General features: G+C 60.8%; 40 protein-coding genes (1 of these 40 running past the window's edge). 3 read left to right on the top strand and 37 right to left on the bottom strand.

Annotated features, from left to right (window positions below):
* From KVT38_RS14945 to KVT38_RS14820, 26 genes are all read right to left on the bottom strand, one after another.
* On the bottom strand, positions 1-1,028 hold the 5' portion of the coding sequence (locus tag KVT38_RS14945) for a sensor histidine kinase (RefSeq protein WP_217594527.1). 454 nt of this gene lie to the left of the window's left edge; the window shows 1,028 of its 1,482 coding nt (coding positions 1-1,028); the start codon lies at positions 1,026-1,028; its stop codon lies off the left edge, out of view.
* Positions 1,029-1,038: 10 nt separating this feature from the next.
* On the bottom strand, positions 1,039-1,791 hold the full coding sequence (locus tag KVT38_RS14940) for an ABC transporter permease (protein ID WP_217594526.1): 753 nt from the start codon (positions 1,789-1,791) through the stop codon (positions 1,039-1,041).
* A complete protein-coding gene (locus KVT38_RS14935; protein ID WP_368859100.1) occupies positions 1,760-2,530 on the bottom strand; it encodes an ABC transporter ATP-binding protein in 771 nt (256 codons plus the stop codon). Before KVT38_RS14935 ends, KVT38_RS14940 begins: the two co-directional genes overlap by 32 nt.
* A 73-nt stretch (positions 2,531-2,603) precedes the next feature.
* Positions 2,604-3,518, bottom strand: a complete 915-nt coding sequence (locus KVT38_RS14930; RefSeq protein WP_217594524.1) for a hypothetical protein — start codon at positions 3,516-3,518, stop codon at positions 2,604-2,606.
* 756 nt (positions 3,519-4,274) lie between these two features.
* Positions 4,275-4,649, bottom strand: a complete 375-nt coding sequence (locus KVT38_RS14925; protein WP_217594523.1) for a hypothetical protein — start codon at positions 4,647-4,649, stop codon at positions 4,275-4,277.
* Between the two features lie 105 nt (positions 4,650-4,754).
* Complete coding sequence (locus KVT38_RS14920) at positions 4,755-6,320, bottom strand: response regulator (protein WP_217594522.1); 1,566 nt, start codon at positions 6,318-6,320, stop codon at positions 4,755-4,757.
* Positions 6,320-8,215, bottom strand: a complete 1,896-nt coding sequence (locus KVT38_RS14915) for a cache domain-containing sensor histidine kinase (RefSeq protein WP_217594521.1) — start codon at positions 8,213-8,215, stop codon at positions 6,320-6,322. The genes KVT38_RS14920 and KVT38_RS14915 overlap by 1 nt, the downstream gene beginning before the upstream one ends.
* 97 nt (positions 8,216-8,312) lie before the next feature.
* On the bottom strand, positions 8,313-10,049 hold the full coding sequence (locus KVT38_RS14910; protein WP_217594520.1) for a type 2 periplasmic-binding domain-containing protein: 1,737 nt from the start codon (positions 10,047-10,049) through the stop codon (positions 8,313-8,315).
* Between the two features lie 88 nt (positions 10,050-10,137).
* Complete coding sequence (locus KVT38_RS14905) at positions 10,138-11,028, bottom strand: carbohydrate ABC transporter permease (protein WP_217594519.1); 891 nt, start codon at positions 11,026-11,028, stop codon at positions 10,138-10,140.
* Positions 11,029-11,046: 18 nt separating this feature from the next.
* Positions 11,047-12,018 carry an ABC transporter permease gene (locus KVT38_RS14900; protein WP_217594518.1) on the bottom strand — a complete coding sequence of 324 codons (972 nt, stop codon included), beginning with the start codon at positions 12,016-12,018 and terminating at the stop codon, positions 11,047-11,049.
* Between the two features lie 210 nt (positions 12,019-12,228).
* Positions 12,229-13,587 carry a glycoside hydrolase family 64 protein gene (locus tag KVT38_RS14895; RefSeq protein ID WP_217594517.1) on the bottom strand — a complete coding sequence of 453 codons (1,359 nt, stop codon included), beginning with the start codon at positions 13,585-13,587 and terminating at the stop codon, positions 12,229-12,231.
* Positions 13,588-13,665: 78 nt separating this feature from the next.
* Complete coding sequence (locus tag KVT38_RS14890; protein ID WP_217594516.1) at positions 13,666-18,594, bottom strand: carbohydrate binding domain-containing protein; 4,929 nt, start codon at positions 18,592-18,594, stop codon at positions 13,666-13,668.
* A gap of 123 nt (positions 18,595-18,717) precedes the next feature.
* A complete protein-coding gene (locus tag KVT38_RS14885; RefSeq protein ID WP_217594515.1) occupies positions 18,718-18,930 on the bottom strand; it encodes a hypothetical protein in 213 nt (70 codons plus the stop codon).
* Positions 18,927-19,979 (bottom strand): LacI family DNA-binding transcriptional regulator, encoded by a 1,053-nt coding sequence (locus KVT38_RS14880; RefSeq protein WP_217594514.1) that lies wholly within the window; start codon positions 19,977-19,979, stop codon positions 18,927-18,929. The genes KVT38_RS14885 and KVT38_RS14880 overlap by 4 nt, the downstream gene beginning before the upstream one ends.
* Before the next feature lie 195 nt (positions 19,980-20,174).
* Positions 20,175-22,562 (bottom strand): glucosidase family protein, encoded by a 2,388-nt coding sequence (locus KVT38_RS14875; protein WP_217594513.1) that lies wholly within the window; start codon positions 22,560-22,562, stop codon positions 20,175-20,177.
* Between the two features lie 31 nt (positions 22,563-22,593).
* Entirely contained in the window at positions 22,594-24,492 is a 1,899-nt protein-coding gene (locus tag KVT38_RS14870; protein ID WP_217594512.1) for an FAD-dependent oxidoreductase, read from the bottom strand.
* The gene (locus tag KVT38_RS14865) at positions 24,489-25,757 is read right to left on the bottom strand and encodes an alpha-L-fucosidase (RefSeq protein ID WP_217594511.1); all 1,269 of its coding nucleotides are present in this window, start codon (positions 25,755-25,757) and stop codon (positions 24,489-24,491) included. The genes KVT38_RS14870 and KVT38_RS14865 overlap by 4 nt, the downstream gene beginning before the upstream one ends.
* A complete protein-coding gene (locus tag KVT38_RS14860; RefSeq protein WP_217594510.1) occupies positions 25,754-28,720 on the bottom strand; it encodes a glycoside hydrolase family 2 protein in 2,967 nt (988 codons plus the stop codon). Before KVT38_RS14860 ends, KVT38_RS14865 begins: the two co-directional genes overlap by 4 nt.
* An 89-nt stretch (positions 28,721-28,809) precedes the next feature.
* Positions 28,810-31,830 (bottom strand): OmpL47-type beta-barrel domain-containing protein, encoded by a 3,021-nt coding sequence (locus KVT38_RS14855; RefSeq protein WP_217594509.1) that lies wholly within the window; start codon positions 31,828-31,830, stop codon positions 28,810-28,812.
* Between the two features lie 41 nt (positions 31,831-31,871).
* The gene (locus KVT38_RS14850; RefSeq protein ID WP_217594508.1) at positions 31,872-33,236 is read right to left on the bottom strand and encodes a DUF1080 domain-containing protein; all 1,365 of its coding nucleotides are present in this window, start codon (positions 33,234-33,236) and stop codon (positions 31,872-31,874) included.
* A gap of 87 nt (positions 33,237-33,323) precedes the next feature.
* The gene (locus tag KVT38_RS14845; RefSeq protein ID WP_217594507.1) at positions 33,324-35,270 is read right to left on the bottom strand and encodes a type 2 periplasmic-binding domain-containing protein; all 1,947 of its coding nucleotides are present in this window, start codon (positions 35,268-35,270) and stop codon (positions 33,324-33,326) included.
* Between the two features lie 26 nt (positions 35,271-35,296).
* Entirely contained in the window at positions 35,297-36,196 is a 900-nt protein-coding gene (locus tag KVT38_RS14840; RefSeq protein ID WP_217594506.1) for a carbohydrate ABC transporter permease, read from the bottom strand.
* Positions 36,197-36,217: 21 nt separating this feature from the next.
* Positions 36,218-37,177 (bottom strand): ABC transporter permease, encoded by a 960-nt coding sequence (locus tag KVT38_RS14835; protein ID WP_217594505.1) that lies wholly within the window; start codon positions 37,175-37,177, stop codon positions 36,218-36,220.
* A gap of 139 nt (positions 37,178-37,316) precedes the next feature.
* Positions 37,317-39,194, bottom strand: a complete 1,878-nt coding sequence (locus KVT38_RS14830; RefSeq protein WP_217594504.1) for a sensor histidine kinase — start codon at positions 39,192-39,194, stop codon at positions 37,317-37,319.
* 15 nt (positions 39,195-39,209) lie between these two features.
* On the bottom strand, positions 39,210-39,995 hold the full coding sequence (locus KVT38_RS14825; protein WP_217594503.1) for a response regulator transcription factor: 786 nt from the start codon (positions 39,993-39,995) through the stop codon (positions 39,210-39,212).
* A 62-nt stretch (positions 39,996-40,057) separates the two neighbouring features.
* The gene (locus KVT38_RS14820; RefSeq protein WP_217594502.1) at positions 40,058-41,092 is read right to left on the bottom strand and encodes a zinc-dependent alcohol dehydrogenase; all 1,035 of its coding nucleotides are present in this window, start codon (positions 41,090-41,092) and stop codon (positions 40,058-40,060) included.
* A gap of 147 nt (positions 41,093-41,239) precedes the next feature.
* On the opposite strand from KVT38_RS14820, the gene KVT38_RS14815 reads away from it, so the two are divergent.
* Positions 41,240-42,175, top strand: coding sequence for an AraC family transcriptional regulator (locus KVT38_RS14815; RefSeq protein WP_217594501.1), 936 nt, complete (start codon positions 41,240-41,242; stop codon positions 42,173-42,175).
* Between the two features lie 21 nt (positions 42,176-42,196).
* Here the strand turns inward: KVT38_RS14815 and KVT38_RS14810 are convergent, their stop codons facing one another.
* The 11 genes from KVT38_RS14810 to KVT38_RS14760 all read right to left on the bottom strand — a co-directional run bounded on the left by KVT38_RS14810 (position 42,197) and on the right by KVT38_RS14760 (position 55,858).
* Positions 42,197-43,093, bottom strand: a complete 897-nt coding sequence (locus tag KVT38_RS14810; protein ID WP_217594500.1) for an alpha/beta hydrolase — start codon at positions 43,091-43,093, stop codon at positions 42,197-42,199.
* Positions 43,094-43,256: 163 nt separating this feature from the next.
* Positions 43,257-45,554, bottom strand: a complete 2,298-nt coding sequence (locus KVT38_RS14805) for a hypothetical protein (protein WP_217594499.1) — start codon at positions 45,552-45,554, stop codon at positions 43,257-43,259.
* 42 nt (positions 45,555-45,596) lie between these two features.
* Positions 45,597-45,929: a hypothetical protein gene (locus tag KVT38_RS14800; RefSeq protein ID WP_217594498.1), complete on the bottom strand. Its 333-nt coding sequence runs from the start codon at positions 45,927-45,929 to the stop codon at positions 45,597-45,599.
* Positions 45,930-46,027: 98 nt separating this feature from the next.
* The gene (locus KVT38_RS14795; RefSeq protein ID WP_254639244.1) at positions 46,028-47,485 is read right to left on the bottom strand and encodes an ABC transporter substrate-binding protein; all 1,458 of its coding nucleotides are present in this window, start codon (positions 47,483-47,485) and stop codon (positions 46,028-46,030) included.
* Between the two features lie 118 nt (positions 47,486-47,603).
* On the bottom strand, positions 47,604-48,482 hold the full coding sequence (locus KVT38_RS14790; protein WP_254639243.1) for a carbohydrate ABC transporter permease: 879 nt from the start codon (positions 48,480-48,482) through the stop codon (positions 47,604-47,606).
* The gene (locus tag KVT38_RS14785; protein WP_254639242.1) at positions 48,479-49,396 is read right to left on the bottom strand and encodes a carbohydrate ABC transporter permease; all 918 of its coding nucleotides are present in this window, start codon (positions 49,394-49,396) and stop codon (positions 48,479-48,481) included. Before KVT38_RS14785 ends, KVT38_RS14790 begins: the two co-directional genes overlap by 4 nt.
* A 933-nt stretch (positions 49,397-50,329) precedes the next feature.
* A complete protein-coding gene (locus KVT38_RS14780) occupies positions 50,330-52,102 on the bottom strand; it encodes a cache domain-containing sensor histidine kinase (RefSeq protein WP_217594496.1) in 1,773 nt (590 codons plus the stop codon).
* 12 nt (positions 52,103-52,114) lie between these two features.
* Complete coding sequence (locus tag KVT38_RS14775; RefSeq protein ID WP_254639241.1) at positions 52,115-53,320, bottom strand: helix-turn-helix domain-containing protein; 1,206 nt, start codon at positions 53,318-53,320, stop codon at positions 52,115-52,117.
* A 96-nt stretch (positions 53,321-53,416) separates the two neighbouring features.
* A complete protein-coding gene (locus KVT38_RS14770) occupies positions 53,417-53,749 on the bottom strand; it encodes a response regulator (RefSeq protein ID WP_217594495.1) in 333 nt (110 codons plus the stop codon).
* Positions 53,750-53,899: 150 nt separating this feature from the next.
* Positions 53,900-54,694 carry an SDR family NAD(P)-dependent oxidoreductase gene (locus KVT38_RS14765; RefSeq protein WP_217594566.1) on the bottom strand — a complete coding sequence of 265 codons (795 nt, stop codon included), beginning with the start codon at positions 54,692-54,694 and terminating at the stop codon, positions 53,900-53,902.
* A 138-nt stretch (positions 54,695-54,832) separates the two neighbouring features.
* Entirely contained in the window at positions 54,833-55,858 is a 1,026-nt protein-coding gene (locus KVT38_RS14760; RefSeq protein ID WP_217594494.1) for a helix-turn-helix domain-containing protein, read from the bottom strand.
* Positions 55,859-56,071: 213 nt separating this feature from the next.
* Here KVT38_RS14760 and KVT38_RS14755 point away from each other — a divergent pair, with 213 nt between their 5' ends.
* Together KVT38_RS14755 and KVT38_RS14750 are read left to right on the top strand one after the other, a co-directional pair.
* Positions 56,072-56,707 (top strand): TetR/AcrR family transcriptional regulator, encoded by a 636-nt coding sequence (locus KVT38_RS14755; protein ID WP_254639240.1) that lies wholly within the window; start codon positions 56,072-56,074, stop codon positions 56,705-56,707.
* Between the two features lie 50 nt (positions 56,708-56,757).
* Positions 56,758-57,671, top strand: a 914-nt coding sequence (locus KVT38_RS14750) for an MMPL family transporter (RefSeq protein ID WP_217594493.1), incomplete at its 3' end; no start/stop codon positions are given.

Below are 57,671 nucleotides of genomic sequence, written 5' to 3'. Positions count from 1 at the left end.
TCCGACAGAAAGTCGTCCAGCGCCACCTCTTCAAAGTGAAACGGCAGCCGCTTCAGGTCCAGCTTCGAGTACAGAAACAGCTCGTCGATCAGCCGGTCCATCTGGACCGTCTTGCGGTGGATCGTCTTGATGTAGCTGTCCAGCATCTCGGGCGTATGCGTGACGCCGTCCATGATGCCCTCGACGTAGCCCCGGATTGCGGCGACCGGAGATTTCAAATCGTGTGAAATGTTCGAGATCAGGCTGCTGCGATTGTCCTCGTACTGCAGTTGCAGGTCGATCGAATCCTTCAGCTTGAGCCGCATCTCCTCGAACGCGGCGGCAAGCTCGCCGATCTCGTCCCGCGATTCGGGGCGGACCGGGTGGGACAGATTGCCTTCCTTGATCGCCTCGGCTGCGCGCCGGAGGGATCGAAGCGGGCGGATAATGCTGCGCGATACGAAAAACGTCAATATGCCGTTGACCACGACCAGAATGATCAGAAGCGCGAGCAAAAAAGGCTTGGAAATGCGCTCCGCGAGCCAGCCCAGAAAATCCATGTTGAGCAGCATGTAAAAGCTGCCCTTGGAGCCGTCCTCGAAGACGACGTTGTACTGACGGTCCAGCATCCAGCTGCCGCTGCCCATATCGTGGCCTTCCATCCAGCGGACTTCGGTGCCGAAGGGCGGCAGATTCGAAGCGACCTTCGTCTCCTTCAGCTCCGGCGATATATATTCGACCCGGTCGCCCAGGCGGACGATCAGCCCCATGTTGATCTTCTGCAGCCGATCGTCGTAAGCCTTCATCAGAGCGGGATCGCGCAAGGAATCGGGATCGCCCGCGATCCGCGTCCGGATGTCCGATGCGATGCTCGCCTCTTCGCCCATGATCGCCGCGAGCGGATTGCCGTCCCCGGTATCCAGCGTGAATACGGTCTTCAGATCGCCGATCGCCGATACGACGATGACCAGGAAGGAGATGCCGATCAGAATGAGCGGGATGACCAGCATCGCCAGATAAGACAGCAAGAGCCTGATGCGGATCGACATGTGCATTCTCCTACGCTTCTTTTTTATCGAAAAAGTAATAACCCGTTGTATAGAATACCATACCGCAGCCGAGCAGAAGGCTGAAGATCGCGAATATTCTTCCTGCGGGAATCGCGCCGCCCAGCCAGAGCTGATGCCAATTCATGTACGTGATCGGCGAAAAGACCATGTAGGACGGGAAGACGAGCGCCAGTCCCTTGGCGGCCGCGTACAGCAGGATGCATACCGTCAGCGCGCCGCTCGCGTTTTTGAAACCGAGCGACACCCATGCCGCGGCCGTGCACAGTACGAACAATGGCAGGGCGGCAGCTGCATAAGCGAGGATGGCTTCGCCTATTCCCCCCGACGCGTCCCGGGCGTCCGGTAGCAGGAAGGCCGCGGCCTCGGATGCGACGAAAACAAGCAGCAGCAAGACGGCGGTATGCGCGAACAGCGCGATCAGCTTCGCTGCATAAATCTTGGTCCGGCTTACCGGCCGGGACAGCACGGATCGGATCGTCTTGTCGCCGATCTCGCCGGACACCATGTCGGACGCGGTCATGAAGATGAGCAGCGGCAGCACGAACAGCGTCATCGCGTTCAGGATCGTGACGGCATACTGATCGCTTGCGATACCCGCGATGCCCAGTCCATTCTGCAGCTGCCGGACGACAGGCAGGCCTGCGAAGGGCAGGAGCAGGGCTACCAACAGCAGCCAGATCGTTTTTTTTCTCGCATACAGCTTCGCCAGCTCATTGACGGTCGATCGCTTGAGCAGCTCCATTCGTCTCTCCTCCTTTTTCCGACCGAATCTGACTCATATAGTAGCTCTCGAGCGACTGGCCCGAAGCTTGCTTGAGCGACTGCCAGCTGCCCTCCCGAATGATGCGGCCGTCCTGAATGATGCCGATCCGGTTGCAGATCGACTCCATCTCCGAGATCAGGTGGCTGGACAGGAAAAAGGTGATCCGCTCCTCGCTCGCGAGCCGGAAGATCAGCGTTCTTAAATCGACCGTCGCTTCGATATCGAGCCCATTCGTCGGTTCGTCCAGAATGAGCAGCTCGGGCCTGCCGACGAGCGCGGACGCGATCCCCAGCCGCTGCTTCATGCCGAGCGAAAAATGGCCGACCTTCTCCCGCTTGCTTGCGGACAGTCCCGTCAGCTCAAGCACCTCGTCGATCCGCGTTCTCGGCAGCTCCGGGTACAGCCTGGCGGCCAGCTCCAGATTTTTGTAGGCGCTCATGTATTCGAACGCTTCGGCTTTCTCGATCAGCACGCCGACGTGCTTCATGGCCCGCTCGTAGTCCTCGGCGACATCGGTTCCGAACAGCCGGACGCGCCCCCGGTCCGCACGAACCAGGCCGGCTGCGATCTTCATGACCGTGGACTTGCCCGCGCCGTACGGCCCGAAGAAGCCGTAGACGTCTCCCCGGGCGATGCGAAGCGAGACCTCGTTCACCCCTCTGCCGTTCCGATAGCGTTTCGTCAATCCTTCGATGTCCAGCACCGTCTCTTCCGACACGATATTCCCTCCTTGTGCGGGATCGGCAGAGCGGCCCGGGCGGCCGCTCCCTTTCCCGAATTTCATCTGTCCGTTAGTCTTGAAGCTTGTCGGCCTCGATCTTATTGATCTTCTTGCCCGTCAGATCCACCGTATCCGGCGTCGTCCCGTTGACGTCCGAGGTGTCGATATCCGCGCTGACGGCCAGCCGATGCGATACGCCCGCTTCGTCCTTGCCCGTGACGGCGAGTTCGACGACTTGGTGGACGATGTAATGATTCGCGTCGATCTCCGCGCGCAGAGACACCTGGTCGACATTCACATCCTGCGTCAACCGTGGCAGCTTCGCGTCCAGGCGGGACAGATCGATGCCGACGACGCCGGTATCCTTCAAGGCCGAGTCTTGGTGTACATTTTCCGCGTTCAGCGCTTCCTTCACGACAAGCGAGCCGATCACGTTCAACGCTGCCGGGATTTGCGAGCCCTTCAGCGTCATGTCGATCGCTTGCGTCCCGTCCGCCTCTTTGCTCAGATTCACGTTATTTTTCAGATTGCCGACGAGCGCGTCGACCAGCTTCTCCAGCCCTTGCCCAACGGCAGGATCTTCGCGATCCCAGTCATGGCTGTCGGCGCGATCCGCTTCGTGCTTCTCCGTCGCCACGTTGTACGTGTCGCTGCTGCCGGACTTGAAGATCATCGCGCCGTCCTGATGGTAAAATTCAAGCCGCTCGGAAGCCGCGCCCGTCGCGATCTCGGCACTGCCGCTGACGCCGCCGGCCATCCGGCTCTCCTTGAGCGTCCCGTTGACGTTTAGCAGCTCCGCTCCGTTATCCTTCACAGAGAGCACGTAATGCTGCGTCGCGTTTTCCGCCGCCGCCGTCGTTTTGATCGCCTTCTTGTACGCCTCGTAGCCGCCGCCGGCGCCCCCGATATCCGCAAACGCCGACGTCACCAGCAGCGCGCTCCCGATCGTCAGTCCCGCGCCCACCATTACCAATTTCTTTTTCATCTTCATTACCTCCTGATTCCGATTCGCGGCTTCGTCGTCCGCCTGAATTCATATTAGCGGGCGATTCTAAAACGCCTGAAAACGAAAATAAACCGGAAATAAGGAAAAGATTAAAAAAAGATAAACTTTCGGGCAGCGGGACGAATAAAGCGAAAAAACGCCAGGGAAAATCACCCCTGACGGTCTTGTCGTTTCGCTCGCAGCGGACAACTTGCTCCTGTAACCGAGCCTTTCTCGCTTGCAGCATGATTCGGGAGGTTCGTCTTTCCTGTAACGTTGCTTTTCTCGCTTACAGCGACGGCTTGCTCCTGTAACCGCGCCTTTCTCGCTTGCAGCACGATTCGGAGGCTCGTCTATCCTGTAACGTCGCTTTTCTCGCTTACAGCGGCATCGTGCTCCTGTAACCGCGCATTTCTCGCTTGCAGCACGATGCGGGAGGCTCGTCCCTTCTGTAACGTTGCTTTTCTCGCTTACAGCGACGGCTTGCTCCTGTAACCGCACATTTCTCGCTTCCTGCACGGTCCAACGCCCTCGTCGTTTCTGTAACGTTGCTTTTCTCGCTTACAGCGACGGCTTGCTCCTGTAACCGCGCCTTTCTCGCTTACAGCACGATTCGGGAGGCTCGTCTATTCTGTAACGTTGCTTTTCTCGCTTACAGCGACAGCCTGCCGCCGTACGCGATTGATATGTAAAATAGAAGAGAAGGCAGCCGCCTTCTCTCTTCAAACGATATCCGATTCCATTCCTTCTACCCTATTATTGCCTGATGACGAGCACATCGCGCGGCGGAGTGCCCGTGCTTTGTATGCGCGCGATCTCCTCGTTCGTCAGTCTGCGCCCCACCAGAACCAACGAAGACGTGACGTTGTTAAAATTAAAGCTTCCCAGATTCGCTACGCTCTGGCTCCCGCGGAACACGCGGAACGAGCCGCGGAAGTTCGTTTGGGAAAACAGCACAAGCGTGACTTGGGCGCTTTGTGCGACATTGCTCAGCCTGAAGCTCGACAGAATGTTGTTAAACCGGAATGCGCCCAGGTCCCGAACCGCCACGCCTCCACGCCTGAAAACGATACGGCGGCCCGTAAAGTTGGTGCCGGACCAGAGCGCGAGACGTACATTTCGATTGGCCAATTCAATCACTTCCTTGTCTTAGGATACAATCATCGTATTCCCGCGACAAAAAACGGAATCGGTCATATCGAGCAGGGAAAAAGCTTGTTTTACGTATCGAAGGTATCAAGCTCCCGCGCCAGGTTGCCCCGTCCCCTGACGCCTTGCGCGATACTCCGATGCCGGGACGCCCTCCAGCTCCCGGAAGACGCGGTTGAACTGCTTCGCGTTTTCGAAGCCGACGCTTTGGCCGATCTCGTATATTTTGGCGTCCGTCCGCGCGAGCAGCGCCTTGGCCTTCTCGATGCGCACAGACTTGACGTACGAGACGAAGCTCTGTCCCGTGTATTCCTTGAACAGCTCGCTGAAGTACGAATAATTGAGGGACACATGATTGGACACCGTGGCCATGTTCAGGTCCTCGGCATAATGCGCCTCGATATAAGCGACCGCCTTCCGCATCTCCCGGTTGTCCCCAAGCGTGGAGCGGACCGTCCGGACGTAATCGTTCAGCCGGAACAGCAAGTTTTCGGCCTCGTGAAAATATTCGTGGATGTCCGAGAAGCGATAGATGCTGCCCACACGCTTATACAGACGCAAAATTTCCAGCGACGCTTCGCCGTACGTGCGGAACACGTCGTCGAATACCGTCTCGTTCAGCAGCTTGCTGAGACGCTCCAAATAGTCGAGCGACAACTCCGAAGTCTTCTTCAGATCGAACAGGCGCACCAGAATCGCCTTCATATCCGCCTCGCGGTCCGTTCCGAGCATATTGGCGAGCCTGCGGACGTCGTCGACCGGCAGCTCCGGCGCGTCCGTCCGGTCCATGACGCTCTCGTAACGAATGATCGAGGAGCTGCAGCGCGGCTGCAGCAAGCTGTAGCCCGCGGCGCGCCTAGCCTCGGCATAGCCGGCGCGAACCTCCTCGAGCCGCTCCTTCATGCGGCTCAGCCCGATATGATAGGCGGAGGAGACGCTTTTGTCCTTCAAATGCCGCATAAGCCTGTCGAACAACGCCACCTCGTCGGTCAATACGATCAGGTAACCGTCCTGATCCTCCAGATGGAAGGTCGCGCGCCCTTCCACGCCGCGCGCGAGAAACTCCTGCGCGAGCACATTTTGCCCGCGGTCGCCGGCGAACTTAAGTGCGCCGACCCAGTAAGCCGGCTCCAGACGCTCCAGCCCCGCGGACCTGCAGCGCTCCGCGGCGTCCGCCGGATCGATGGCGGGGTGCACGAATATATAGTGCAGCTGGGCTGCCCGCAGCTCCTCGCGAACCCGGTCTGCTTCGTCGAGCCGGCTCTCCGCCTCCTCGGCGCGGCCGAGCTCCGCCTCCACCCTGTCCAGAATGCCGTACATCTCTTCCCGTACGATCGGCTTCAGCAAATATTCCCGCACGTGGAATTTGATCGCCTCCTTCGCATACTGGAAGTCGTCGTGGCCGCTCAGGATGATGACGGCGGTGTTCGGGGACAGCTCTGCCACATGCCGGATGAGCGCCAGGCCGTCCATTTCCGGCATGCGAATGTCCGTAATCAGGATATCGATCCGTCCGCCCCGGACGACGTCCAGCGCCTCCGTCCCGTCGGCGGCCAGCGACACGTCGTACCGGTCCCTGTACTGGCGCTCGATCATGGCCTTCAAACCCGCGCGTATGTTTTTCTCGTCATCGACGATGAGCAGCGTTCGCATCAGCCTGCGCCTCCCGTCAAAATAAAGTATGGAATCCGTATGACGACACGCGTATAAACGCCTTCCTCGCTTTCCGCCGCGAGGCCGTACTCCTTGCCGTAATAAAGCTGGATGCGCTGATGCACGTTGCGCAGCCCGATGCCGCCCCCTTCTCGCCCCGCGTCCGCTCCGGCTGCCACTGCGCCGGATGGTTCCGGCGCCTCGAGCGCGATCGACCGGTTGAGCTGCGCGACGCGGTCCGCCGGCATGCCGCGGCCGTCGTCGCGAACGGCCAGCAGCAGCGTCCCCTCGCGCGCCTCCGCCTCGATGCAGATCGTCAGCGTCTCCATGGACGACGCGCGCAGCCCGTGTTTAACCGCGTTTTCCACGATCGGCTGCAGCGACATCTTGAGCAGCTCCTGGTCGAGCAGGGCGGCCGGGATGTCGAGCGCGAGACGAATTCGGTTCTCGTAGCGGATATTCATAATGGCGATATAGTTGGTAATGTGCGCGATCTCGTCGCGCAAGCGGACGTATTCGCTCGTCCACTTGAGATTGTAGCGCATCAGTCCGCCCAGCGAGGTGAGCGCGTCCGAGATCGGATATTGGCCCTCCACCTCCGCCATCATCTTGATATTTTCGAGCGTATTGTACAGGAAGTGCGAGTCGATCTGGTTTTTGAGCGACCGCAGCTCGGTCTCCTTGGACGCCGCCTTCTTGTTCACTGCATCCGCGATCAGCTCGTTGATCTTGCGCAGCATCTTGCGGAAGTGATGGGCCAGCTCGCCGACCTCGCCGCCGCCTCGGACCGTCAGGTCGAATCCGAAGTCGCCCTGGCGCACCCGCTTCATCGAATCGGTCAGAATATGCAGCTTTTTCAAAATAAACGAATTGAGCGCATACGTCGCGATGCTCAAAATCGCGATCAGGATGACGTTGGCCGCGATGAGGCGATCGCGCGTCTGCCTCGCGCTCTCCAGCACGCGCTGCAGCGAGACGACGTTGATCATCCGGGCACCCAGCGGCTCGATCTCGCGGGAGACGGCCAGGAACGGCTGGCCGCCGAGCGTCAGGCGGAAGCTCGGAGGTTGCTGCCGCTCCCTCGGATTCAGCGCGACGGCGAGCTCTTCCGGCGACACGCCGGTCGCCGCCAGCAGCTTCTGCTGCGGATTGTAAAACAGATGTCCCTGCGAATCCGAAATGACCAGCTGGGACATGTCGTCCGCGCTGCTGCCGAACGTCTTGGGGAAGAAGCTGGACATCAGCATGTCGACCTCGAGTATGCCGGCGTGAACGCCCAGCGGGTACATGATCTCCTTCAGAAAAGCGACCTTCGGCTGACCGGCTGGCGCGTTCTCGAATATCATCTTGAACGGATCCGGGTCGGTCGGCGTCAAGCTCCACGCGGTCCGATCCTCCGAAGCGGTCAGACGGCCGAACCACGGCTCCTTAGCGACCCGCTCTTCGTCCGCGAATACCGGATAGATCTCGTTGATCCGCTTGTTGTCGAAATAGATGCGGATGTGCGCGATATTCGGATTGTTGGACTGAAGCCGTCCGAGCGCCGGAACGACCGTCGTGCTGAAGTCGATCAACTCGGCGGTATCCGGATCCGTCGTCCGGGAGATGTAATCGAGTACCTCCTGGTCCGCCAGGCTAAGGTCGGCCGCGCGCCTGATCGTCTCGATGTTGTTGTCGATATTAAGTCGCTCGATCTCGAGCGTGTTTTCGTTTTTCCGCTCCATCTCGTCGATCGCGCTGCCCGCGAACTGCTTGAACAGCAACAGCGAGATCAGGACGCTCGGAATGAGCAGGATGATCACGTACGCCAGAATCAGCCGCGTCTGCAGCGACCATTGCTCCTGCCGCTCGACCAGCCTTCGCACCGTTTTTTTCCAAAATGTCCGCTTCTGCATGCCGTCACTTCCGTTTGCCGTCGTAATCGGAGCATGGCCCGAAAAACTCCAAAAGGACATGCCGTCCCGAAAGGGACGACAGTCCTTGGTCAAAGCCTTACTTCATGAAATCCGCGAGCTTCTTGACGTTCTCCTCGAACTTCTTCTGGCGGAACGCCTGCATGGCGTCGTACCCCGCCTTCGCGCGATCGTCCTTGAACTGCTGCAGCACCTTGTCGAACTCCGCGTCCGACTTCGACAGCAGCAGCTTCGGCAGCGCCTTGCTCCAGAGCGTGTCAATCTTCGTCTTGGTGATGCCCTCCGGAGACGTGGCCGGCGGATCGATCAGGTCGTACTGCGAGTAGCTGACCGTCTTGCCGCGGGTCCAATCTTCCATCTGCTTCGCCGGCTCGACGCTCGGGGGCGCCCACTGCAGGTTCATGTTCGTATCCATCAGCATCCAGAACGTGTACGACGAGCCGTACTTCTTGTCGAACGACGTGCGGTCGGACTGCATGAGCTGCAGCGCCTCCGGCTTGAACTGGTCCTTGCCGTCGATCGTATCATACGAGACGCCTTTCTCGCCAAGGTACAGATCCTTCTGTCCTTCCTCGCTGATCAGGTAGCTGAGGAACTTGATGGCGCGCGCCTTGTCCTTGACGTCCTTCGAGATGAGCGTGACCGTCCAGCCGGAGATCGAAGGGCCGGCCAGCTTCGGCGGATCCTGGTTCGCGTTGGCCGGACCGTCGACCGCGATATAGACCGAGTTCGGGTCCTTGGCGTACAGCACGTTCTCCTGGGCGGCCAGGTCGGAGCGCTGATAGATCATCGCGAAGTAGCGGCCCTGCGCGATCTTCTCCTCCATTTGCGTGCGTTTGTCGATGAAAATATCTTTGGCGAGCAGGCCGTCCTGGTTCGCCTGACGGAATACCTTAAGCCACTTCACGTACTCCTCGTTGTCGACGAGCGCGTACTTGTCGTTCAGCTTGCCGTCGATATCCCGCGGGATCGCCAGGAAGTCGGCCAGGTAATCCTCGAGCGAATAGTTGCCCGTCGGCGTGAATTCGTGCAGGCCGAGCGGGATAAGCGGCTGGCCGTTCACGTCCTTGAACTTCTCCTTCGCGGCCTTGAGCGCCGCGAGGAAGCCTTCCGGCGTCCGCATGTCCGGCTTGCCCAGCGCCTCGTACATGTCCTTGCGTACGAGGAACGTCTGGTTGGAAGTAAAATTCGTGCCGTACATCTCATAATCCTTCGGCGAGGACGACGCATTCGGGTAGCCGTACACATTGCCGTCCGGCTGCGTGTACCAGCTCAGCTTGGCGGGGTCGGCGACCTTGAAGAAGTAAGGATCGTATTCCTTCGCCAGCTCGTTCAGCGGCAGGACGAGCCCGCCCTCCTGCATTTTCTTGACCGCGTCCTCGTACCAGCCAAGCGTGATGAAGTCCGGCAGCTTGCCCGAGGCAATCATCGTGTTCATCTTCTCGTTCTCGTTGCCTGCCGGTACGATAAAGTTGATGTTGACGCCCGTCTTCTTCGTGACGTACTGGGAGGTCGGATCGACGCCCCACTTGTTCGGGAACCAGGAGAAGTTCAGATACCAGTCGAACGTAATCGGTTTGGCGGCGTCGGCCTGCCAGCCCGGCGCGTCGGATGACGCAACGCCTTCGCTCTCCGCGCTGGCGGAGGCGGTCCCCGAAGCCGAAGGCGCGCTGGCGGACGGGCTGGCGCTGCTTGAAGCCGGAGCGCTTGAGCTCGACTGGCTCTCGTTGTTGCCGCCGGCGCAAGCCGACAGCGAGAACGTCAGCGCGAGCAGCAGCGTGGAGGCGATCGTTTTGTTGGATACGCGTTTGTTCATGTTCGTTCCCCTTTGCTTTTCTAATGGACAGTCTTCTATGTGGAAAGTCGTGGTTGCCCTCTTTTAACGGAAACGTCGTCCGTCCAGATCAGCCCTTGATCGACCCGATCATGAGCCCCTTCACGAAGTACCGCTGCAAAAACGGATATGCGAGCACGATCGGCAGCGTCGTGACGACCATCGTCGCCATTTTCACCGAATTGGACGTGACGGACTTCGTAATGCCGCCTGCCGCCGCCGTGACCATCTGGCTCGTATCGTTCTGCGCGACGACGCGGTACAGGAAGGTCTGGATCGGCTGCAGCTCGGTGTTTTGCGTGATATAGATGACGCCCGCGAAGTAGTCGTTCCACTGCCAGACGCCGTGGAACAGCGCGATCGTCGCGACGACCGGCAGCGAGACCGGGATGACGACCCGCAGGAACAGCACCAGGTCGTTGGCGCCGTCGATCTTGGCGGCCTCCTCGAGTCCTTGCGGCAGCTCGCGGAAAAACGAGACGAAAATGATCAGGTCGAAAAAGCTGAACATGGCCGGGATGATGTAGACGAAAAAGTTGTCCAGCAGCTGCAGGTCGCGGATGAGCAGGAAGGTCGGGATGAGCCCGCCGTTGAAGATCATGGTGACCGTTCCTAGAATCATATAGAGATTGCGTCCGATCAGCTCTCGCCGAGAGAACGCGTAGGCGACCATCGCCGTGAAAAATACGTGCAGGACGGTGCCGACGAGCGTCTTGGCGACCGTGATCCCCATCGCGGTCACGATGCCGGGGTTGTCGACGACGGCCGCGTAGTTGTCCAGGGTGAACACCCGGGGCAGCCAGTAGATGCCGCCGCTCATCGCATCCTGCCCGCTGTTCAGCGAGTTGATGAGGACGTACCAGACGGGGTAGATCGTCACGAAGCAGATGGCCAGCATGAGCAGGACGTTGACGCCGTCGAATACGGCCTCGCCTCTCGTTCTTCGTTTTAATGCAAACATCGGTTGCCCTCCCTTCGGTCAGAACAGCGTGGATTGATTCATGCGCTTCAGGACGCCGTTCGCGCCGAGCAGCAGGCCGAGCGTGATGACGGACTTGATCAGGCCGACGGCGGTCGCGTACGAATAGCGGGATTGGGAGATGCCCGTCTGGTACACGAAAATGTCGATGACGTTGCTCGTGCTGTCGTTCAGCGCGTTGCGCATGACGAAGATCTGGTCGAAGTTGGAGTTTAGGAGGCCGCTGACGGCCAGAATGAACAGAATCGAGATCGTGCCGGCGATGCCGGGCAGCGTCACGTACCGCATTTTCTGAAAGCGTCCGGCGCCGTCGATCGTCGCGGCTTCGTACATTTCCGGGGACACGCTCGCCATAGCCGCCAGATAGATGATCGCCGACCAGCCGAGCTCCTTCCATATGTCCGAGCTCACCGCAATCGTCCAGAAGTAGCCCGGACTGGCCAGATAATCGACCGGATCTTGGATGAATCCGAGCGCCAGCAGCACCTTGTTGATGACGCCCACGTCCGACAGCCAGGTCGTCAGGATGCCGCCCAGGATGACCCAGGACAGGAAGTGCGGCAAGTACGAGATCGTCTGCACGGCCTTCTTGAACCGGACCGACCGGAGCTCGTTCAGGAAGAGGGCGAACAGAATCGGCAGCGGAAAGCCAACGATCAGCTTGAGCAGGCTGATGCCGATCGTATTGCGGATGACGCCGGGCAGCTGTTCGTCCGAGAAAAATTCGCGGAAATGCGAAAGCCCGACCCACGGCGCGTCGCCGACCGACTTGATGATGTTGTACTCCTTGAATGCGATGATCAGTCCGTACATCGGGATGTAATTGAATACGAGCATCCAGGCTACGCCGAGCAAGGCCATCGCTTGGAGGTAGCGCTGGGCGAGCAGCTTCCTGGCCCATCCGGCCGCCCCGCCCCGGCGCGCGCGCGCCTGCGTCCGCTGCGCTTCCAGCGCCTCCGCCCGGGCATCCATACGATCGACCTCCTGTCTTTTTCAAATGTTGTAAGTGTTTTCATCTGTTTGTATTGTACGATCCCTCCAGCAAGGTGGGTAGGCTTGATATTTCGTATCGCGGTTCCGTTTTTCGGAAGTTTGCGCAAAAACCGCAAAACGGTACGGAGCGGCCGTTCCTTCGCTTCGTACCGTTTGCTTTGGGGACAGCCCCTTCTAATCGATCGTCGTCTACCAGCCGACCCGGATGATAACGCCCTTCGGATCGCCGACCTCCAGATACGCCGCCTGGCCGTTGACGTCGTCGTAAGCAAAACCGTAAGCAAGACGATCGATGCTGTGATCGTGCCAGAACTTCGCGTAGTAATTGGCGGGAGCTGCATTGTAGTAGTTGGAGACATTGTTCCAGTCGCTGCTCGTATACACATGCCTGTTGATCGCCGCACATACGGAGGCGTTGATCACGCTGCCGTCGCAGCGCAAAATATCCTGCGTGTTGTAGCCGGAGTAGCCGGCGAAATAGTTGGCGTTGGCGCCGCCGGCGGCAAAGGAGCCATGGATCGGCGCGACGATCCGATAGGGTGCTTGCACGGTGGCGAGCGACTTGAATGCCGTCGGCACTTCATTCTGGTACTTGGTGAACAGGCCGGATCGCGTCTCGGACTCCAGCTCCCCGACTGTGCGGTCGTAGTTGCCTGCCTTGTTCACCAGCCGGTGTTGAATCGGGAAGCCGAATCCGTCGACTCGGGTCGTATTGCCGTGATAGCCGGCATTGTCGACCGTGAACTCGATGAAGTCGAAGTAGACATTGAGGTTCGGATCGGACGGATTGTTGATATCGGGTCCGGCGAAGCCGTCATTGTACGTCTTAATATAGCAGGGCGTGCCGACGCAGAGGAACATCCGCCCCGACGTGATCTTCGGCAGATTGACCCAGCTTGCCGCGCTGACGGGATAGAAAAAGTTCGCATAGTTCTGACCGTTTTTCGTCAGATGCCCCGCAGCGTCGTTCAAAGCGGTCGAGATCGGCTTCAGATTGCCGTTCAGGTCGAGGTAGCTCCAGGCGCCGTTCGCCGGATTGATGCCGATTACACCCCAGTATACCTGGCTGTCGGGATAAGCGCCTCCCGTCCCGTTCATGACCTTCAAGGAGACGGCTCCGCTGCCCGACGGCATCGGAATGGAGGAGGCGGGGATTGAGCCGATTCCCGTTCCCGAGCCTCCTCCGCCGCCGGTCGAGCCGCCGACCGTATACGTGTAGGTCGCAGTGTCGTAGGCGGGCGTGCCGTTGTTGTACGTGAAAAAATATTGAATGACGTTGCCGGAGGCGACCCCGGTTACCGCTTGCTCGTAACGGGCATTCGCCGAGCTGTACGTCATCCGGAGATTTTGCTGGACGCCGCCGTTCAGCCGGTAATGGACATCGACCCATGTCGTGCCTACGTTGGACTTGAACCAGATTGTCGCCGTCGATCCCGTCACAGCCACACCCTGGGTGAAGTCCGCAGCCGCGGCGCGGGGAGAGAACAGGGGAAAGCTGATTGCCGCAAGCAGGGAAAACAACAGCAACAGTGACTTTTTCCTAATCATTCGCATCTTCCTCCATTTGATTAGTTTCGTACCACCATGCTTTTTGCCCATCGCTTAAGCAGGCTCCGCTTTCGAACATTAATCACCCCCTTTCATCTCCGTCAGGACGACGTCGTCGAGAGAGACGCGGTGGGCGACGGCATGATTGCCGCCGAGCTGAAGCACCAGCTTGCCGTTCTGGACGGTGGCCGCGCCTATCGTGAACGTATAGGCGTACGTCTTGAATTCGCCGCCGGCTTCAAGCGTCTCCGACCGTGCGGGCAAATATTGAACGTTGTAATCCGCGCCGTTCTCCACCGAGACGAGCATCTGCTTTTCGATAGTAGACTTGACCTTCAGAGAAAGTGTGTACGTTTTGCCGGCCTCCAGCAGCAGATTGTCCTGGTAGACCTGCGTCGCCCATATTTCGTAGCCGTCGTAGCCGCCCCAGTCGACGCGCAGAACCCCGTCCGCGACAGACAGCGCGGCGTCCGATTCGTTCTCCTTTTTAAACAGCATCCAATGGTCGGCATTCGTATCGAAACTGCCATTCAGCAGCGCATGGCCCGTCTGAGCCGGCGGTGCGGCCTCCTTGATGGAGATATGGTCCAGCTTAAGCGTATGGACGCCATCCGGCGTCGTCGATCCGCCGAACGTCACATTGCCGATCAGGAAATTCAGCTTCAGCGCCGCACCCGTCGCTACGGTGAATCGCGCCGTATAAGTTTTCATATCGGTCGTCACGTCAAACGATTGGGCGGGCGCCGTCGTACCGGTGAATTCGACCGTGATCGGACGGTTGGCCGAAGCGGCCGCGTCGAAGCTGAGCTCATACGTCTTGCCGGCCGTCATCGGAATCGCCTCCTGGTACAGCTGAACGGCCCAGCTCGGTCCGCCCTTTGCCGCGATCCGAACGACTCCGGTCCCGTCCTGCGCCGACAGCTCCGCACTGCCTCCCTCGCCCGCCCAGATGGACCAATCTGACATGCCGGATTCAAATTCGCCGTTCACAACCAAGTTGCCGTCGTTCGACAAGAGGGTCTGGACGACGATGGCATCGGCGTAGCCGACAGCCGCAACCTTGACCGTATGATTGCCGGCCGACTGGAACGCTGCGGCGCCAAGTGTCAGCAGTCCTGCGGCGAGCGTGTACTGGCCGGGGTCGAGCGTCGTGCCGTCGATCGAGACGGACGACACCTTGGAGCGCCATTCGGCGTTGTCGGCGAACGCGATCGCGACGGGCTGCCCCACATGGTTGCTCGAAGTATTTTTGCGCAGGGACGGCGGCTCTGCGACCGGTGCGTTTTTCACCTTCAGCTTGATATTGGAGAGCCATACGTCATGCGAAGCCAAACGAGCATCTCCATCATGAATAAGTCCGAGCAAAAATTTGAGTCCGACGTTTTCCGATGGCCCGGCCTTGAACTCGAAGTCGTACGACTTCGTCTCCCGCCCAAGATCGACGACTTGATCCAGCAGCCGCGGCCCGTTGTTCTCCACCACCACTTCCATCGGACGGTCGGCTGTGGAATGGGCATCGAAGCTGACCCGGTACGTCACGTTCGTCTTCAACGGAATGCCGCTCTGGAACAGCAGCGCGTTCCAAGGTCTGCCGCCTTGATTGCCGATCGTCAGCTTGACGGCATCGCCTTCGACGGTTGCGCCTATGACGCCGGCGCCTGCCGTGCCCGCCTGGTCGTTGTTGCCCGACGTCTCCCAATAAGCGAGCCCTTCGCCGAAGTCGCCGTTGCGCAGCGGATAAAATACGGTATCCGGATCGTAATAAACGCTCGTACGCAGCAGCTTCACGTTGTCGATCTGCACAGCGTCCGTCATCCCGCCGAGCGCGAAGATCAGCTGGCCTTCGGCATCCGAAGCGCCGGACAATCGTTCGAACGACAGGCGGACCTGCTTCCCGGCCGTGCCTAGCAACGCGGTCCGGCTGGCGATCGGCGTTCCGTCCTTCCGGTACAAGCCGACTTCGATCGATCGTTCCTGCGATGCCTTCGCGTCGAAGGTCAGCTCGTAGTCGTTGCCGGACAGGAGGTACAATCCCTTTTGTATCAGCTTGACGTCGTTCGGCATCCCGCCGCCGTTCGCGATATTTACGTTCAGCTTGCGCTCGGCGACCGGATTCGCGGGCACGGCAGCCGAGGCGGCAGCGCCGTTCGCAGTCGCGAGATGCCAGTAGCTCATCCGATCCGGCTCGCCTTGGTCTAAGGTACCGTTGTAGACATGATTGCCGTCTTGCAGCGGCTGCTTGGCGGCGTCATGCTCAAACGGGATGCCGTCGATCTCGACGAGCTTCGCGTTGCCGAACCATACCGGGTGCGCGTCGGTGCCCATATTAAATTCGATACGCGCGGCCGCATCCGAGTTCTCTTTCATCTGGAACATCAGCTGGTAGGTTTGAAAGCCGGCGCCCAGGCTTGCATTCAGCGTAGGGGAATATGCGGCAAAGCCCCTTGCCTGGCCGCCGGTCAAGCGTATCGTCATGCTGCGCGAGGTGTCGGTCTTGGCATCGAACGTCAGCTTGTAGTACCGGCCCTTGGCGAGCGATACGATCGCCATCGGCTGAATCGAGTACGAGTTGCCCCCGGCATTCGCGATCGTGACATGGGCGTAATTCGTGCCTCCGATATTGTCGACGGCGACGGAGCCCGCTGCGCCCGGATCCTTGTACAGCGCCCAATGCGCCGTGCCGGGCACGCCCATGCCGTCATCTCCCGCCGCGTCCTGCGTGAAGTCCGCATTGTATACGAGGTTCCCGTCCGGACCCTGCGGCAGCTTCGCGCCTGCCGGATACTCTTCCTTCGGATAGGTCGGCGGCGTGGCCGTTCCGTAGGCGTCCTTCGCGTAGACGCGGACGTATTCGACCTCCATCCGGCTGGGGAATACGGTATCCGGGGCGGGATCGCCGTCAAAGTTGCCGCCAACGGCGAGGTTCATGATCAGGTAAAAGGGCTGGTCGAACGGCGCCGGGTAGGCATAGTTGTCGCTCTGTCCCGCGCCCTTGCTGTACCAGTCGTTCTTGGTGGAGAACAAGCGGCCGTCCACGTACCAGCGGAGCTCTCCGGGCTCCCATTCCAGCGCGTACGTATGGAAATCGGCGATCGTGCCGTTGCCCGGGAGATTGTAGCTATTGCCGGAGTAAACATTGTTCGGCCACTGCGAGCCGTAGTGGATCGTGCCCGCAACCGTATTCGGCTTGCTGCCCCAGCCTTCCATGATGTCGATCTCGCCGGATGCGGCCCAAGTTCCGTACGCGCTCTCTTCGGGCATCATCCAGATCGCCGGCCACAAGCCTTTGCCCGTAGGCGCCTTGGCGCGTATCTCGAACTTGCCGTACGCTTGGCTGAAGAGGCCGTGAGTCTTGAGACGCGCCGACGTATAAGGCATGCCGCCGAACAATTCCTTGCGGGCCGTCAGCACCAGCTTGCCGTCTTCTTCCTTCGCATTCTCAAGGCGATCGGTGTAGTACTCGAGCTCGTTGTTGCCCCAGCCCGGATTGCCGACCGACTCTCCGTTGGTCGTATCGAACGTCCATTTGGATCGATCGATCGCGCCGTCGTCGAACTCGTCGCTCCAGACGAGCTCCCAGTCCCGGCCGCCGGACCCGGGATCTGTAGGCGTCGGCGTCGGAGAAGTCGACGGCTCTGATGTGGGCTTGGTCGTTGGCGTAGCCGTCGGTGTCGCTGTGGGTGTCGATGTTGGCGTCAATGTGGGTGTCAATGTAGGCGTCGGTGTCGGCGTGACCGCCGAACCGCTTCCCGTCTCCAGTCGGTTGACCAGGACGCCTGTCGGATCCTCGACGGCCGCTATCCGGCCCGCTCCTTCGACGATGGCCTCCTTGGCGCCGATGCGCAGCTTGTCGACGACCGCTCCCTTTTCCAGCCGGATTTGCGCGCCTCCTTGCACATCAAGCATGCCGACATGTCCGACAACGATCAGCCTGACCTTGTTCGTCCCGTCCGGCGTCGTGGCGACCTGCTTGAAGCTGCCGGACAGATGCACTTCGCCTGCGCCGGACGAGACGTCGACCTGCCGGATGCCGGACGATGCCTCGTCATCCGCCTCCAGCGTGCCGCCCGACACGAACCGCAAGTTCGCGATCGTCGTGCGGCCGGTCGCGTGAAGCCTGACCTTGCCGCCGGCTTTGGCCGCCACAACCTCCGCCAGCGTCGCATCCTTCAGTTCGATGCTGCGCTCCCCGCCGCCCCGCACATACACCGTCCCTTGCACGGACGACTCTTTAACCGTCGCGGTGCCTTCCCCGATGCCTGGCGTCAGGTAGAGATTGCCCGTGATCGAAGCCGAACGGAGCTCGGCGCCGTCCGCGACGATTACGACATGGCCGTTCACTTGTCCCGGCTGATACGTTCCCTTCTTGTCGATCCGCAGCGCCACCAGGCGATCCACCAGCGCCGCGATCTCCGCTCGCGTGATGGGCCGGCCGGCCCCGAAGCTGCCGTCCGATTGTCCCTTCAAGTAGCCGGCTGCCGTGAGGCCCGCGATCGCGCCGATCGTCTCCGCGTCGAGGCCCGCCAGATCGGGCCAATCCGCCCCCGGTGCGCCGCCGGAGGAGTCGATCGCGAACAGCCTGCTCAGTGCCAGCGCGGCTTCGGACCTTAAGAGAGGCCGGTTGGCCGCAGCGGCATAGCCGTCTGCGGCGGAGAGATAGCCTGCCGCGATCGCACTGGATATTTCCTTGGCGGCCCAGGCTGCCGGCGCGTCGGAAAAGGCCGGCTCCGGCGCTGCCTGAAAGCCGAATAGCCGGTTGACGATAGCCGCGAACTCCGCGCGCGTAATCGGCCGATTCGGCAGCAGGCCGCCGTTCGGATAACCTTGCAGAACGCCTTCTTGCTGCCACCGCGCCAGCGCCGCATCCGCCCAGTGCGCCGCGTCTTTTTCCGCGACGGCGACCGCCGCCGGCCCCGCAGCCGCTCCTGCAGCGGCCGCCGCCGAACCGAATACGATCGCGACGGACAGGACGGCCGCTGCGGCTGTTTTCGACCATTTAAATTTCAAATTGCTCAGCCTCCTATTGTAACCGCTTACAGATCAAAGAGATAAAATGTCCTACGTGGGACAAAAATCGACAAAGCCGCATGGGCCACATTCCGACGCATCGTACGAAACGGTGCCTCCAGATTATATAGGGCTGGTCGTCTCCAGTTCCGCATCGTCCGCCGCCGGGGCATGAGGCTCGGCGCCGCTTGCGGCATTCGGCGTCATCCTTTGGACCTGACGATCGGACTTACAAGCAACCGGCGGCTCGCTGCGATGGCCTTCATTTTGACCCCCGTGGGACATTTCAAGACGAATATAGCGCTCCTTCCAATCGTTGTCAATGCCCAATCTCATACTCCAATCTCCGATTCCGTCCCGCTGCGCATTGCCTTCGAGCAAGATTGCCGCTCGGTCAGTCTCGCAAAAAATACCTGAGATGACGGCGCCTCCCTTCCTTCGACAGCTGCGACCAGGCAATCGACAACATGCGCGGCCATCTCCACCCGGGGGACGTGCATGGTCGTAAGCGGCGGATGCGTATACTGGGAGACGAGCAGATCGTCGAACCCGATCACGGAGACATCGTCCGGTACGGCGATGCCATGGCCGGCCAGCGTCTTAAGCGCGCCGTAGGCCATCAGGTCGTTCGAACAGAGCAGCGCTTCGGGCAGCGTCCCTTCGGCCAGCCACGATTCGACCGCGCGAACGCCGTCCTCCTCCGTGAATTGCCCGTAGTAGACTTGAGCCGCCTCCACCGTCAGTCCGCGCTCGGCGATCGCATCCTCGAAGCCCTTCAATCTCTCCTGCGCCGTATGATTGCTCATATCGCCGGTCAAGATCCCGATTCGCCGATGGCCTAGCTCGAGCAAGTGGCGGGCGGCATGATACGCGCTCCCTCGGTTGTTCAGATGAGGAATCGGCACGTCCGCGGGAAAATCGCGAAAAAAGCCCTCGTCGAACAAACCGACCCGAAAACCCGCCTCGAGCAGCCGACTGACGACGGGGCGCATATCCGACCAGCTGACGATAAAGCCGCCGTCGATGCTCCTCTGTCTGTACATGCTGAACAGCGGCTCCACATTCGACAGATCGACGACCGACACGAGCGTATTGTAGCCCAGCTCTGCGCAGCGGCTGATCAATGCGCCGATGACGGGGCCATAGAACAAATCGTCGGAATGCAGCGTATACCTGCTCGCATCCTGAACGATAAAAAGCCCCATCGTATGCGCCTTGCGCGCGGACAGCTGTCTGGCGGCGGAGCTTGGCTCATAGTGGTGGGCTTTCATGACCCCGAGCACCTTGTCCCTTGTCGCAGGCTTCACGCTGGCGGCATTGTTCAGCACGCGCTGTACCGTCTTGCGGGATACGCCCGCCAATCTTGCGATATCGTAGCTATCCATATCCGCATCAACATCCCGGCATCCGATTTATAATTTCGAGTCTAGCGGAACGGAAAGATCCGGTCAATAAAACCGTTGAACCCGGTTGAACTCAGTTGTACTCCGTGCTAAAGACTGCCGCGGCGACGGCAGTCTTTGTGGCATCGACGATTGAATAAGTGCTTGGCCCCCGTTCGCAGATCCGCTCCTGCCGGCTCAGCTTTCCTGCCGGAAGCCGAAAAAAAGCCTTTGAGGCCTCCCCGGCTTGCAGCTCAGCTCGATCGTCGCGACCCGGCTAGCCGAATCGTAATCGAAGGGCGCATCGCGGTCGTCCAGGCGAACGATGGGCGTCTCATCCGCAAGCACAATAAGTCTCGCGGTGCCTGCGCCTCTCACGACTGCCGAAATGTTCGAAGAACCGCAAGCGTACTCGCTAAGCTCCAATCCCGTTGCCCGCAAGATGCACGGCCAATGCTCGGGCTTCGCGGTTCGATGAACCCGAATCGCGATTTCGCTTGCACCCGTCAGCAGATCGGAAGGAATCTTGCAGGTCCCTCTTATCCGGTTTCCGCCGACGTCGATGGCTTCGACGCAAGGTCCCGAGCCGCGCATCTCGATATGAAGCCTTTTGCCCCGATAATGCAATCCCTGCAGCGTCAGCTCTTCGCCGGAATAGGGATGGATCTGGATGCCGCCGGCATCGATATCGACCCCGACGACCCCATGAACCGCCGCCTGATACCAACCCCGCATGCTGTACGCTTGCCAGGAGCCCTTAAGCGAATTCCAGCGATCCAGCTCCGGTTCCGTCGTCTCGACATACAGCGGGATGCCCTCGGGACAGGTCAGCCGACGCGCCCAGTATTCGACCCAGCCGATCCAGCGATCGATCAGCTCCCTGCGGTCGAATGCGTTGATCAGCCGCATGAAGTACTCCCCGGTCACCGGCCACCAGCAATGCAGCTGGTTCGCATCGCGATCGTACGCACCGTCCCACGGCGGGATCTCCCGCAGACCGGCGGGACTCATGATATGATCCTCGAAAAACTGCAGGCTTCGTTCATGCGCGCCTGCGAGCAGCTCCCAGCAGTATCCGTTCTCCCACTTGACCGCGTTGGCGTTGAAGGAATTCCGGCGGGCAAGCGAATCCGAATCGACCGAGCTGACGATGAATCCGCGGGAGGGATCGAAGAACAGCGGCAGAAAATGCCGCTCTGTCCGGCGGAAAAGAGCTCCCGCCAGCGCCTCCGTAGGTTCGTCCCCCGTAAGCGCGGCTAGATATTCCATCGAACGTGAAGCGCAATAGAAAATCGTGTTGTTCATCCCGCTCAGATCGCGGCCGGTCTCCTGCATGAAGACGGGGAAGTCCGGGAAAAGCGAGGTCCCTTCGCATAGCCCGGTATCCCGCACTTCCAGCGCCGAAATTCTCCGGTACAAGCCGGCCGCGAACGGATAATGCCGGACGACGGTGTCCAGATCTCCGGTCATTGAGTAGTATTGCTGCAGCAGCGTAATATACATGCCCTGCGCAGGCAAGGCGCTGACGCCGATGACCGACAGATCGTGCCCGTAGGCGTGCGCGATGCCCCGCTCGGGATCGGCCGTCTCCTCGTAAAATCGCAGCATATCCGCCATGAAGGCCGAGTCTCCCCAGTACATCGTGGCGTCGTTGCTGGTCAGACCGTCCCAGCCCCACACCCAATATTCGTTCGTCTTGGCTTTGATCGCGCCCGGCACCGAGCGGACTTTGCAGGCCTCGTGGTACATCGGCAGCAGGCTCATATATTCGTTCAGTGCGCGATAAGGACTGTCCAGCACGGGCGCAACATCGGCCACCGCGCGATAGCGAGCGAACTGCCTGCGGATCGCCTCGTCGGAAGCGGCGGCCAGCGCGGATTCGCCGCCCGGCGAGATCGCAAAGCGGTACATGCGGTTCGCCTGCAGCGGCTGCGCGCCGGACAACGTATACTTGACGTTGACCGGCGTGGCGGCGACGCGGAGCGGGAAGTCCGCCTCGATCGCGATCTGCTGGCGCGATCCACCTTGAACTGCTTCAACAGACGCGGATTCCTCCGGCCGCTCGGAGAAGCCGCCGATGAAGGCATTCCTCGCTTCGTCGAAACGCCATTCGTCCCATGTCCGTCTCGCGCCTCTCGGCCCGAAGCGCGGGTCTTCGGCATCGCTCGGCGTCAGCGCGAAATGCTTGTAAAATGCCAGCTTCAAGGTGAGGCCCTCCGGCAGCCCCGCAGGCGTGCGCAGCTCAAAAACAATTCGCTCTTCCACCGCCATCACGCGGACCCTGAGCAGGCTGTCGAACAGCCGCCACTCTGCCTCGACGCCGAACGGCCACACGCGTACCTGCCGCAGCTCCGGCCGATAATTCCGCAGATCGCGCTCAACGAAAAGACGGAAGCCGTGCCAGTGCCGCTGCAGGAACAGCGTCGTATTGCCGAATCGCTGCGCGGGATGGCAGTAATCCACCTGCGTAATGCCTATATCGTCCATCTGAAAGGACAGTCTGCCGTCGGAGAACCAGCGCGGGGACTCGGGCAATCCGCATGCGCTGTGAATGACGCCTCGGTCGACGGTATAAGCCCCTGTCATCGTCATCGCCCCTCCGTTAAATATGCGCCTGTCATTCGCAGCGAATCTCCACGATGCGCGCGTGGTCGAGACCGTTCGTCTCCAGCTCGGACAGTCGAAGCCGGGTGACGCCGGTCAGCTCCGTCTCGAACCGGACCTGCCGCTGATAGTTGCCAGCCAGCCGGCCGATCTCCACCTCGCCCCGTTCCGTCTGCGCGACCGCCCGCAGCGCCTTCAACGTCTCCGGCTGCGGTCCCCACACCATGAGGGGCTGGGCCGCGTCCGACTGCGACAGGGTGAGCACGCGGTGCAGTCCTGTATCGAACACGAGCGTAACTCGGCGCAAGGCGATCGGCGTATCCCAGACGAGCTCGATCCAGGGCGCGGGGTCGGACGGGTCGGACATCCAGCGATGGGAGCCCGGCACGGCCAGATCCGGCCGTACGCCCCTGGGCCCGGCGACCGTGCGCGTATGACCGTCTACGACGGCGCCGGCAGGCCCGTCCCGCTGCTCGGAGGAGGCGGCGATACGCGCCTCCGCGGCCAGGTTGCGGTCCGCTAGCGTCACGCCCGGCAAGTACGCGCCTTGCCGGAGCAGACGCTGCTGCGTTTCGGCCACGGTGGCGGGATCGCGCCAGGCGTCGGCTGCGAATGCGCCGGACTTGCCGGTCAGCGCGACGGCGGCATAGGTGCCGAGCCCTTCGCCGACCGCGGCGCAGGTCGCCATGACGCGCGTGCTGGAAAAGGCGATATGCGTCGCCGACAGATTACGTCCCGCGAACAGCAAATTGCGGACGTTGCGGCTGACGAGCGCGCGCAGCGGGATGCCGTACATGTAAGGCGTGTGCGGCTGATCGCACGGGTTTTCGTCCTTCGCGTCAATGCCCTCGGGCGGATGGGTGTCCATCGGCCAGCCGCCGTACGCGATGACGTCGTCGAAGTCGGCCGCGCTTTCGATGTCGTTCTGCGTGAGCACATGCCGGCCGATGAAGCGGCGCGACTCCCGCTTGCCCGGCAGGAAGCCGAACCAGTCGAACGCCCAGTTGGCCGACTCGGGATGGTTGCCGCTGTTTTTGATATGATCCCAGACGCCCAGCATGATGGCGAGCAACTCGTCCCGGATTCGCTCGTTGTCCTTGATCGTGTCCATCGTGCCGCCGAACTCGATCCACCAATAGCCGTACTCCCACGTATCGTGGCCCCGCAGCCGCAGATCTTCCTCCGTGAACTTGCGCGCCCAGGGTGGCGCGACGAAGGGCATCGGACGCCCCATGTCCCTGGACGTGAACATGAGCGACGAGCCGAGTCGATAGGCGTCGCGGTTCGCCCCGGCCGCTGATTCCCCGTATTCCTCCGCGGCTTCCCGTCCCGTCGTAAACCATGCTCCGGCCTCATAACCGAGCCGCCCGTCGCCGGTGCAATCTGCGAACAGTTCGGCTTCCAGCTCAAAAAAATCCTCCGTGCTCTCCCGGTTGGCATAAACGGCAGCGATACGGTCCCCATCCATGCGGACGCCGACGACCGTCGTGTTCAGCATCAGCGTCAGGTTCGGCTCCGCCCGGCACTTCTCGTACAAGATCAGGTCGAGCATGTTGGCGTTGCGCTGGGGATTGCGCGCCGCGCACTCCAGCACGAGCTCTTCCACGATGCCCGTCTCCCGCGCTTCGGTCGACAGCTCGCTTCCCCGATAAGAGGAGCCTACCATATGCATGCGGATCTCCGAGGAGGCGTTGCCGCCAAGCACCGACCGGTCCTGACACAAAACGACCTTGGCGCCGCCCCGCGCTGCGGCCAGCGCAGCCGCGACGCCGGATGGACCGCCGCCCGCCACGACAAGCTGCGTCTGCAGCTTCGTTCGCGCGCGCCGATCCGGCACCCCTTCCGGCTCCTTGCGCTGCCACTGCGTCCGATGCGCCTCGCCCCGATCCGCCGACGTCTTCATTTCGTTCATTCCATTCTCCCTTTTCTGTCGTGGAATACGCCGTATACGGCCAAACTGCGGATCATCGGCGACGCGTCCGCCTCAAGTACGCGCAGCCTCACGGCGATTGCCGAAGCCACCGGGAACTCGTCGATCTTCTTGTGTCCGATCGCGCTGCCGTGCGCCAGCTCCGCCCATTCGCCGTCTTCGGCCAGCGCCTCCAGCACGTACGAACGAACGCGTTCGCCGTACGAGAGATCCTCGGCGATGATCGCATGATCGAATCGAAGCGGTCCGTCGAATGCCAGTAGCGTCTCGTAACCTCCGGCGCCTCCGGACCATTCGGCCAGCGGCCGGCCGAAGCGCCTTCGCATTTCGTCGAACAGACGGATGGCGGCTTGCGCGTCCGCATCCGGGATGCGTCCGCGATCGTCCGGCGCGAGATTCATGAGCAGATTGCAGCCGTGCCCGACCGACCGGTAATAAATGTCGATCAGCTCGTCGTCGGTGTACAGCTTGCTCTCGCCGCCTTCGCGCCAGAACCAGGACTGCCTGCGAATGGGCACGTCGCATTCGGCGGGCACCCAGCGCGGCGTCTCCGGCAGCCAGGTGAGCATATCCTTGGTGAACATGCTCGTACGCGCTTCCGAAGCCGCGTTCCAGCACGGATAAGGCGCGACGCCGTCCTCGTTGCCGACCCACCGAATCGTCGGCACGCCCATGTTGAACCGCATGGCATCCGACTGGTGACGCTCAACCAGACCGATGATGCGCCGCCAGTCGTAAGCTCTACCTTCCGATCCCGCGCCGTCGAACCAGACCTCGACCAGCGGACCGTAGCCCGTCAGCAGCTCCTCGAGCTGCTCCGCATAAAAGTCGTCGTACGCCTCCTTGTCCGCATAACGCGGTTCATGGCGGTCCCACGGCGACAGATAAAGACCGAAGCCGAGCCCCGCCTCCCGGCAGGCGTCCGCTACTTCGCGAACGACATCACCTTTACCATTCCGCCAAGGACTTGACTTGACCGAGTAATCCGTCGTCCGGGTCGGCCACAGGCAGAAGCCGTCATGATGCTTCGCCGTCAGGATCAAATACTTGAAGCCCGCGCGCACGGCTACGTCCGCCCACTGGCGGGAGTCGAACGCGGACGGGTTGAAAAGCGCCGGGGAATCGGTGCCGTCTCCCCATTCGTTGCCCGTGAACGTATTGATGCCGAAGTGGCAGAACATCCCGAGCTCCCAGTCCTGCCAGCGCAGCTGCGCCCGGCTCGGAACTGGCAGCGCATTTGTCGTCATTGGCCGGATTCCTCCTTCGTTGTCCGTCCGGGATGCCGCAGCAGCCGGGTCAGCAAATATTCGCCCGCGGGGTCGTCGAACAGCCGAAGCGAGCATATCGTAAGCGCCGTTCCGTCCACGTCGGCCCGCAGCAGGTAGGCGCGCTCCTCGGTGGCGATGTGACGGACGACCCACTTCTTCTGCACGTTCCGGGCGTTCGGATCCTGCAGGACGACCGAATTCGATTCGTCGGTCTGCAGCCGCGGGACGGAACGGATCAGTGTCCGGCAAGGCGCCCCAACGTCTCTGGCGACCGCCTGGACGCGCAGCGGATCGGCGTCCTGGATCATGCCGTAAAACTGCGCGTCGCACCAGCCGTCGTGCGGAAAATCGCCCAGGACGGGATCCGCATGCACAAGCGTGGCGATGTTGCCTCGGTCCCAGCCCGCTCGGAAGCTCGTGAACTGGCGATGATACTGGAAGGCCATCGGGCCTGGCGGATGCAGCGGCGGCAGCCAGTCTGCCGGCAGCGAGCCGCCGCCCAGCAGCAGCGCGGGAACCCCGCGCGCCAGAAACAAGCGGCACGTCTCGTCCAGCCGGTCCGTCACATAGATAGACGGACGGACGAGATCGAGCGCCGCCGCCGCGTCCGGCCCCGTCCAGGAACGGCAGCCGCGCAGCATCGAATCGTAATCCGCGAGCTGCACGGCCCCGGGTACATGCGCGCGGAATTGCAGGCCGAACGCCCGGTCGGCGAAGTCGCAGACGATCAAGTCCCCCTGCTTCTCCCGGCGCGACGGAAACGCCCAGAACGGCCAGGAGTTGGCGGCCAGCTCCCGCTCTCCCGTCTCTCCCATCGCTAGCACCCGCACGGAAAGCGTCAGTTTCTCCGGCCCCAAGACGTCGGGCAGCGACGCCTCGATCGCGCCTGCCTGCCCGTTCGCGCCGTCCGGGCAGCCGATCCCTTCGATGCGGCCGGCCAGCAGCTCCGACCCGTCGCCGGTGGCAAAGCGCCACGCGATCGCAGCCGACCGCACATCGATACCCGAATAATTCGACAGATGGATACCGAGCGAGATCCAAGCTCCGCCTCGCAGCGTGCGCCCCTCGTAATCCCGGTCGATCAGTACGGCCAGCGGCGCATTGCAGCCTTCGCGATAGACCGATGGGTCCGTGTCTCCTCGCAAGCCCATGTCGTCCGCGAGTCCGGCGTTGCGATTGCCATGGCGGAAAAAAGTCCACATGACATAGCCGTCCATGCCGGGCTGCCGCCTTGCCATCTCGATGGACGTGCGCGTGCAAAGATGGCTCAGCGCTCTGGAGCTATGGACGATGGCAGCCTCCAGCTCCGCCATACCGGCGGCGGCAAGCGCCTCCCCGCCCCGTCTCCCGTACGAGGCGGCGTACCCGTTCGGCGGGTAGACCGTCTCCTCCCGCGGATCGGGCCAGACGCCGAACTTGCCGTATTCGTGCACGATCGTCGGCTTCTCTGACGCCAGACGGTCCAGCAGCCGCCATGGAATCCGGCTGAGCCCGTCGTACGCGAGCCTGAATTCATGGCCCCACAGATGCGGACTCTCCGCGTCGTTCGGCAGATCCGGCAGCTCCCCCTGCATACCGAAGGCAATCATCCCGACATGGTCCGGCGCATGCCGCTTAATGATCCGGTAGCCCGCCTCCGCCCGCTCGCGGTCTTCCTGCCGGTGAACCATGAGCTGGCTGCCCTCGTTGCCGAGGCAATAGACGGCGAGCGACGGATGGTTGCGCGTCTGCGCGACGTGCGCGGCCAGCACGTCCGCCGCTTCGGCAAAAGGAAAGGTCCCGCCGAAGTTCGAGACAAGCCCGATCTCCGACACGAGCAGGATGCCGAGCTCGTCGGCGGTTTCCAGCTCTTCCGGGGTGGGCGTGTAGGTGTGGCAGCGAAAAAAGTTGAAGCCGTGTTCGCGCAGCGAATACCAGCGCTGCCGGATGATGCCGCGATCCGTCAGCGGACTGATCGTCGGAGAGAAGTATTCCTGTCCCGTGCCGCGCGCGAGGAAGGGCCGTCCGTTCAGCTTGAGCGCCGATCCGTCGGCTCTAAAGTCGCGCAAGCCGAAGCGCTCCCTGCGAGCGTCTACCGGCCGCGCTCCGTCATGCAGCGCGACAGAAGCAACATAGAGCGTCGGCGCTTCGCAGCTCCATCGGTCGGCATCCGGCATGTCTACGGTCAGCGCAAACGCCGCTTTCCCGTCCGGGCCGACTTCGACCGCTTCGCCCGATGCCGACCATGACCTCCCGGCCGCCGAAGCCGCCTCTTCCTCTCGCCACGCCGCCACGCTAGCCGAAGGCGTCAGCAGGGCCGGCTCCGCGCTGTCGTTATAAATACAGCCCGATATCGCAAGCCGCCCGTTCGCCGCGTCCGGACGAAGCCATAGCTCCTCGATGCGGACCGATCCTGCCGTCTCGATCTCGACCGACCGGTACAGTCCGGACCAGAACACCTCGCCGAAGCGAAGCCCCCCGAGCAGCCCGATATCCTCCTCGACGATCGCTGCAGTGACCCGGGCCGACCGACCGGAACGTACCATGTCCGTTATATTCCACTTTGCGCTGACGGGCGCGTAGGCATGGTAGCCGACATACATGCCGTTCACCCAGAGGTGAGCGGCGGGGGCGATCCCCCCGCATTTCAGCCACAATTGCCGCCTGTCCGTCAACTCGGGCACCTCGAAGTCCGTCTCCAGCCATGCCGTCCCGAGATAGGCGTTCGGCATGCCGACGACCGACGGATAAGCCTCCCCCAGCTCCTTTACTTTCTGAATGCAGCCCGGCACCTCGCAATGCCAGTCTCCCCGAAGCGGCCGCGACGCCCAGCCTTCGGCCATCCCCGCGTTGACGGGATCCAGTTGCAGGCGCCAACGGCCGTCCAGCGATCGTACCGTTCTGTATTCGGAATCTTCTCCGGCGCGCGTATTGACGCCGATGCCCGTTAGCTTCATGACCATGATGCCGTCCTCCCGCTTTTCAAAAAGCTCGGCGCTTCGAGCGGCTCGAAGCGCCGTCGTTCTGCGTTCCTTTTAAATAGCCGGCCGCGTTAATCCGGCAGCACAAGCACCTTGCCGCCGTCCAGCAGCTGCTGCGTCACCGTGAGCGGCGCCGCGACGCCGGTGTACTGATTGCCGTCCAGCACGACGCCCTCGACGCCCCCGAATACCGAGATGCCCTTGGCCGCGTCCTGGATCGCATTGCCGCTGACGACGATATCCCGCATGCTGCTGAGCGGCGTGCCGCCCGCGATCGAGATCGTGCTGGCATCCTTCAGCTGATTGCGCCGGACCGTCGTGCCGATCTGCAGCGTATCGTTGCCCTGCGCCGTGATCCGCAGCGTCGTGCTGCCGGACCAGCGGTCGTTGATGCCGTAGAAGTGCGAATAATTGCCGTCCTCGAACGTATTGCCGACGACGTCGATGTACCAATCGGGCTGATAGCCGTTGTACAGGAGCCGTCCCCAGGCGTTGAAGCCGCCGGCCTGCGTCAGCCGGTTGCCGTCGAATACCATGTTGACCGCGCCGCCGTAGAACTGAAAATAGCCGGTGTTGTCGAACGTGTTTCCTACATAAATACCGTCGCGCTGGATCGCGGTAATGGAGATGACGGAGGTCGCGTCCGGCTGGAACTCGAACGGACTGTCCAGCGTCACGACGTCCTTTGTATGGCTGACGATGGCGCGGAATTGGCCCGCTCCCTTGCCCGACAGGATGAACACGCCGCCGCCTCCATTCCAGGTGCCCGCTACCCATGACGCGGCGCTGCCGCCGTTCGGAAGGGTCAGCGTCGTGCCGTCGATCGCCCCGATCTTGCCGTAATAAGCGCCGCTGCCGCCGTCGTTCGTCATCGCCTCGCGGTCCCAGCCGACGGAGTTCTTGAACGAGTTCCGCGCGAAATAAATATTTTGCGCTTTATGGTTGATCGGTTTGTCCACGCCGCCGCCCGTCGAAGTCATATCGGCCCCGATGATCTGGTTGTCCTCGAAAATCAGGCGGTCCGGCGCCCTTAGCGAATACCAGCCCGACAGGCCGTTGTAGAACGTATTGCCCCGGACGAGCGCCCCCTCGGCGTCGTCCAGATTAAGCGGGCGGTTCGGACTATAGATGGAGCTGTCCACAATCTGCACGTTTTTGCCGCCGATGCGCAGCCCGTCGATCGTGCCCCGCGCGCGGATCTCGTCCGCGATCAGCTTCTCGGCGTCGGGCGAGACGTGCCCCGCGAACGGATTCGCGTTGATGCGAACCCTGCGGATAAAGACGTTGCCGGCCGTCGGCGTATTCGTCTCGGACACGATAAAATGTCCGGTACGGGTGGCCTGCAGGGAGATGTCTTCGACGGCAAAGTCGTGCGTCCCCGTCAGCAGCGCGGTCGGCAGCTCGTTCAGCTCCCACTCGTAGGGCGACCAGAACACCTGGGTCAGGCGCTGCGATTCGCCGCGGATGACGGTGCGGGTCGGAACGGCAAGCTCTCTCGTGAGGTGATAGCGGCCGCGCGGGAAGTAGACGATGCCGCCGCCGCCCGCTTCGGCTGCCTCCAGCGCGTCCATGACGGAGGCCGTATCGTTCGTCGTTCCGTTGCCCGTCGCGCCGTAATCCTTCACGTTGTATACGGTCTGCGGCCAAGCCTGCGCGGCTTCGACATGTAGCAGCGCCGAATTGCTCCAGGCGGTCGCGCCGCCCGTGCCGTTGTGCACATAAACCCGGTAGTCGCCTTCGGCGAGCGACGGCGGCAGGGTCGCCTCCACCGAATAGGCGTCGAGCGTCTTGGACGCGGCCAACCGCGTCAAAACGCCGCCCGATACGGCTTCCAGCACGATCTGCGGCGTTTTGCCCGTCACGGACAGATTGCGTCCGTTCAGCCGCACCCAGCCGCCCGGCGTCGCGGAGACGCCCTGATCGCCCTGCGCCCAGACAAGATCGGGCGCATTGAGATAGATGACCGGGGTCTCCTTGCCTTCCACGATCGGATGAACGGCATAGACGCCCGGCTCCGCGTCTTCCGGAATCTTGAACTTCAGCGACTGCTGGCCGGGCTGAATTAACCCGAGCGTCTCGCCAACGTTCGCCTCCCATTCCGGCGTCACTGCGCGCGGATCTTCGTCGGCATCGAAGGGCTCGTCGGGATGCGGCAGACGGACGAAGGCGGGTTCCGCCGCATCGACGTTGTCGTCGACCAGCCGCTCGTATACGACGCTCGTCACCGTACCCAGATTTTCGCCGATCAGCATCGCGATTTCGCCGGGGAGCACCGTCTGCGTCACCTGGAACAGGCTCGGCAGCGGCAGATTGTCGAGCGTGAACGTCAGGCTTTTCGCAGTCTCCGTGTTGCCCGCCTTATCGGTCGACTTGTATCGCAGCTCGTAGACGCCTTCCAGATTGAATTTGAGCGGACTTGAATAAGCCTGCCAGTTCGTCCCCCCGTCCAGGCTGTAGACCGTCGAAGCGACGCCGCTGTAATAATCGATCGCGGACAGCGTCGCCGTCACCGCCGATTTGTAATAGGTGCCGGTATACTCGCCGGCCAGGGTGCCCGTCGTTACGGGCGGCGCCGTGTCCGTGACGCTGTAGCTGCTGTTGAACTTGAACCAGTCCAGATTGCCGATGCCGACGCCCCCGACGAAAACTAGGAAAACGTCGTGGACGCCGCCGACGGTCTCGACTGTCGTCGCCTGTTCGGCAGGCGTACCGTAGCCGCCCGTCGACTGCGTGATCAGCGTGCCGATCAGTTGCCCGTCGACCGCGTCAAGCCTGATCTCTACTTTGTAGCCCGCGGCGTTCGCCGGCAGTCCGATCTTAAGGACGACGTCCTTGGCGCCCGAGGCGAAGTCGACGTCGTCGTAGCGGGCCCAACTGCCGCCCCTCAGATCGTTGATCACGTTGCCCGTGATACGGACGGCGTTCGCCGCGTCGTATCCTTCGGCCTGCTGCGTGGCGAACGCGTCGCGCGTCGTGTCCGCATAGGCCGTGAAGCCGCCCGGAACGCCGGGCAAAAGAAGCAGCAGCGCCAGCAGAACGACCGCCGCCCTGCGCGGCGTCAATCTCCAACGTTTTCGTATGGACAGGGACATAGCCAAGCCTCCCGATTCAAAATGATTTCGTGCATACCGAGTCACGGCGCAGGGCGGTCGAAGCGCCCGCCGACCCAATTGTCGTAGTCGCCGCCGAGCGGATCGTCGACCTTGGTCACGATGACGTTGTCGAGCTGCACGAGACTCTCCTCGGTGCGAATGCCGACCCCGCCTCTAAGGTTCGGGAGCAGTTCGTCGGTATAGCTCAGCTTCAGCACGCCGTCCAGGTAGACGTTGAGCGTATTGTCCAACGCCCGGATCTTGATCGTCCGCCATTGTCCGTCCAGGACGCTGGCGATGCCCACCGAGCCCAGCGTCGTGGATTCGCCCGCGGTCAGCTTCTCCAGCACGAGCTTGTTGCCGCCCGAGATGCCCGCCGCATAACAGAAGTTGCCGTAAATCGCGGTCTGTCTGCTCCGGACGAGCAGCTGCGCGATGTTCAGCCCGCTGCTGGCCGCGTCGAACTTCACGTCCAGGCTCGCTTCGTAATCCGTCCAGGCATTGCTGCCCGCGTACACGTAGCCGTTGCTGCCGTCTCTCACCCAGGCGCGGTTGCCGGCGCCGTCTTCCACGATGCACGCATAGCGGACGCCGCGCCAGACCGGATTGTTTACGGCCTCGGGCGTATTGGTCGCGGAGCCGTCCTCGAACCGGTCGCGCAGCAGCAGGTTGGGGGACGTCGGTTCGGGATCCACGTAACCGTCCACCGGCGGCGAATAGTTGCTCGTATTGACGATATCCAGGTCGCCGAACTCCGCCGTGATCGGATTCGAGGTCACCGAGAATGCCCCGATCCCCGCACGGACGTTCGTCCCCATATCGACCTCGACATACTTGTGCAGCTTCCAGACGCCGCTTTGCTTGTAGTAGGCGGTGAAAATATTGCCCTGCCGCACCAGCTTGAGCTCGATCGGAAACGTCAGCGTAGGCCCGCTCGCATTGGCTGTCGTCCCGCCGTCCGCGGTCCGGTACGTATACCGGATTCCGCCGCTGGGCAGCACCCGGAGCATGACGTTTTTGGCGCCCGCCTCCTCGCTGTCGCGGAACATCAGGCCCGCAGCCGCATTCACGTTTTCATAGCCCGAGATCGAATAGATCGTGCCCGTGATCGTTACGCTGCTGCATTCGTCGTACAGCGATTCCTCCTCCTGCGACACGAAGGTGAACGAGTCGGCGTTGCCCCAGACATTGGCGCCGGTCGACTGCAGATTGTACTTGCTCCCGCTCGCTGCGATGCTGCCTGTCGCGCCGCCATAGGTATCCACCGTCCACGTGCTTGGCGTGAAGGCCGCGCTGGCCCGGGGCAGTCCGCCCGGCGCAGCCGCCCACCCGATCGAACTGACGAGCAGAAAAGCCAGACACATGCGGAGCGCGGACCTTTGCATCAACCGTTTCTTCAACGTCATCCACATCCTTTCTCCTTTTAAAATGCCGGGCGAGACGGCCTTTAAGGGTCCCGCTCGCCCGATCGGTCGCTGCGACGCCTTTGCGCTTTACTTTTCCAGGTTTGGCATGTACGCCTTGTTCGTCTCGCGAAATGCCGCTTCGATCTTATCCTTCAGCGCGTCGGTATAGCCGTTCTTTTCCGCTGTCGCGAGAAAATCGGCGAACAACTTGTCGAACTCGGCGTCGTTTCTGGCGACGAGCACTTTCGTGAGCGAACCCTCCAGCGCTTTTCTCGCCTTCCACGCCTTGTCGGCTTCCGGCACCGCCGTCAGATAGGTGTAGATCTTGGGCGAGAGCGTATCGGTCGTCGGCGCGCGCTCCACACGGCTCATCTCGAAGTAAGTCAGCGCCTCTTCTTTGCTCCGCTGCTTGTCGTACCAATTGGGCGGGTAATAGATCCCTTTGCCAGTGAAGCTGATGAAGTCGCTCTTGGAGCGATCGTCGTTGGAGCCGTCCCACAGCTTCAGACCGTATTCCTGCGCCTTTGTGCCCGGCTTGCTGTACACCATCTGATCCTCGAGCGCCTTGTCCTTGTATACGCGCTTGCCGTCCTTTTCCTCGAACAGTCCCGCGCTCTTCGGCCCCCAGTACCACAGCTTCTCGCCGGCGTCGGAGACGAGGAAGTCGAGCCAGCGGAGCACCTGCGGCAGGTCCTCTTCCTTGACCGAATTTTTGAAGATGCCGATCCGCGAGCCCGTGTCGGGGAACGAAGTCGGGAACACGTATTGGTCGTTTTTGTAGGGAATGTCCAGGAACACCTTGCGGTAGCGATAAGGCTTGCCTGCCTGCGCCAGCGCGTTGTTGTCAGGAACGAGATAGCCGTAGGATACCGCGTACTGGCCGTTGTTCAGCTTCTGCTGGAACACGTTGTACGGATCGACCATCGCTTCCTTGGAGGCTACGCCGTCGCGCAGCAGCCCGTTCATTTTTTTGGTCAATTCCTTGAAGGCCGGCTGCTTGAAGCCCCATTCGATCCGTTTGGTCGTTTTGTCCCAGTAAGTGAAGTAGGAGTTGTCGCCGCTCGCGCTGCTGCCGCCGAGCAGGGCACTGTAGAGCACCGTCATCAGATTCCAATTGTCCTGGCCGGAATAAGTGAAGAAGGGCGAGACCTCCTGATTGCCTTCCTTGATGCCGAGCTTCTGGATATCGTAGAGGAACTTGAAGAAGTCCTCCTGCGTCTTGATCGGAACGTCCAGAAGCTCGTCGCGCGTGAACTTGCCGTTTTTCATGTACAAATCTTCGATCTCAGGCACAGTCTTCGCCTGCGGATAGAGCTTTTTCAAAATGTCGTCGCGGACGTACAGGTAGCCCATGTAGTGGGCCGTCGGGAATCGACTCGCGTCGAGGTCCGGCTTGAGCAGGGGCAGCGCGTTCTCGTAAATGTTGGCCGGAACCGCGTACACCTTGCCGTTCTTGCTGATGTAAGGCTTGTTCCAGACCGTGTCCAGCGACTGCGGCACCTTTTTCATCAGATTCGGCGCGTACTTGGGCAGCAGCTCCGTCAGATCGTAGAGCTTGTCGTTGTCGACAAGAGACTGGAGCTCGTCGCCGTTCACGATAATATCCGGCCAATCGTTGGTCGCCGCCAGCATCCCCATCTTGACCGCACCCGTCATGTTGCCGCCGTTGTCGAACGAATTGTCCAGATCCAGCCGGACGCCGGTCACGCGGGCGATCTCATTCGTAACCAGATCGTCCTTGTACTTGCGCGCTCCGGCGAAGATGCCGCCCGTGCCCTGATCGAACCAGACCTTCAGCTTCAGCTGCTTGCCCGCCCAGTCCGGCAGATCCGAGCTGTCGGCGAGATTCGTCGGGATCAGATTCGCCGTCTCTCCGCCGCCGTCCGTCTGCTGCGCGGCCGTCGGCGAAGACGATGACGGTGCGGAGGACGATGCCTCGCCCTCTCCGTTCCCCTTCGTACAACCGCCAAGCACCGACAATCCGAGCGCCGCCGCCATGAATGCGAGCATTATTTTTTTGCGCCCTTCCCCCATCGTTGAACCCTCCTTGATTTGTTGATTCATTCCTTGACCGAGCCGATCAGCACGCCTTTGATAAAATGCTTTTGCAGAAACGGATACACGAGGATGATCGGGATCGTCGTTACGACGACCTGCGCCGCGCGGATGCCTTCCGGCGTTACGCGGATGACCCGGCCCGGGTCCGCTTCGCCCCGCTGCGCCGCCTCCTGCACGAGGCTCGCGATCATGTCGCTCTCTTTGATCATGAGCATCAGCTTGAACTGCAGCGTATGGAGCGACGTCTTGGTCACGAAGTTCAGCGTCGTCGTCCAGTCGTTCCAATGCATGACCGCCGTCCAGAGCGCGATCGTGGCGAGGATCGGCCGCGACAGCGGGAGGATGACCCGCCATAAAATGGTCAGTTCGTTCGCGCCGTCGATCTTCGCGGATTCCTCAAGGCTGTCCGGAATGGTGTACAGATACGTTCGGATGATGATGACGTTAAAGAAGGCGAACGCTCCCGGAAGCACGTAGACAAGGAAGTTGTTGAGCAGCCCGAGCTCCGAATACGTCAGGTACATCGGAATCAGTCCGCCGCTGAAAAACATCGGCACGATTAAATAAAGCAGCAGTGCGTTGCGGCCGATCAGCCTCTTTTTGGTCAGCGCGTATCCGGCGGAGAATTGGACGATGAGCCCGATCAGCGTGCCCGAGACGACCTTTGCGATCGATACGAACAGCGCGCGCACGATGGAGTCGTCGCGCAGCAGCGTCGAGAAGTTTTCCAGCGTCGGCACCCGCGGGTAGAAGGTAATGCCGCCCAGCATGCTGTCCCGGCCGTCGTTAAAAGCAACCGCCACCGTATTCAGATACGGATACAGAGATAAAAGCGACAGCAAGGCGATGAATGCGATATTGCATATATTGAACAATCGATAGCCATTGGTTTTGCTTCTCATGTCGGCGTTCCTTTCCGGCCGTCACCAGATCCCGCTGCTCGTCAGCTTCTTGGATACGGCATTCGCGCCGACCGTCAGCAGCAGCGCGATCAGACCCTGGATGAATCCGAGCGCCGTCGACAAAGCGTAAGCGCCTTGCTGGATGCCCTGCTTGAAGATGATCGTGGAGATCACTTCCGTATCCACGTACGGATTCTGGAGGCCGTATATTAGCTCGAAGTTGCTCTGGAACAGGTGCCCCAGCTGGAAGATCAGCATGATCATGACGGTCGGCAAAATCGTCGGCAGCGTCACGTGCAGCGCCTGCTTGAACTTGCCGGCGCCGTCCATATAGGCGGCCTCGTACAGCTGCGGGTCGACCGAAGCGATCGCCGCCAGAAAGATGATCGTACTCCAGCCCGTCTCCTTCCACAGGGACAGCAGCAGCACGTTGGGGATGAAGAAGCTTTTGTCCGCGAGAAACATCGTTCGCTCCGTATCCGGTCCGAGCAGCCAGAGCCGGATATCGTTGAGCGGACCGTACAGCGAGTAAAAGGCGTAAGCGATGCCGATGACGGAGATCCAGGACAGAAAGTGCGGAAGATACAGCAGCGTCTGCGCAAAACGCTTGAACAGCTGCATTCGCAGCTCGTTGAGCAGCAGGGCCAGCAGAATCGGAGCGGGAAAGCACACGAGCAAGGTCAGCGTGCTGAGCAGCAGCGTCTGCCCGATCGCCTCCGTCATCATCGGCAGCTCAAACACCTCGCGGATATGCCGGAGCCCTACCCAGTCGCTGCCCCAGAAGCCTTTAAACACGTCGTAGTCCTTGAAGGCGACGAGGATGCCCGGCATCGGCAGGTAGGAAAAGATGAACACGAGCGCTACGGCGGGAGTCAGCAGCAGATACAGCAGTTTGTCTTTGCGTATTTGCCGCCATTTCGATTCCGGGCCTGGAGGCTTTGGAGGCGAAGCGCGGACAAGCGGTTTGGCCAGTTCTTTCATGGCAGAAGGCTCCTTTTATCGTCTTGAGGCGGGGGCGTGCTCCTCCTGCTTTTATTTTCATTGAATGCGCTTACATCATCAAGACGCGAGAATCGTACTCAAGGAACGGAATGTCGTACTTTCGAAAACGCTGCGGCGGTTATCCATACTTCCGCGTCCGTCCCTCCAGGGCATCCGCTAACGGCTGCGGTTCCGCCCGCGCCCCTGCCTCTCGGCGCGACAGCGAGAGCGGCAGCCGCAGGATCGCCGTCGTGCCGCAGCCGGGACTGCCGGCGATGCGCAGACTGGCGTCCTCGCCGTAATAGAGCCGGATACGCCGCCGAATATTGGCGATCGCATACCCGCTGCCGGACGCGCCGTCTTCCGGCACGCAAGCGTCGCCTTGCGCAGCGTTGGCCGACAGGCGAGCGGCAAGAGCGGGTTCGATCCCGGGACCGTTGTCCGCGATCTCGATGACGATCGCATCGCCTTCGGGACGCGCGGCAATCATCAGACGCCCGCCTGACGGCAGCCTGAACAAGCCGTGGATGAGCGCGTTCTCGACGAGCGGCTGCAGCAGGTTGCGCAGAATCTGCGTCTCGCGCACCGCTTCGTCCAGGTCGATCGCACACACGAAGTCCGACTCGAAGGAGAAGCGCTGGATTTCCGCGTACTTGAGGAGCATCTCCATCTCCTGGCCCAGCGTGGTCTCGGGTTGACCGCGATTGAGGAACAGCCGGTAATAATCGACCATATCTTCGATCAGCCGGCCGAGCCGTTCGTCGGGATAGGTCCATCTGATCGCGGAGAGCGAGTTGTATAGCAAATGGGGATTGATGTTGACCTGCAGCAGCTCCGTCTCGAGCAGCCGGCGTTCAAGCTCCGAAGCGGCGGCATGTCGATAGCGGTCGCGGATCTCCTCCGCCATCCTTCGGAAGGCGCGCTCAAGCTGGCCGAGCTCGTCGCCACCAGCGGCCTCGCCCGGCTTCTCCGCTTCCGTTAACGGAACGAGCGATGCGGCGGAGGGCGGCGAACTGGCGGACTCGCTGCGCACGGTGTCCATCAACCGCGCCAGACGCGCGGTAAGCAGCGAGGTCGCAAGCCGTATCGACATGTACATGGCGAGCAGCAGGCCGCAAACGCTCAGCAGCGGCACCGCGAGCAGCTCGCCGATCCGGGCGTACACGGACTTCCTGGAAAGAAAGAGGACGAGCTCGTCCTGTGCGGTGCCGACGCGCAGCGGCAGCAAAAAGTGGCTGCCGGTGGCGGTCGGGAGCGCAATTGCGTCTGAAGCGCGAATGCCAGCGTCGATATCGCGAACGGAAACGTCCCGGTCGGCCAAATCAATGGGCCGACCGGACTTCGGCTTGTAGAGGACGAAGCCGCCCCGGGGAAGGCTCTCTTGCAGGCTGCGGATCGTATCGTCGATCGGAAAGGACACCTCGGTGATCGCCAGCGTCTGCTGGAGGTCCCGGATCGTGCCGAACAGGCGGATGACGGGCTTAGCATTCGGTCCCGCCGCCGTCGCTTGAACGACCCGAATCGGATAGTCGTCCGATTGCGTCAGGATCCGGTCCCGCAGCTCCGCCTCCATGTCGCGAGCCGGCCGAATGCCGTTCGTTCGGTACAAGGTGGGGTTGAAGCCGTATATGACGATCTCGCTCCGCAGTTCGTCGGCCGCCAGCGCACCGAGCACCGGCTGGACAGCGTCATTGTTCGTCATGAAGGCGAGCAGATCGTCGCTGTAATCTTGGCCCAGCATTTGCACGATCTGCAGATTGTTCGCGATAAACACGGACTTCTGGATCGCCGAATCGTATTTGCGGTCGAGACCGTCGGCCAGCAGCGCGAACTTCTCTTGCTCCGATCGGAGCAGCGCGTCGCGCTTGGCGCCGGCGTAGGATATCAGGTAAAAGACGGAGATCGCGATCAGCGGAACAAGGCAGAGCAGCGCGATGGTCGCGCGCAGCTTTTGCCGGTAATGCAGCGCTCCGAACAAGACAGAGACGGCCCTCAGCCTTCTTTTTACGGCATCCATGGCTCGCTCTCCTCGTTACGCGTAACGGCTCTTGTATTCTGAAGGGGTCGAGCCGCTGTGCTTTTTGAACACGAGGCAAAAGTGGGATTTATTGGCGTAGCCCACGGTCTGGGCCACGCAATAAATTTTGCTGTCCGGCTGGCGCAGCAGCGCTTTGGCCTGCTCCATCCGGTATTCGGTCAAATAGTCGAATATTTTCTGTCCCGTCTTTCGCCTGAAAATATTGTTCGTATGGCTAAGACTGAGGTAGAGCTCGTCCGCGATATCCTGGACTGTCAACGGCTCCCGATAACGCTCGGCAACAATGGTCTTGATTCGCATGACGATTCGGTCGTGATACGAATGGGCTTCCCCATCCGAAGCTTCGGACGGGACGAGGCCCGCCTGCCGCAGCAGACGGTCCCGCTCCACCGCGGCCTCCCGCTCGCGGGAGAGCCTGGCCGCCGCCTTCTCCAGCGCAGCCTGCAGCTCCGTCTTGCGAACCGGCTTGAGCACATAATCGGCTGCTTCAAGCTGCAGCGCCCCGCGAATGAACGAGAAGCTGTCGTGTCCGCTCAAAAAGATGAGCTGCGTGCCGGGGTGGTCCTCCCGCAGTCTTGCGCCGAACGCGATGCCGTCCATCGCGGGCATCTGCACGTCGGTCAACACGATATCCGGCGGTTCGCGTCCCGCCGCTTCCAATGCCTCGCTGCCGCTTGCGTACAAGCCGGCCACTTCGCAGCCGAACGTTCGCCATTCCAGCAAGCCCGCCACGCCGCGGCGCTCGAGCGGATTGTCGTCCACGATAAACAGTCTGTACATCGGATTCTCCCCCGCGACCGTATGGATTCGTCAACCTATGCTTGCCTCCATGATAGCACAGATCAGCGCTTCACCTCGCAATCGATCATGACGTGAATCGCGCTGCCGCCGTGCCCGTTGCGAAGCCTGAACGCTTCGGCGATATCCGCGAGCGGCACGACGTGGGTGATCATTTCCTTCGTATTGACCAACCCGTCCTTCACAAGACGGAGGCTCTCCTCGAAGTACCGACGGTTGTCGATGTCCCGCTTCGGTTCCGTGGACAGAATGTCGAGGCGTTTCTTGTGTACCTTGAAAAAATCGATCGGCCTGCGGCAGGTTCCGATGCAGCCGTACATGACAATCGTGCCGTTTTGCGCCGCGACGTCGATGGCGTCGATCATCCCCTCTCCTTCCAGCAGGCAGGGAATTACGACGTCGAAGCCGTCCGGAAAGTCGGCGCGCGTCGCATCGGCCGTGCGGCCGTGCGGGTCCGGCAGCAAATACGTGTTCGTAGCCCCATACTTGAGGGCCAGCGCCAGCTTCTCCTCGTACAGATCGGTTACGGCCAGCCGCCGCGGGCTGAAAAGGCTTACAACTTGCGTCAAAATCAGGCCGCTCACCCCTTGACCGGTAATCAGGACGTTCTTGTGCGGAGCGATCTCGCCCCGCTCGGCCGCATGAAGAATGCCCGGCAGCACTTCGATCAGCGACGCCTCGACGAGCGGAAATTCCTGCGGCAGCACCTTGACTGAAAAAGGCCGGCAGCAAACGTATTCGGCAAACGCTCCCCATACGTAACGCAGCGCAACGTGATCGCCTGGCCGGATCCCGGTGACGCCGGCGCCGACCTTGTCGACGATGCCCGCCACCTCGTGGCCGAGACGCGTAGGATAGCTTACGAATTCGGGTTCTCTGGCGCCTCGGAACACTTCCAGATCGCTGCCGCAAATGCCTACCCATTTGACTTTGACGCGCACCTCGCCATCCAGCGGCTCCGGAATCAGCGCACGCCGCACGCCGATCTCTCCGGCGCTGTTCATGACGGCGCACAGCTGCGTGCCTGGTCCCTCCTCCTCCGTCAACGCTAGGGGAGGCACCGACATCTTCGTTACCATTTCGATTTCCGCCTTTCCGCCGGACGCAGGATTATCGTTTTCGGTCCGGCTGCTTCCAGTGTAGAATAGAACCGAAGCCGCAGCGATATCGCGCATACGGCTTTATTTATCCGATATTCAGCTTTTGCCGGAGAGGGGCGTTGTGCCATGCGGGAAGACGAAGCGCTTCGGGATCCGCAGTTGAGACTGCTGTGGACGGCTCGCATCCATTATCGGCCGGACACCGGCGTGACCGGGCACGTTCACGAGGATTACTACCAGCTGCTCGTCGTCCTCGAAGGCGAGGGTACGCTGACGGCAGGGGGGACGGAGTACGGCTTGGGCGCCGGCGACTGCTGCCTGATCTGCCCCGGCGTCCGCCACGGCTTCCGATTCGCCGCGGATACGCTGACGCTCGACTTCAAGTTTGCCGTAGGCGAGCCTCGCATCGCCCGGTTCCTCGATCGTCTGCCGATGCGCCCCTTCCTGTCGGAGGATTCGCTCTCCGGCTTAAAGACGATCTTCAGACTGTCGCTGGCGCACAGGCGCAACCCGCGGCCGCTGCTGCCGCTTCGGATCGACACGCTATACAAGAGCGTGCTGCTCGGTTTTACGGATTCGCCGGCAGGCGCACGCGATGCCGAAGGCGTTGAATTCAGGGAACCGGAGACGGGCGCATCGGGCTGGAGGCATGAGACTCGCGACGACGATCCGTTTCCGATGGCCGAATATCTGGCGGATCGCACGAATCGTCAGGTGACGCTGCGCGAATTGGCCGAACGCTTTAACTTTCACCCCAATTACATCGTGGAGCTGTTCCGCCGCCGTACCGGCACGACGCCGATCCGTTATCATCAGTCGCTCCGGCTCGCCAAGGCGAAGGAAGCTCTCGAATTCACCGGCTCGACCGTCTCCGAGATCGCCGAGACGCTCGGCTGGAGTTTGCCCTACTTTTCCCGCGTGTTCCTGCAAGCCGAAGGTATGCCTCCCTCCGCGTATCGCGACGATCTGAAAACGGCGCTCGGCAGGGATATCGTGCTCGAATCCTCCTTCGTCAACGACTGGCGCCTGTTCGCCGAAAGCGGCTCCGTTCGGGACGAATAACGTTCCCGCCGGTTTCGCGCGTTACCTGCTTCCCGAAGATTCCGGCTGCGGACGGATGCCGACCGCATTCAAAAAACGAACGGTCGTATCCAAAGTGAAGCGCAGCTCCGCGTCCGTCGCCGAATAGTTGAATAACGCGAAGGCATGCGTGCTTGCCGGCAAGAGCGCAAGCTCTGCGCGAACGCCAAGCTGTTGCAGCCGCTCCGCGTATTCCGCGCTGTGTTCGGGAGGCACGACAGGATCGATCAAGCCGTGCATCATCAGCGCCGGCGGATGATCCGCCGTCAGATGCAGGAGCGGAGACAGCCGGCGCGCTTCCCGGTGTCTGCGCCGCCAACGCTCGGCCTCGTCATCCGTTGCACCTTCGGCGGCAGACTCCCTCACCCTGCGTTTCCAGGCGCCCATCAGATGGACGATGGGGTTGTAGGCGATCAGCGCATCGGGTACGCTCGTTAGGTACCGGTCCTCTTCATCTCCCGCCGCTCCGACGCCGGTCGCCACCCCGCAAGCCAAATACCCGCCTGCGGACTCGCCTGCCAAAGCGATCTTCGAAGGATCGATGCGCCATCTCCGCGCATGGCGGCGCACGTATCGTACCGCTTCCCGGCAATCCTCGAGCAGGTCGCCGAGCAGCGGGCCGTCCGCGTCGGGCGTCTCTCCCTTAAGCTTCATTAGCCTGTAATCGACGGAAACGCATACGTACCCCAATGACGCGAAATACCGGCATTGCGGCAGCAGCATCTCCGCGCTCCCGCCTGCGAAGCCGCCGCCGTGAATAAACACGATGCAGGGCCGAAGCAGATCCGCGCTTTTCGGCTGCATGATCAATAGCCGCAGCGCGGTCTCGCCGCTTTGCCGATACACGATTTCCTCTACCCGGTCCTCGGGAAGGATCTCCCATGCTTTTTCCACATCCATATCATCCGCCCCTTTCCCCGACGAGTATAGGCAATTACCTTCTCGCTGAACAGGCCCCTTTCGCGGAAAGCGAACAAAGCGGTCTTAGTCCCTCAAAATCAGGACCAAGACCGCTTCGCGGGCTGCGGATTGCGGATTGCGAATTGCGGTTTGCAGATTGCGTTTAGTAAGCGATCGTCGGATTCCAATACGTCGAGTCGCTGGCGTTGTCGCCTTTCTTGTCGACGACGAAGTAGATCATGTCGTTCTGGGCGACGGTTACATTCACGCTCGGGTTCACGCCCGTACCGTCGTTGAAGGCGAGCGACTGCCACCCGCTGGCCGGCCAGATCTGTGTGCCGTTCTTCATGATCTTGACGTTGACGCCGTCTCCGCCGCCCATGTCCTGCTTCCTCACGTTGCCGCTGATGTTGACGGTGCCCGCTTGCGGCGCCCGCCAGGCCAACGCTGCGGCGTTCGTATCCGGATGCAGCACGTTCGGCACGATCTGGCACCAGGTCTGCGCGCCCTTCCAAGCGGTGCCGTTCCAGGTCATATCGGAGTAGGCCGAGCCGTTCCACTGCTTGTAAAACCATTGATTGGCCCCTTGCGTGGCGGAGAACCCGTTCGAAAATGTGTAGGAAGGCGGATACGCGACGGTCGGATTCCAGTACGTCGCGTCGCTGGCGTTGTTGCCGTTTTTGTCGACGATGAAGTAGATCATGTCGTTCTGGGCAACGGATACGTTCACGTTCGGGTTATACCCCGTGCCGTCGTTGAACGCGATGTACTGCCATCCGCTGGCTGGCCATACTTGCGTACCGTTTTTCATGATCTTGACGTTGACGCCGTCTCCGCCGCCCATGTCTTGTTTGCGGACATTGCCGCTAACGTTCACGGTGCCCGCCTTCGGCGCTTTCCAGGCGAGCGCGGATGCGTTCGTATCCGGATGCAGCATGGTCGATTCGATCAGGCTCCAGGTCTGCGCTCCCTTCCATCTGGCACCGTTCCAGGTCATGTCCGAATAAGCCGAGCCGTTCCACTGCTTGTAGGACCATTGGTTGGCCCCTTGCGTGGACGAATAGCCGGTCGCATAGGTGTATGTGCCCGATCCCGTCGCCGCAGCCGCGGCAGGAATCTCGATGACGATCGGGTGATCGGTCATCGCGAGGCTAATGGCGCTTGCGCCCGCGTACGTCGCGATCGGCGTCGTCCCGACGGTCGGATCGTACGTCCTCGCGATCGCAGCGGGGGCATCCAGATTGACCGTAATATTGTTCGTGCCGCTGTAACGGTCGTTCCAGACGACGAGCTCGAACGTGCCGTCATGCTTTTGCAGCAACAGATCGTGAACGGTCGCAGGCGCGCCGGCGATGGAGTAGCCCAGCTGCCCGGGCGTCGTGGAGCCGTAGTCGCTCAGGATCGTCGTGAGATTATGCATATAGTCGGCGGCCGGCTTGTGATTGTAATTGACGTCGACGAAGCCGAAGTTCGCCTCGCTGTCGTCCTTGATCTGATAAATAAACGTATTTTTGATGCCTCGCTTGAACTGGCTCAGATACAGGTTCATGAACAGCTTGCCCTGCTGCTGCGGCGAAATGACGTTGCCCGGGCCGCCGGTCGACGGCCAGCCGGTCTCGGTCGTCACTCTTGGTAGCGCTTGCAATTGTGCGTTCGTATAACCGTTGAATTTCTTGTTCCAGGTTACGCCGAAGTCCTGACGGAGCGAATTGTAGATTTCGAGCGTCGGGTCGGCAGCGTTCCAGGTCACGTTGTCGCCGAGCGTCTGCCCGAACAGCTGACCGTTGCTGCCCGATACGTAGTTATGGGAGTTCGCATAATCCGCATAGGTCGTGCCGTCCGGCATGAGCGTCCCCGCTCCGCTCGGGATTTTGATAAATTGCAGGCCGACATTGTCCGGCTCGGCGCCTATGTTGGAGGCGCTGTATACGGGATAGTTCAGGAGTACCGAGTCCGCCTTGACCTGGCTGTACAGCGACTGCTGATACTTCGCGACAGGCATGAAGGTGCCGCTCAGAGAGGAGGTCTGGCCCTGGAACGTCACGGGAAAGTTGCCCGGCTCGTTCGGCCCTTCGATCGCCATGAGCGCGCCGGCGTTGGCGAGCGTCCTGGCCTTGTTCAGCTGATCCGTCAAATTGGCGTCGTTCGGGCCGTTCACGCCCGCGTCCGTCCGGATGCCGTACGTATTGTACAAGTACAGCAAGCCATTCACGTCGCCGAGCTCGTTCATCATATCGCGGGCGTTGCGAAGCCCTGCATAGGACATGACGGCGCCGACGGACGACGCGGTCTGCCCCTGGCCCAGATGGATCGCGACGCCGAGCGAATCGAGGAAGTCGCTCGCCCTGACGGCGGTGACGCCGGCCGCATGCGCAGGCTTAAGCGGCACGCTCAGCGATGCCGCCAGAATGGCCGTTACCGTCAGCGAGGCTTGAATGCTGAAGCCGATCGTTTTTTTCATCGGGATGCCCTCCGTCAATGAAAATCAAATCGAATCGAATGCTCAGACATAACACAATCCTGCGGTGTAGGGAAAAGGGACGGGAAACCAATCCCGGAAAGCTTCTGCGCCTTCCGGTGCCGGCTCGTCACGTGCGCCGGCGCAATCGAAAATGAGCCGGATCAGCTGCTGCGAAGTGTAAACGGCAGGGGGCGGGCCTCCCTCTATCCCAAGCAGCCAACGGCCGTCTTCCCTTGGCTTAAGGCTTATTTCGCGAATATCCCCCCTCTCCCGGAGCCATGGACGAAGCTGATCGATCAGCGCTTCGCCGTCGATGATGCGCACCTCCGCCTTGGGCAGTGTCTCCAGCTCGTTCACGCAGAGACGATACCGCACCGGCCGGGCGGCCTCAAGCAGCGTCTTCGGCTGCGCCGACCCGTATCGTCCAGGGCACCAGACCCATGAACGATACGAGCGCGCCGCCTCCTCGTTCGTTATTCGGCTTTGACTTTCGAGAGCACCTCGGTGTCGAACTTCTTGGCTGCCTTGTCCAGCTCCGTCTTCGGGTCGGCGTTCTTGTCCGACAGGATCGCCTGCATGGCGGTCGTGATCGCGGCATAGTAGTCCTGCGCGTTGTAGGTCGCCTCCGGATGCCCCGTCATGGTGGACACCGTTTGTTCGTCCACGGAGAACACCGTATCCGGATACTGCGCGATAATGTCCTTCATTTGACGGCCGTAATCCGAATCGATATTGAAGTACACGCTCGTCGAATCCCAGAAGTAAACCTGGTTGTTCGCTTTACGCTCGTCGAGTATGCGCTTCAGCTCGTCAAGACCGCTTTGATTGAAGTAGTCCAGCGTCAGGTAATCGAACGCTGCCTGCTGCACTTCGGGCGATTCCTGCGGGTTGATGACGCGATAGTTGCCGCCCATGACGCCTACGTGAGCGCCGCCCTTCTCCATCGACGGCATCGGCAGCACCATCAGATCGTCTTTTTTCATGCCGGCCTGGTTGACCGAATCTTCTATCTTCTGGCCGATGACCATGGCCGCGCGGCCTTGCTTGAACAAGTTGTAAGTTTCGTTGTAATTCAGCGCCCAGTTTTGCGGCAGCGCGTTCGCTTCCCATCTGAGCTTCTTCAGGAATTCCATCGCCTTGACGCCGGCATCGGAGTTAAACGCGGAGGTGACTTTACCGTCCGCGACCTGCTCCGCTTCGCCGCCCGCTTGATACAGGAAGTTGGTCCAGTTCCAGCCGCCTTCGTTGCCCTTCGCCATAATCGCGAAGCCCGCGATTCCCTTCGCCGGGTCGGCGGTCGCTTTAGCCGCGTTGTAGAAATCGTCCCACGTCCAATCCGGGGTCGGCAGCGGCACGTTTTTGTCCTGGAACAGCTTCTTGTTGATCATGACGTTCATAATGTAGCCGTCGAACGGCAGCGCGTACAGCTTGCCGCCGATCGTCATCGGCTCCAGCAGCTTTTGGTTGAAGTCGTTGGCGTGCTCGTAATTGGCCATCAAGGAAGTCAGATCGGCCGCCCATTGATGCTCCGAGAGCGTCTTGCCTTCCGTAGCGAACGTATTGAACAACGCTTGCGCCTGGTGCGCGGCCATCTTGATGCCGATCTCGCTGGGCGCATACTGCCAATCGTTTTTCTTGATCGTCACGTTCGGATACTTCTCTTGATACCGCTTGATCTTGCTGTCCTCGAGCGCGATCGCCTCCGTGTTGTCCGGCTTCGGATACTGGATCGTCATCGTCACTTTGGGCGCTTCGGTGGAAGCTGCAGGGCTGGATGCCGCCGGGCTGGATGCGCCGGACGCGGAAGCGGAGGCGGACCCGCTTGCCGACGCGGACGCTCCCGCGTTTCCGTTGTTGTTGCCTCCGCATGCGGTGGCGACCATCATAAGCGTAATCAAGGAAAATGCGAGACCTTTCTTTTTGTTCCTCAATTTTAGTTCCCCTTCCTATATCTGAATGATTTGACAAGTTCATCATAACGGTGCGGGCTTGCTGATTCGATGACGGATCCACAGCATTGTGATGACGGATTCACCGCCGATTTTCCTCTTAACCTTTGACGCCGGACAGGTTTAGCCCGTGCATGATGTTTTTCTGAAAAATGATAAAGAAGACGAGCGGCGGAACCATGATGGCCGTCAGCACGCTGAATTTGACGTTCCAGGTCAGCATCGTGGCGGTGACGATATCATAATACACGAGTGAAGAGATCGGATACTTTTCTTTGACCGACAGCACGAGCGACGGCCAGTACCAGTCGTTCCAGGTCGCCGTGAACGTGAAAATGAGCAGCGTCGAAAACACGGGCAGCGACAGCGGCAAAGCCATCCTGAAAAAGCAGCGGAGCTCCGAGGCGCCGTCGATGCGCGCCGCTTCGAACAGCTCTTTGTTGATGCCGTCCATGAAGCTTTTGAGCAGCAAAATGTTGAAGGCGTTGGCGCCGGCCGGCAGCCAGAACGCCCAGTAAGAGTTGAGCATGCCGAGGCTTTGCAGATTCAGGAAGTTCGGGATCAGGTAGGTCGCGCTCGGAATCAGCAGCGTGCTCATGAAAAACAGCGTCGCCGTCTTTCGCCACGGCACCTTCATCTGCGACAGGCTGAACGCCGCGAGTCCGGGGATGAGCAGCGCGAAGAACGCGTTCCCCGCATAAAGCAACAGCGTATTCAAGAACGCTCTCGTCAAATTGACATACTTGAAGCCCAGGGCATAGTTGCCCCATTCCAGGTGGCGCGGAAAATAGGTCGGCGGGAAAACGAAGATCTCTTGCTTGCTCTTGAGCGAGCCGAAAAGGGTCATTCCGAACGGGTACAACAGCGTCACGGCGAGCGCGAGAAGCGCAACCAGCATGATACCGTAGGCGACCATAACCGACTTTTTGTTCATGTCGAACGAGGACATGATGCTTCGTTCGCGGATAGCTTTGCTCATGCTTGAGGGCTCCTTCCTTGCAGGCGGTAGAGGACGGCGGACAGCAGCGTCAACACGACAAACATCATCACGCCGAGCGCAGAGGCTCTGCCGTAATTCAACAGCGTAAACGCCTGGTTGATGATCTGGTACATGTACGTCAGCGTCGCGTTGTTCGGGCCTCCTCCGGTCAGCGCCACCTGCGTCTGGAAGCCTTGCGAGGTCGCGATCATCTGCATGATGAACAGGAGCAGGTACAGATGCCTGATGCCGGGCAGGGTAATGTGGCGGATTCGCCTGAACACGCCGGCGCCGTCGGTCTCGGCCGCTTCGTACAGGTCCTTCGGAATGCCGACGATTCCCGCGAGATAGATGAGCGCGGTCGCGCCGAAGCCTTGCCACGTCTCCGCCAGCACGATGGAAAACGTCGCCCAATGCTTATTCGTCAGCCAATCGACGCCGCCGATGCCGAACCAGGACAACAGCTGGTTCAGCGGTCCGAGCGGGTCGTACAGCCACATCCACATGGCGTACAGCGCGACCGCCGGCACGATATTGGGCAAGTAGACGACGAGCCGCATGATGCCCTGGAATCGCCGGAGCTCCGAGATGGCGATCGCCACCACGCTCGGCACCCAGAAGCCCATGAGGACGCCGAGAAACATGTAATACAGCGTATTGCGAACCGCGATGCCCATATCGCTGCTCGCCAGCGCCTCGGTATAGTTGGTCAAACCGACGAAGCGGTTCCCGTTTACGAAGTCGATGTTGTAAAAGCTGTAAACGATACCCTTGACGATCGGCGTCCACAAAAACAAACCGAACACGGCGAACGCCGGTATCAGAAACGCGACGCCCCAGAAATAATCCCTGAACGTCCTCGATAGCCGGCCCCCGGCCTCCCCTTTGCGCGCAACCGTCGATTGCGATGCCAAACGAGCCACCATCCTTTCTTTCCACTTATCGCGTTGTACCTCCTATTGTAGTTGGCGCCCGGCGCCAATCCCATGATCGAACCTATGCATCGCGTGACGGATCCTCACGGAAAGCGCTGCGTTGGCCAAGGGCGGCCGGCGTGCGGCTTGGCTTTCGCTTAGCTTAGATGCACCGGAATTGTGCCTTTGCAGTGAGGGCGCCGCGGCGCGGCTGGGCTTGCGCTTAGATGCACAGGAATTGTGCATCTTCGCTGCAAGAGCGCGCTGGCGCGGCCGGGCTTGCGCTTAGATGCACATAAATTGTGCTTCTTCGCAGTGAGGGCGCGGCGGCGCGGCTTGGCTTGCGCTTAGATGCACAGGAATTGTGCATCTTCGCAGCAGGACCGCCTGCGCTCGGTTGGGTTCCAGCCAACTATCAACCTACGACGATACTTTTACTGCTGAGGTACCGCCCCCCTCGCCAACTATCAACCTACGACGATACTTTAACCACCGAGGTACCGCGCACCCGCCAACTATCAACCCACGACGACACTTTAACCACTGAGTTACCGCACCCCCGCCAACTATCAACCCACGACGACACTTTAACCACTGAGGTACCGCTCACCCGCCAGCTATCAACCTACGACGATACTTTAAGCACTGATCCACCGTACACCGGCAAACTATCAACCCACGACGATACTTTAACCACTGAGGTGCCGCAGACCCGCCAACTATCGACCTACGACGATACTTTAACTGCTGAGGTACCGCGCACCCGCCAACTATCGACCTACGACGATACTTTAACTGCTGAGGTACGCGACCCGCCAACTATCAACCTACGACGATTCTTCTCACCACGGCCGCCAATCGACCCAAACAAAAACGGGATAAGCAGTAACCCCCTGCTTCATCCCGTTTACGCTGACGCGATCTATGAACCTATCATCCCGTTCCTTTTATCTCGCTCTCCGCACGGATGGCCGGGAGCCGGATCAGCGCCCGCGCCCCGCCCTCCTCGCGCGCTTCGAACGACAGGCCGTACGCGTCGCCGAACCGCAGCTGGATGCGTTTGTGCACATTGCGAATGCCGAAGCCCTTGTCCGGATCGGCCGTTCCCGACAGGATGGACGCGATCTTCGCCAGATCGACCGGGCGAAACCCGTTGTCCTCGACGGCGATCAGCAGCAGGCCCTCCGATACCCGGATATTGATCGCCACCTCGCCTTCCCCGTCCATCTTGCCCACCCCGTGCAGGATGCTGTTTTCTACGAGCGGCTGGATGACGACCTTCGGCAGCAAGCAGGTGTCGGCGCCTTCCTCCACTTCGATTCGGTACAAGAACGATCCCTCGTAACGTTTCTCCTGCAGGTTCAAATAGGCTTCCACGTGATTCAGCTCTTCTCGAATCGTGATGATCTCTTTGCCTCGGCTGAGTCCGATCCGCAGCATCGTAGACAGATCGCGCACCATATGCGCCACCTCGGGAACGCCGCCCCGGATGCCGTACCAATAAACCGAATCCAGCGTGTTGTAGAGCAGATGCGGCGTAATCTGCGAGTGCATGAGCATCAGCTCGGATTCCTTTTGCTTGATCTCCATCATATATTTCTCGCGGACCAGCTGATTGAGCCTTTGCGTCATTTTGTAGAAGGAACGGTAGACGAACCCGATCTCGTCTCTGCGCTCCGCCTCCGCGAATTTGTCCAGCTCCTTGCCCGGCTCGTACGACCGTGAGAAGGCGGCAAGCCGGGCCATCGGCCGGAAAAAGGACCTGCCCAGGTAAAAAAAGAAAAACATGACGACGATAAAATAGCAGATCGCGGACAGCTGCAAAATCTCCTGCACCTTCTGGTGGGCGCCGACGAGCGTATCGACCGGAATCTCGTAAAACAGGCGGTTGTCGTACGACGCGCTGTAATGGCTGATATGCATGACGCCCCCCGACAGCCGAACGCCGGGGAACAGCTCTTTCCCGCCCACCGGGTCCGCGAACCGCGAGCCGGACGGCCCGGTGCCTGCCAACACTTCATTATTGGCGTCGACGAGCAGGACGTCCGTTCCTTCGGGCAGCGCGAACGCATTCATATCGGTTTCAAGCTTGTTCTCGATCTCCGTCGCCACCAGCACGCTGATCGTCTTCCGCCCCTGCGAGATGTCCGTCACCGCTCTCGTGTAGCCCATCGTTTTTTGCGGTTTTTGCTTGAAGCCGAACTTATCGATCAGCGATACGGTGCCAAGGCCGCTCGCCTGGATCGCCGTGTTAAGCCAGGGGATGTCCTTGAAGTCGCGTACGAAAAAAACGCCGCCGTCCGACACGTCCGAGGAAGGCGCGAATTCGAAGTCGGACAGGCGGTCCGTCATGACGAACAGCGAGTATTTGACCTGCGAGGAATAATCGGCCAGCAGCTTCTCCGTGGTCACGTACCGCCGCACGCGCTCTTCGTCGGGGATTCGGTCGACGTCGTTCCATATTTGCACCGCGTCGGAAGCAATCAGCGCGACCGTCGTCTGGTCGATCGAGTCCAGCACCCGGTCCATCGTCGCATGGCTCTGCCTGTTCAACTCGAAGAAGGCTTTGCCTGTCTGCTGCTTGATCGACAAAGACGCCTGATTCGAGGCGATGCCGAAAATAAGCAGCATCGGAACGAGGATCAATACGACGACGAACAGCAGCGCTTTTTTCATCAACCCGTACGACTTGGTCAGCCTGAACATGGATAGTCACCCTTATCGGCGAACGGTATTCGGACTCTCTCCGTAAAAACGCTTGAAAATCCGGCTGAAATGCTCCGGCGATTCGTAGCCGACCTCGTCGGCGATCTCATAGCGTTTTTTGGACGTGCTGAGCAGCAGGTGCCGGGACTCCTCCATCCGCAGGCCGGTGACAAAATCCCATACCGTATCGCCCGCGATCCGCTTGAACAAATAGCTTAAATAGTTCGGGCTCAAATGGACGTGGTCCGCGATATCCTGAATTTTTAAGCCTTTGTTCCGGTACGTCCGGCGAATGTACGCGATCGCCTGCTGCACGATCACATGATCGCGGTCGTCCATCGACGTGCGGATAAGCGCCGCGGCCTCGATCAGATAAGCCTCCAGGCGGTGCCGAATCTCGATTGCCGCCGACGGCAGCTGAAAATAGACGATCGGCTCGAGCGCCTGATGCCGCTCGCCTACCGTCTCCTTCATGTCCAGCAGCATGGCGTATACGCGGTAGGCGATGCTGAGCGCAATGCCGGCGGTCGCTTCGGCCGTATCGAATACCGGCGCAATATCCGAGATGAAGCGCCGGACCGCGTCTTCCACATCCACGCCCTTGCTCCCCGTCTTCATCCAATCGACGAGCCGATCGGCCTTCTCCTGCCAATGGACACGAATCGACGCCTCGCGTCTCACGAAGTCTTCGGCGTAGAATACGTTGTGCGTCTCGTACAAGCCGCGCCATCTGACGGCCTCCGACGCCTGCCGGTAGCATTCGGGCAGCTCGGCCAGGCCGCGCCGCAGCGGGCTGATGCCGACCACCGCCTCCATCCGGAGACAGCTGCGAATGTTGTTCACGACGGCCGTCGCGACCAGATTAAGCTGCGTCACCTGCTCCGACCTGTCCTGCTCTTGTGCCTCGCCGGTGTCGCCGAACTGCAGGATCGTCACGAGCCGGTTGCCCTGGCCAAAAAATGAAACCGCTTCCCAATCCGAAATCGTCTCTTCGACGATGTTGAGCGAGGCGTACTTGAGCAGATTCTGGTCGCGGAAGGACCGGATCGCCTGGCCTTCCCATCCCGCGCAGTCCATGAGCAGCTCGATGACGAACGCGGCAAAGTACGGCCCGTTCAGCTTGACTTCGATCTGTTCGAAAATAAACGAATCGTCTTCGGCCGGCACGAGCGAGCCCGCGATCGCTTCGTTGAGAATGTAGGTTCGAAGCGAGGTCATGCCGATCAGCGAAAATTTTTGCTTGAGCGAATCCTCCGCGATCCGCTTGTACTTTTCATGGCGGTCCGAGAGCGCCTTCTCGACGACTTGGGTAAGCTACGAGAGCAGCACGGGCTTGATCAGATAGTCGCGCGCGCCAAGGCGGATGCAATGCTGTGCGTACTGGAATTCGTCGTGCGCGGAGATGACGACGACAGGGATATCCGGCTTTTCCGACAAGATCGACTCCATCAGCTCGATGCCGTTCATGCCGTCCATCTGGATGTCCGTCAGCACGAGGTCGACGGATTCCATACGCACGTAATCGAGCGCTTCATAGCCGTTCCAGGCCGTCAGCACTTGCGAAATGTTCAGATCGGACGCTTCCAGGGAGTCCTTGATGCCCCGGCATACGATGGCTTCGTCGTCTACGACAAGTACGGTATACACGCGCCGCTCCCTCCTCTTGCGTGATCGATTGTCGAGAAGATGAATCAGCTACCAAGAGTATACTATATTTTATCGGGTACGAGCGGTCCGGTCGATGACGGATTCAACGATTCGGATGATCGATCCGAATCGTTGACGTGTCGCGATCGCTTAGTAAATCGTAGGCACCATGCCGCCGTCCATCCGGATGGGCGATCCCTTAAACGCGGATGCGTATGGGCTGCATACGAAGGCGGCCAGCCTGCCGATCTCCATCGGTTTGATAAACCGCCGGATTTCGGATTGCGGCAGGTTCGCGTCCATAAACTTCTTTTCTTTTTCGGAAAAGGACAGATTCTCTCCAGGATACATGCCCGCAATGATGGCTTGCACCTTTTCGGAGAGCGTAGGTCCAGGCATAATCGTGTTGACCGTCACTTCGGTTCCGACCGTCAATTTGGACAGGCTTTTGGCCAGCGACAGCAGCATCGATTTGGTCATCGCATACTGCGGCATTTGGCCCGACGGCATGACCGCCTCCTCGCTCGCAATGAAGATGACGCGGCCGTACGCTTTCTCCAGCATTTTCGGCAAGTAGTGCCGGGTCAAGGCGTTGGCGGCGAGCACGTTCGTTTGAAAATAGGTGTCCCATACTTCGTCATCCGCGTCTTCATACCGCATAAGCTCGTAAATCCCCATGTTGTTGACGAGAATGTCGATGTCGGGGTGCATTTCGAACAGCGCTTCTCTTTGTTCCTTATCGGTCAGGTCGGCTGCGGCGCCTCGAGGCGCGGTCGCCGGGAAGCGCGTCTTGATCTCCTCGACGGTCCGCTCGACCTCCTCGCGGTCGCGTCCGTTCACGAGCACGTTTACGCCTTCCTGGGCCAGCTCGATTGCGATCGCTTTCCCGATGCCTTTCGTCGATCCTGTCACCAATGCGATTTTATCGTTTAATCCCAATTCCATGCTGTCGATCTCCTTTTCATTCAGCCGTCGATGATAGATGCATGCCGGCGCGGCGGTCCGGGCAACCATGATCTTACCTCGTCGGGCCCGGCGCGTAACTAGCGGGCGACGCCAACATGCTCGCCGAACGCGCCAACGTTATCGTTCGGAGGCAGGCTCCGCGACTGAATGCTCGGCGCGCCAGCAGGTCGGCGTCCTGCCTTCCCACAGCCGGAAAGCGCGAAAGAAGGAGTTCTGGTCCTTATAGCCGATCAAAAATGCGACTTCCTTCATGCTGAGCGACGGATCGGCCAGATAGCCGCAGGCCTGCTCGCGTCTCGCTTGCGCCAGCAATTGCTTGAAGCTTGTGCCTTCGCCCTCAAGCCGGCGCTGCAGCGTACGATCGCTTACGCCGAGCTGCTTCGCGATCGCCTGTACGTCCAGACGCCCGCCGGACAGACTTCGCTTCATCGCCTGCTTGACCGTCTCCGTCATAGAGCGGCCATGAAGGCGCTCGTCCAACGAGCGGTCCAGCGCGGGCGTCAGCATCTCCACCATCTCTTCATTAAAAGAAACGAACTGGCGGTCCAGGTCGCTGCGGTGCAGCGTCAATCGGTTGCGCTTCGCGCCGGTCCGGACCGGGCAGCCGAAGTAAGCTTCAAGCGCTCGCGCATCGCCCATCGGCTGCGCGAATTCGACGCGCTGCGCCGTCAGCCGTCTGCCCGTTCCCCGGCGCCCCAGCTCCAGCAGATAGGCCAGCGTGACGCCGACCAATACCGGAGGACCGGCCATCCCCGCATCCGACCAGTTCAGGTCGATGCTGCAGCGCTCGCCTTCCTCGCGGACGGTCAGACTCTCCGGCGGACAGAGCTGCTTGTAGCGAACGGTTCGATAAAGCGCCTCCCGGTAGTCGCGGGCGTGGTAAGTGGCGAGGACGGAAGGCGGATACTGTGCGGTCTCATAGGCGGTCGCGAGCGCCACGATCCCTTTGGCCGCATCGCCGACAAGCTCGGTATAAGCCTGCCAGACGGCGAAGTATTGGGCTGCCGTAACGGCCGGTTCATCTATTACCTCAACCGGCAATCCTGCGCGAGCGGCCACGTCGTGACCCGCGACGCCCGACCGGCGCAGCGCGTTCCAGAATCCCGGCGCAATCTTAATCAGGTCGGAAGCTTGAGCAATCAACGTCAGGGCCTCCTTTCACTGCGATGGGACAAATTATAGTCCTTTTACGCCGTCACTGCCAAGACGCAAAAATCCGCCAGGAGACATTGAAGTCATCTCCTGACGGACTTTTATTTGTACCGCGTTCACAAATTCGTAATACATTTCCCATTGTGCAAGATTGCCCTTTGAGCAATAATATACTTAAGAATCGAGGTGTACAAATACGACGATATGATGATCAAACAAAACCTGCGTGACCTGAAAAAAGAAGCGACCGCGCACGCCTTGGCGGATGCGGCCTACGAGCTCGCACTCGAGCGCGGTCTGGACGGCTTCGTGGTCGACGACATCACGCAGCGCGCCGGATACTCCAGAAGGACGTTCGCCAACCATTTTTCGTGCAAGGAAGAAGCGGTCGTCATGTCCACCGTGACGTTCAAGGAAAACCACAAGGCGCCGGAGCAGCTGCTCGCCGCCCTACCGCCCGATGCCATTCCGCCCGAGGCCACTCCGCTCGATACGTTGCAGCATTTGCTCAAAATGCGGATTACCGCAGAAATGTTCCGAAAGCTCCGCACGCTCGTGACGATGTCCAAGGAATCGCCGACGCTCGAGCCGTACATTCTGATCCTGCTTCGCAAGCTGCAGTTCGAGGCGCAGACCATTCTGAGCGAGCTGTCCCGCGGACGATATCCAGAGAGCTACGCCCATCTGCTGGCCGGCGCGATGTATGGCGTCATGCTGCCGCTCATCGACGGCAGTCTGAGCGTGCTCCTGCCGGACGAACCCGCGGCCGAAGCAACCGACGCGATGACGTTCGAGCAGTACCTGGATACGGCGTTCGGCTACTTGCGCCAAGGCTTCTAGCCCGGTTTTTCGCAAAGATTGCTTATATATAAAGGAGAGAATGCCCCGCTATGTCGACATTTCTGTACAAATTGGGCAAGACCGCGTACGGCAAGCCTTGGCCGTTCATCGCCGGCTGGGCCGTCATCCTCGTCGTCGTCCTCGCGCTGCTCGGCGTGAACGGCATCCATGTCAGCTCCGAGATGAAGATCGAGGGCACCGAGTCGCAAAAAGTACTGGACCAGCTGGCCGAGGAGCTCCCGGCGGCGTCCGGCGGACAAGCCAGCATCGTATTCACCGCGCCGAAGGGCGAACGCCTGGACACTGCGGAGCGCGGCGCCTTGATTCAAAAGGCGGTTAATGACGTCTACAAGAACGAGTACGTCATTAACCCGGCGGAGCTTGCCCGGCAGGCGGCCGCAGGCGCTGCGGCGAATGCGGGCCAGGCGAACGGCCAGGCGGCCGATCAGGCCGGCGGCCAAGCGGGCGGACAGGCCGGCGGTCAAACGGATGGCGCCGCAGCCTCGAACGTAGCGCAGAATAGCGCGGCCGGCCAAGCAGCCGCGGCTGCGCCGTACGGGCCGATGATGCTCGACGGTGCGCCGGTGCCCGGCGTGCTGATCGCCGCGGACGGCAGTGTCGCCCTGTTCCAGTTCCAATTTACGGTGCAGCAGACGTCGCTGCCCGAAGAGGTGCCGGATCAAATCATCGAAGCGGCGGAGAGCGTCCAGGAGGGCGGCTCGGGCATCACCGCCCTGCCGAGCGACTCGCTGAAGAGCAAGCCGGCGATCGGCTCCACCGAAGCGGTCGGCATCGCCGTCGCGGCCGTCGTGCTGCTCATGACGCTCGGTTCGGTCGTAGCGGCGGGCCTGCCGCTTCTGATCGCCATCCTCGGCGTCGGGATCAGCGTCGGCGCAGCCTTCGCCTTTTCCAAGTTCATGACGATGACCGACATCACGCCCGTGCTCGCGCTTATGGTCGGCCT

The organism is Cohnella sp. GbtcB17, assembly GCF_019091135.1.
Lineage (GTDB): Bacteria > Bacillota > Bacilli > Paenibacillales > Paenibacillaceae > Cohnella.
This window is presented reverse-complemented; position numbering and strand designations above follow the sequence as displayed.

What these genes read in the sequence shown, in the direction of transcription:
- KVT38_RS14940 (WP_217594526.1), bottom strand. Translation starts at nt 1,791, where the DNA reads ATGGAGCTGCTCAAGCGATCGACCGTCAATGAGCTGGCGAAGCTGTAT.
- KVT38_RS14930 (WP_217594524.1), bottom strand. Translation starts at nt 3,518, where the DNA reads ATGAAAAAGAAATTGGTAATGGTGGGCGCGGGACTGACGATCGGGAGC.
- KVT38_RS14920 (WP_217594522.1), bottom strand. Translation starts at nt 6,320, where the DNA reads ATGCGAACGCTGCTCATCGTCGATGACGAGAAAAACATACGCGCGGGT.
- KVT38_RS14915 (WP_217594521.1), bottom strand. Translation starts at nt 8,215, where the DNA reads ATGCAGAAGCGGACATTTTGGAAAAAAACGGTGCGAAGGCTGGTCGAG.
- KVT38_RS14910 (WP_217594520.1), bottom strand. Translation starts at nt 10,049, where the DNA reads ATGAACAAACGCGTATCCAACAAAACGATCGCCTCCACGCTGCTGCTC.
- KVT38_RS14905 (WP_217594519.1), bottom strand. Translation starts at nt 11,028, where the DNA reads ATGTTTGCATTAAAACGAAGAACGAGAGGCGAGGCCGTATTCGACGGC.
- KVT38_RS14900 (WP_217594518.1), bottom strand. Translation starts at nt 12,018, where the DNA reads ATGGATGCCCGGGCGGAGGCGCTGGAAGCGCAGCGGACGCAGGCGCGC.
- KVT38_RS14895 (WP_217594517.1), bottom strand. Translation starts at nt 13,587, where the DNA reads ATGATTAGGAAAAAGTCACTGTTGCTGTTGTTTTCCCTGCTTGCGGCA.
- KVT38_RS14885 (WP_217594515.1), bottom strand. Translation starts at nt 18,930, where the DNA reads ATGAGATTGGGCATTGACAACGATTGGAAGGAGCGCTATATTCGTCTT.
- KVT38_RS14880 (WP_217594514.1), bottom strand. Translation starts at nt 19,979, where the DNA reads ATGGATAGCTACGATATCGCAAGATTGGCGGGCGTATCCCGCAAGACG.
- KVT38_RS14875 (WP_217594513.1), bottom strand. Translation starts at nt 22,562, where the DNA reads ATGACAGGGGCTTATACCGTCGACCGAGGCGTCATTCACAGCGCATGC.
- KVT38_RS14870 (WP_217594512.1), bottom strand. Translation starts at nt 24,492, where the DNA reads ATGAACGAAATGAAGACGTCGGCGGATCGGGGCGAGGCGCATCGGACG.
- KVT38_RS14865 (WP_217594511.1), bottom strand. Translation starts at nt 25,757, where the DNA reads ATGACGACAAATGCGCTGCCAGTTCCGAGCCGGGCGCAGCTGCGCTGG.
- KVT38_RS14860 (WP_217594510.1), bottom strand. Translation starts at nt 28,720, where the DNA reads ATGGTCATGAAGCTAACGGGCATCGGCGTCAATACGCGCGCCGGAGAA.
- KVT38_RS14855 (WP_217594509.1), bottom strand. Translation starts at nt 31,830, where the DNA reads ATGTCCCTGTCCATACGAAAACGTTGGAGATTGACGCCGCGCAGGGCG.
- KVT38_RS14850 (WP_217594508.1), bottom strand. Translation starts at nt 33,236, where the DNA reads ATGACGTTGAAGAAACGGTTGATGCAAAGGTCCGCGCTCCGCATGTGT.
- KVT38_RS14845 (WP_217594507.1), bottom strand. Translation starts at nt 35,270, where the DNA reads ATGGGGGAAGGGCGCAAAAAAATAATGCTCGCATTCATGGCGGCGGCG.
- KVT38_RS14840 (WP_217594506.1), bottom strand. Translation starts at nt 36,196, where the DNA reads ATGAGAAGCAAAACCAATGGCTATCGATTGTTCAATATATGCAATATC.
- KVT38_RS14835 (WP_217594505.1), bottom strand. Translation starts at nt 37,177, where the DNA reads ATGAAAGAACTGGCCAAACCGCTTGTCCGCGCTTCGCCTCCAAAGCCT.
- KVT38_RS14830 (WP_217594504.1), bottom strand. Translation starts at nt 39,194, where the DNA reads ATGGATGCCGTAAAAAGAAGGCTGAGGGCCGTCTCTGTCTTGTTCGGA.
- KVT38_RS14825 (WP_217594503.1), bottom strand. Translation starts at nt 39,995, where the DNA reads ATGTACAGACTGTTTATCGTGGACGACAATCCGCTCGAGCGCCGCGGC.
- KVT38_RS14820 (WP_217594502.1), bottom strand. Translation starts at nt 41,092, where the DNA reads ATGGTAACGAAGATGTCGGTGCCTCCCCTAGCGTTGACGGAGGAGGAG.
- KVT38_RS14815 (WP_217594501.1), top strand. Translation starts at nt 41,240, where the DNA reads ATGCGGGAAGACGAAGCGCTTCGGGATCCGCAGTTGAGACTGCTGTGG.
- KVT38_RS14810 (WP_217594500.1), bottom strand. Translation starts at nt 43,093, where the DNA reads ATGGATGTGGAAAAAGCATGGGAGATCCTTCCCGAGGACCGGGTAGAG.
- KVT38_RS14805 (WP_217594499.1), bottom strand. Translation starts at nt 45,554, where the DNA reads ATGAAAAAAACGATCGGCTTCAGCATTCAAGCCTCGCTGACGGTAACG.
- KVT38_RS14790 (WP_254639243.1), bottom strand. Translation starts at nt 48,482, where the DNA reads ATGAGCAAAGCTATCCGCGAACGAAGCATCATGTCCTCGTTCGACATG.
- KVT38_RS14780 (WP_217594496.1), bottom strand. Translation starts at nt 52,102, where the DNA reads ATGTTCAGGCTGACCAAGTCGTACGGGTTGATGAAAAAAGCGCTGCTG.
- KVT38_RS14775 (WP_254639241.1), bottom strand. Translation starts at nt 53,320, where the DNA reads ATGACCTCGCTTCGAACCTACATTCTCAACGAAGCGATCGCGGGCTCG.
- KVT38_RS14765 (WP_217594566.1), bottom strand. Translation starts at nt 54,694, where the DNA reads ATGGAATTGGGATTAAACGATAAAATCGCATTGGTGACAGGATCGACG.
- KVT38_RS14755 (WP_254639240.1), top strand. Translation starts at nt 56,072, where the DNA reads ATGATGATCAAACAAAACCTGCGTGACCTGAAAAAAGAAGCGACCGCG.